At 43.0% G+C, this 51,407-nt stretch carries 46 protein-coding genes (1 of these 46 only partly in view); 40 read left to right on the top strand and 6 right to left on the bottom strand.

From position 1 onward, the window contains the following. Positions 1-155 precede the first annotated feature (155 nt). Complete coding sequence (locus DWX65_RS15170) at positions 156-305, top strand: hypothetical protein (RefSeq protein ID WP_022243978.1); 150 nt, start codon at positions 156-158, stop codon at positions 303-305. Positions 306-402: 97 nt separating this feature from the next. On the opposite strand, the gene DWX65_RS08840 is transcribed toward DWX65_RS15170, so the two are convergent. Continuing rightward, positions 403-1,341 carry a tyrosine-type recombinase/integrase gene (locus DWX65_RS08840; protein WP_118173266.1) on the bottom strand — a complete coding sequence of 313 codons (939 nt, stop codon included), beginning with the start codon at positions 1,339-1,341 and terminating at the stop codon, positions 403-405. A gap of 178 nt (positions 1,342-1,519) precedes the next feature. Here DWX65_RS08840 and DWX65_RS08835 point away from each other — a divergent pair, with 178 nt between their 5' ends. The 12 genes from DWX65_RS08835 to DWX65_RS08780 all read left to right on the top strand — a co-directional run bounded on the left by DWX65_RS08835 (position 1,520) and on the right by DWX65_RS08780 (position 16,497). Continuing rightward, entirely contained in the window at positions 1,520-1,879 is a 360-nt protein-coding gene (locus DWX65_RS08835; protein WP_117698030.1) for an ArsR/SmtB family transcription factor, read from the top strand. Between the two features lie 13 nt (positions 1,880-1,892). Then, positions 1,893-2,111 (top strand): cation transporter, encoded by a 219-nt coding sequence (locus DWX65_RS08830; RefSeq protein WP_117842033.1) that lies wholly within the window; start codon positions 1,893-1,895, stop codon positions 2,109-2,111. A 10-nt stretch (positions 2,112-2,121) separates the two neighbouring features. Then, positions 2,122-3,996: a heavy metal translocating P-type ATPase gene (locus DWX65_RS08825; protein WP_118173265.1), complete on the top strand. Its 1,875-nt coding sequence runs from the start codon at positions 2,122-2,124 to the stop codon at positions 3,994-3,996. Positions 3,997-4,185: 189 nt separating this feature from the next. Next, positions 4,186-4,884 carry an ABC transporter ATP-binding protein gene (locus DWX65_RS08820; protein ID WP_117698032.1) on the top strand — a complete coding sequence of 233 codons (699 nt, stop codon included), beginning with the start codon at positions 4,186-4,188 and terminating at the stop codon, positions 4,882-4,884. Positions 4,885-4,898: 14 nt separating this feature from the next. Next, on the top strand, positions 4,899-7,154 hold the full coding sequence (locus tag DWX65_RS08815) for an ABC transporter permease (RefSeq protein WP_118173300.1): 2,256 nt from the start codon (positions 4,899-4,901) through the stop codon (positions 7,152-7,154). A gap of 512 nt (positions 7,155-7,666) precedes the next feature. Further along, the gene (locus tag DWX65_RS08810; protein WP_118173264.1) at positions 7,667-8,284 is read left to right on the top strand and encodes a DUF3793 family protein; all 618 of its coding nucleotides are present in this window, start codon (positions 7,667-7,669) and stop codon (positions 8,282-8,284) included. 12 nt (positions 8,285-8,296) lie between these two features. Further along, the gene (locus tag DWX65_RS08805; protein ID WP_022243985.1) at positions 8,297-8,728 is read left to right on the top strand and encodes a flavodoxin; all 432 of its coding nucleotides are present in this window, start codon (positions 8,297-8,299) and stop codon (positions 8,726-8,728) included. Positions 8,729-8,877: 149 nt separating this feature from the next. Then, entirely contained in the window at positions 8,878-10,161 is a 1,284-nt protein-coding gene (locus tag DWX65_RS08800; protein ID WP_118173263.1) for a M14 family metallopeptidase, read from the top strand. A gap of 53 nt (positions 10,162-10,214) precedes the next feature. After that, positions 10,215-11,165 carry a leucine-rich repeat domain-containing protein gene (locus tag DWX65_RS08795; protein WP_118173262.1) on the top strand — a complete coding sequence of 317 codons (951 nt, stop codon included), beginning with the start codon at positions 10,215-10,217 and terminating at the stop codon, positions 11,163-11,165. A 48-nt stretch (positions 11,166-11,213) separates the two neighbouring features. Beyond that, positions 11,214-12,509, top strand: coding sequence for a vWA domain-containing protein (locus DWX65_RS08790; RefSeq protein ID WP_118173261.1), 1,296 nt, complete (start codon positions 11,214-11,216; stop codon positions 12,507-12,509). A gap of 29 nt (positions 12,510-12,538) precedes the next feature. Next, positions 12,539-13,867 (top strand): AAA family ATPase, encoded by a 1,329-nt coding sequence (locus tag DWX65_RS08785; RefSeq protein ID WP_118173260.1) that lies wholly within the window; start codon positions 12,539-12,541, stop codon positions 13,865-13,867. A gap of 41 nt (positions 13,868-13,908) precedes the next feature. Continuing rightward, on the top strand, positions 13,909-16,497 hold the full coding sequence (locus tag DWX65_RS08780; RefSeq protein WP_118173259.1) for a translation factor GTPase family protein: 2,589 nt from the start codon (positions 13,909-13,911) through the stop codon (positions 16,495-16,497). Positions 16,498-16,571: 74 nt separating this feature from the next. On the opposite strand, the gene DWX65_RS08775 is transcribed toward DWX65_RS08780, so the two are convergent. Further along, complete coding sequence (locus DWX65_RS08775; RefSeq protein WP_118173258.1) at positions 16,572-16,892, bottom strand: hypothetical protein; 321 nt, start codon at positions 16,890-16,892, stop codon at positions 16,572-16,574. A gap of 206 nt (positions 16,893-17,098) precedes the next feature. Between DWX65_RS08775 and aroE the strand changes: the two genes are divergently transcribed. From aroE to DWX65_RS08695, 16 genes are all read left to right on the top strand, one after another. Continuing rightward, a complete protein-coding gene (aroE, locus tag DWX65_RS08770) occupies positions 17,099-17,974 on the top strand; it encodes a shikimate dehydrogenase (RefSeq protein ID WP_022243991.1) in 876 nt (291 codons plus the stop codon). A 15-nt stretch (positions 17,975-17,989) separates the two neighbouring features. Beyond that, a complete protein-coding gene (aroD, locus tag DWX65_RS08765; RefSeq protein WP_118173257.1) occupies positions 17,990-18,763 on the top strand; it encodes a type I 3-dehydroquinate dehydratase in 774 nt (257 codons plus the stop codon). A 61-nt stretch (positions 18,764-18,824) separates the two neighbouring features. Continuing rightward, positions 18,825-19,337: a shikimate kinase gene (locus DWX65_RS08760; protein WP_022243993.1), complete on the top strand. Its 513-nt coding sequence runs from the start codon at positions 18,825-18,827 to the stop codon at positions 19,335-19,337. Positions 19,338-19,463: 126 nt separating this feature from the next. Beyond that, entirely contained in the window at positions 19,464-20,510 is a 1,047-nt protein-coding gene (locus DWX65_RS08755; protein WP_118173256.1) for a class I SAM-dependent methyltransferase, read from the top strand. Then, positions 20,488-21,846 (top strand): RsmF rRNA methyltransferase first C-terminal domain-containing protein, encoded by a 1,359-nt coding sequence (locus DWX65_RS08750; protein WP_118173255.1) that lies wholly within the window; start codon positions 20,488-20,490, stop codon positions 21,844-21,846. Before DWX65_RS08755 ends, DWX65_RS08750 begins: the two co-directional genes overlap by 23 nt. 157 nt (positions 21,847-22,003) lie before the next feature. Beyond that, on the top strand, positions 22,004-22,705 hold the full coding sequence (locus DWX65_RS08745; RefSeq protein ID WP_158561831.1) for a phosphatase PAP2 family protein: 702 nt from the start codon (positions 22,004-22,006) through the stop codon (positions 22,703-22,705). Next, positions 22,695-23,735, top strand: a complete 1,041-nt coding sequence (locus DWX65_RS08740; protein WP_117842021.1) for a lysylphosphatidylglycerol synthase transmembrane domain-containing protein — start codon at positions 22,695-22,697, stop codon at positions 23,733-23,735. Before DWX65_RS08745 ends, DWX65_RS08740 begins: the two co-directional genes overlap by 11 nt. Before the next feature lie 8 nt (positions 23,736-23,743). Continuing rightward, complete coding sequence (locus tag DWX65_RS08735) at positions 23,744-24,427, top strand: CDP-alcohol phosphatidyltransferase family protein (protein WP_117842020.1); 684 nt, start codon at positions 23,744-23,746, stop codon at positions 24,425-24,427. A gap of 112 nt (positions 24,428-24,539) precedes the next feature. Next, a complete protein-coding gene (locus tag DWX65_RS08730; RefSeq protein ID WP_022243999.1) occupies positions 24,540-25,424 on the top strand; it encodes a phosphatidylserine decarboxylase in 885 nt (294 codons plus the stop codon). Continuing rightward, positions 25,403-26,158, top strand: coding sequence for a nickel pincer cofactor biosynthesis protein LarB (gene larB / locus DWX65_RS08725; protein WP_118173254.1), 756 nt, complete (start codon positions 25,403-25,405; stop codon positions 26,156-26,158). The genes DWX65_RS08730 and larB overlap by 22 nt, the downstream gene beginning before the upstream one ends. Beyond that, on the top strand, positions 26,145-27,461 hold the full coding sequence (gene larC / locus DWX65_RS08720) for a nickel pincer cofactor biosynthesis protein LarC (RefSeq protein ID WP_118173253.1): 1,317 nt from the start codon (positions 26,145-26,147) through the stop codon (positions 27,459-27,461). The genes larB and larC overlap by 14 nt, the downstream gene beginning before the upstream one ends. A 27-nt stretch (positions 27,462-27,488) precedes the next feature. Then, a complete protein-coding gene (locus tag DWX65_RS08715) occupies positions 27,489-28,835 on the top strand; it encodes an MATE family efflux transporter (RefSeq protein WP_118173252.1) in 1,347 nt (448 codons plus the stop codon). After that, positions 28,832-29,818, top strand: a complete 987-nt coding sequence (locus DWX65_RS08710) for a Gfo/Idh/MocA family protein (RefSeq protein ID WP_118173251.1) — start codon at positions 28,832-28,834, stop codon at positions 29,816-29,818. Before DWX65_RS08715 ends, DWX65_RS08710 begins: the two co-directional genes overlap by 4 nt. Positions 29,819-30,298: 480 nt before the next feature. Then, positions 30,299-31,591: a C40 family peptidase gene (locus tag DWX65_RS08705; protein ID WP_118173250.1), complete on the top strand. Its 1,293-nt coding sequence runs from the start codon at positions 30,299-30,301 to the stop codon at positions 31,589-31,591. 94 nt (positions 31,592-31,685) lie between these two features. Then, on the top strand, positions 31,686-32,135 hold the full coding sequence (locus tag DWX65_RS08700; protein WP_117842012.1) for a winged helix-turn-helix domain-containing protein: 450 nt from the start codon (positions 31,686-31,688) through the stop codon (positions 32,133-32,135). Then, positions 32,125-33,507, top strand: a complete 1,383-nt coding sequence (locus DWX65_RS08695) for an MATE family efflux transporter (RefSeq protein ID WP_158564719.1) — start codon at positions 32,125-32,127, stop codon at positions 33,505-33,507. Before DWX65_RS08700 ends, DWX65_RS08695 begins: the two co-directional genes overlap by 11 nt. A 21-nt stretch (positions 33,508-33,528) precedes the next feature. Here DWX65_RS08695 and DWX65_RS15510 read toward each other — a convergent pair whose 3' ends face one another. Continuing rightward, positions 33,529-33,663 (bottom strand): hypothetical protein, encoded by a 135-nt coding sequence (locus tag DWX65_RS15510; RefSeq protein ID WP_022244007.1) that lies wholly within the window; start codon positions 33,661-33,663, stop codon positions 33,529-33,531. Positions 33,664-33,885: 222 nt separating this feature from the next. Here DWX65_RS15510 and DWX65_RS08690 point away from each other — a divergent pair, with 222 nt between their 5' ends. From DWX65_RS08690 to DWX65_RS08680, 3 genes are all read left to right on the top strand, one after another. Beyond that, positions 33,886-34,674: a peptidoglycan recognition protein family protein gene (locus DWX65_RS08690; protein WP_117947436.1), complete on the top strand. Its 789-nt coding sequence runs from the start codon at positions 33,886-33,888 to the stop codon at positions 34,672-34,674. Positions 34,675-34,760: 86 nt separating this feature from the next. Beyond that, the gene (locus DWX65_RS08685; RefSeq protein ID WP_118173248.1) at positions 34,761-36,239 is read left to right on the top strand and encodes a methyltransferase; all 1,479 of its coding nucleotides are present in this window, start codon (positions 34,761-34,763) and stop codon (positions 36,237-36,239) included. Positions 36,240-36,244: 5 nt separating this feature from the next. Continuing rightward, the gene (locus DWX65_RS08680) at positions 36,245-38,905 is read left to right on the top strand and encodes a sensor domain-containing phosphodiesterase (RefSeq protein WP_118173247.1); all 2,661 of its coding nucleotides are present in this window, start codon (positions 36,245-36,247) and stop codon (positions 38,903-38,905) included. A 56-nt stretch (positions 38,906-38,961) separates the two neighbouring features. Here DWX65_RS08680 and DWX65_RS08675 read toward each other — a convergent pair whose 3' ends face one another. Both DWX65_RS08675 and DWX65_RS08670 read right to left on the bottom strand, forming a co-directional pair. Then, on the bottom strand, positions 38,962-39,717 hold the full coding sequence (locus DWX65_RS08675) for an exodeoxyribonuclease III (protein WP_022244011.1): 756 nt from the start codon (positions 39,715-39,717) through the stop codon (positions 38,962-38,964). A 116-nt stretch (positions 39,718-39,833) separates the two neighbouring features. After that, the gene (locus DWX65_RS08670; protein ID WP_118173246.1) at positions 39,834-40,076 is read right to left on the bottom strand and encodes a hypothetical protein; all 243 of its coding nucleotides are present in this window, start codon (positions 40,074-40,076) and stop codon (positions 39,834-39,836) included. A gap of 283 nt (positions 40,077-40,359) precedes the next feature. Between DWX65_RS08670 and DWX65_RS08665 the strand changes: the two genes are divergently transcribed. The 3 genes from DWX65_RS08665 to DWX65_RS08655 all read left to right on the top strand — a co-directional run bounded on the left by DWX65_RS08665 (position 40,360) and on the right by DWX65_RS08655 (position 43,163). After that, positions 40,360-41,916, top strand: coding sequence for a phosphate--AMP phosphotransferase (locus DWX65_RS08665; RefSeq protein WP_117842007.1), 1,557 nt, complete (start codon positions 40,360-40,362; stop codon positions 41,914-41,916). A 93-nt stretch (positions 41,917-42,009) separates the two neighbouring features. Beyond that, positions 42,010-42,471: a LytTR family DNA-binding domain-containing protein gene (locus DWX65_RS08660; protein ID WP_117698057.1), complete on the top strand. Its 462-nt coding sequence runs from the start codon at positions 42,010-42,012 to the stop codon at positions 42,469-42,471. Beyond that, positions 42,468-43,163, top strand: coding sequence for a LiaF transmembrane domain-containing protein (locus DWX65_RS08655; RefSeq protein ID WP_117842005.1), 696 nt, complete (start codon positions 42,468-42,470; stop codon positions 43,161-43,163). The genes DWX65_RS08660 and DWX65_RS08655 overlap by 4 nt, the downstream gene beginning before the upstream one ends. 58 nt (positions 43,164-43,221) lie before the next feature. Here the strand turns inward: DWX65_RS08655 and DWX65_RS08650 are convergent, their stop codons facing one another. Beyond that, a complete protein-coding gene (locus DWX65_RS08650; RefSeq protein ID WP_118057210.1) occupies positions 43,222-44,565 on the bottom strand; it encodes an MATE family efflux transporter in 1,344 nt (447 codons plus the stop codon). A gap of 459 nt (positions 44,566-45,024) precedes the next feature. Here DWX65_RS08650 and DWX65_RS08645 point away from each other — a divergent pair, with 459 nt between their 5' ends. From DWX65_RS08645 to DWX65_RS08625, 5 genes are all read left to right on the top strand, one after another. Further along, positions 45,025-45,339 (top strand): metal-sensing transcriptional repressor, encoded by a 315-nt coding sequence (locus DWX65_RS08645; RefSeq protein WP_118173245.1) that lies wholly within the window; start codon positions 45,025-45,027, stop codon positions 45,337-45,339. A 14-nt stretch (positions 45,340-45,353) separates the two neighbouring features. Further along, positions 45,354-47,987: a heavy metal translocating P-type ATPase gene (locus DWX65_RS08640; RefSeq protein ID WP_118173244.1), complete on the top strand. Its 2,634-nt coding sequence runs from the start codon at positions 45,354-45,356 to the stop codon at positions 47,985-47,987. A gap of 224 nt (positions 47,988-48,211) precedes the next feature. After that, positions 48,212-49,519 (top strand): alpha-amylase family glycosyl hydrolase, encoded by a 1,308-nt coding sequence (locus DWX65_RS08635; RefSeq protein WP_117698062.1) that lies wholly within the window; start codon positions 48,212-48,214, stop codon positions 49,517-49,519. 58 nt (positions 49,520-49,577) lie between these two features. Next, a complete protein-coding gene (locus DWX65_RS08630) occupies positions 49,578-50,912 on the top strand; it encodes a methyl-accepting chemotaxis protein (protein WP_118057213.1) in 1,335 nt (444 codons plus the stop codon). Between the two features lie 91 nt (positions 50,913-51,003). Then, positions 51,004-51,407: the 5' portion of a DUF6062 family protein gene (locus DWX65_RS08625; RefSeq protein WP_117842000.1), read on the top strand. The gene runs 340 nt beyond the window's last position; the window shows 404 of its 744 coding nt (coding positions 1-404); the start codon lies at positions 51,004-51,006; its stop codon lies beyond the right edge, outside the window.

Raw genomic sequence — 51,407 nt, 5'->3', positions numbered from 1 at the left:
CAACGGATAATACCGGATTATCCATCATTTCAAGCCATAATAATCCATAATTAACAATTCCAAACAGCGCTCGTTTAAATTCTGCTATCCTCATCTGTCATTTCGTGTTACAATAATTTCGCACAGAAAAATCCACATGAGAGGATGTGAACATCATGTGTAATTTGAGTCAGGGAATAAAAGAAGATGGGATGGCAGAAATCTTTGCACGCATGAGCAGAAAAGGTTATTCACCAGAGCAGATTGCAGAGATGACAGATACAGACGTAAGAGAAGTAAAAGCACTCCTGCAAAGAATAAAATAGAAATATAATATAGAATAAATATACCCCCCTAAAAGGACTGTTAGAAAGGCAAAAACACCGTAAAAATGCTGCCAATTCTAACAGTCCTTTTCGATTTTTACCCCACCCTGAAATCCTTCCTCGGATGCTTGTTTATCAGAATGTCCCGCTGCTTTGCTGTGGAGACATGGGTGTAGATTTCCGTGATGTGGATGGAACTGTGACCCAGCATTTCCTGGATGTAGCGGATATCCACATCGGCTTCTAAGAGGCTGGTGGCGAAGGTGTGGCGGAACATGTGCGGAGTGATGTGCATATCAATGGAAGCAAGGCTGCAGTATTTCCGGATGGTTCGGCGGACGTACTGGTCGGAGAGCGGACGTCCTGCCTGGTTGACGAAGAAGCGGTTGGTACGCTTAATATCAGGAAGGTAACATTTCCGGTATTCCAGCAGGGTGTGGACAACATCGTCATTGCCAATCTGGAGGAGCCGCTCTTTGGAACCTTTGCCGAAGATAAGCAGAGTCCGGTTGGAAAGGTTGATGTCATCCGGTGTGATGGAACACAGCTCAGAGATTCGGATGCCGGTGGCGAAGAGCAGCTCGATAACAGCAGCATCCCGGAGCGCATTTTTACGCTGGAAATCGGTGGCAGCGTGGGAGTATTGGTGATAGATAGAAGATAAAAGCAATTCAATCGTAGGAAGCGGAATGGTTTTAGGCAGAATCACCGGTTCCCGGAATTTGATATGCAATTTGTTAAAAGGGTTGGAGACAATGCGGTCGCGGTAGTCGAGGTAGTGGAAAAAGGCTTTGAGGGAGGCAAGCTTTCGCTTTACGGTTTTGGGCTTGAATTGTTCATGAAGGGTGGCAACATAGGACTCTAATATAGCAGGAGAGATGTCAGATATACTGGAAGCAGAAGGAAAGGCAGCCGCAAGGCTGGTACCAAACTGTGTAAGGTCGATGCGGTATGCTTTTAAGGTTTTGCCATCAAGGCGTTTCTGGGTGCGGCAGTAGGTTAAATACTGGTTCATTTCAAAGTTAAAATTATGCATAATAAATACTCCTTTGTATGTGGCAGGAGGCTGTCCTGCCTGAATATAGATATAAGAGTATATCATAGAAAAATTTTTTATAAAAATTTCCAACTTCATATTGACAATTTGAAATCCCAAGCGTATTATGAACATATGAACAAATGCTCATATGTTGAAACGAGCTGGAGGTGAGAGGATGGCAATGAACGATGTAGAATGCTGCGAAGAAAACTGCATTCATGCAGAGCTTCTTAAGAAGGCACGGGAGAAGATGCCGGATGAAGATGAATTATATGATCTGGCAGAGCTTTTTAAAGTATTTGGTGATTCTACCAGAATCCGGATCCTGTTTGTATTATTTGGCTCGGAAGTATGTGTGTGTGATCTGGCAGAGACGTTGAACATGACGCAGTCAGCAGTATCCCATCAGCTTAAGATTTTAAAACAGGCGAAGCTGGTCAGCAGCAGGCGGGAAGGAAAATCCGTATTTTATTCACTGGCAGATGAACATGTAAGAACCATTATCGACCAGGGCAGAGAACATATTGAAGAATGAGGAGGATATTATAATGAAGAAAAAATTTAAATTGGAAGACTTAGACTGTGCAAACTGTGCAGCAAAAATGGAAGAAGCAATCAAGAAAATCCCGGGAGTCAATGATGCAGTAGTAAGCTTCATGACACAGAAAATGACCATCGATGCAGAAGATGAGCGTTTTGAAGAAATTATGGATGAAGTAGCCAAAGTATGTGCAAAGGTAGAACCGGACTGCCGGATTCTGCGATAGGAGATAGCTTATGACAAAGAATCAGAAAAAAATGCTGGAACGTATTCTGGTTACTGCAGTGCTGTTTGTAGCACTTCTGGTATTGGAACACGTTGGTATCTTAGAACAGATTACACAGCCAGTCCTGATTTTTATTATTTATCTTGTGCCGTATCTTCTGATTGGCTATGATATTATATTTAAGGCTTTTCGAAATATCAGTCATGGACAGGTATTTGATGAGAACTTTCTGATGATGATTGCAACGTTTGGAGCATTTGGAGTACGGGAGTATTCCGAGGGTGTTGCAGTTATGCTGTTTTATCAGATTGGAGAACTTTTCCAGGGTTATGCAGTTGGAAAATCCAGACAGTCCATTGCAGATATGATGGACATTTGTCCGGAATATGCCAATGTGGAAGAGGATGGCAAATTAGTCCAGGTAGATCCGGATGATGTGGAAATAGGCACTGTCATTGTGGTAAAACCGGGCGAGCGTATTCCATTGGATGGAATTGTAGTAGAAGGTGAGTCCATGGTCGATACCGCGGCACTGACCGGAGAATCTGTTCCAAGAAGAGCAGCAGAAGGTGATGAAATCATCAGCGGCTGTGTCAATGGAAGCGGTACTTTAAAGGTAAAAGTAACAAAAGCATTCGAAGATTCCACAGTATCCAAGATTTTGGAACTGGTGGAGAATGCCAGCAGCAAGAAAGCAAGAGTGGAGAACTTTATCACCAGATTTGCAAAATATTACACTCCGGTTGTTACCATTGGAGCAGTAATTCTTGCAATCCTGCCACCGATTATTTTAGGCGGCGGCTGGGCTGAGTGGATTCAGAGAGCCTGTATTTTCCTTGTTATTTCCTGCCCGTGTGCCCTTGTAATCTCAGTCCCATTGGGATTCTTCGGTGGTATCGGAGCATCTTCTAACTTAGGTGTTCTGGTAAAAGGAAGTAACTATTTAGAGGCAGTGGCTGAGATGACCACTATCGTATTTGACAAAACCGGTACACTGACCAAAGGCGAGTTCAAGGTATCTGAGGTACTTCCGGTAAATGGAAGCAAAGAGGAACTCTTAGAGCTTTCAGCCCATGTAGAAGGATATTCCAATCATCCAATTGCTAATTCCGTGCGTGAAGCCTATGGCAAAGAACTGGATATGAACCGGGTAACCGGAACAGAAGAAATTGCCGGACATGGAATTCATACATTTGTAGATGGAAAAGAAGTATGGCTTGGAAATGCCAAAATGATGGCAGCCCGGAATATTTCCTATACCGAAAACAGTAGTGCCGGAACCGTAATTTATGTTGCGGTAGATGGAGCATTTGCCGGAACCATTGTAATTTCCGATTCCATTAAGGAGGGCGTAAAAGAAGCTATCCATAGCATGAAGAAGGTAGGCGTGAAGAAATGCGTTATGCTGACCGGAGACCGTAAGGCAGCAGCACAGGCAGTAGCAGATGAACTGGGACTGGATGAAGTGCATGCAGAATTACTGCCGGGTGACAAGGTAAGTCAGGTTGAGGCACTTCTGAAAGAACAGCATGAGAAAGAAAAACTTGCATTTGTGGGTGATGGCATCAACGATGCACCAGTACTGACCAGAGCAGACATTGGAATTGCAATGGGAAGTATGGGGTCTGATGCGGCAATCGAAGCTGCAGATGTAGTTCTTATGGATGATGATGTACGAAAGATTGCATCTCTTGTGAAGATTGCAAGAAAGACACTTTCCATCGTGCACCAGAATATCGTATTTGCACTTGGCGTAAAAGCAATTGTGCTGATACTCGGTGCATTTGGTATTGCCAATATGTGGGAAGCAGTATTTGCAGATGTAGGTGTATCTGTCATTGCAATTTTAAATTCCATGCGGACACTGCGCATTGCAAAGAAATAGTATAAAGGCGTTTATTGAGAAAAAGAATCAGTAAACGCCTTTCTTTTACCAAACGGATAGACTATACTAACAAAAGTTACAAAAAGCTAACAGGAAGTTGGAAATAGTACAGCATTGGGAAAGAGGGAAGCAGGAGTAACAAAATAAAAGAACTGAAAAAAGAGTCAGAAAAGAAAAAGGAGGATGAATATGTTTCTGGAGATTCAGGATTTGAAAAAAAGTTTTGGACAGGGAGAGGCAAAAACAGAAGTTTTGAAAGGAATTAATTTCTCTGTTGAAAAAGGTGAGATTTGCGTATTGTTAGGACCGTCTGGTTCCGGTAAATCAACACTTTTGAATATTATCGGAGGAATTGACAGTGCAGACAGCGGCTATATTTCCATCAATGGAGAGAAAACAGCAGATATGAACGAAAAGGCACTGACGAATTACCGCCGCCGCCATTTAGGATATGTATTTCAGATGTATAATCTGATTCCAAACCTCAATGTGAAGGAAAATATCGAGGTAGGAGCATATCTGAGTGATAAATCATTAGACATTGACGAATTGCTTAAGACACTGGGACTTTATGAGCATCGTCATAAGCTGCCAAACCAGTTATCCGGTGGACAGCAGCAGCGTACAGCCATTGGCCGTGCCATTGTAAAGAACCCGGATATTCTGCTCTGTGATGAGCCGACCGGAGCACTGGATTACAATACATCCAAAGAGATTTTGAAGCTAATTGAGGATGTAAATCAGAAATATGGAAATACCGTTATTATGGTTACCCATAATGATGCTATCAAAAACATGGCAGACCGTGTCATTAAGCTGCGTGATGGACAGATTCGAAAGGATTACACCAATGAAGTGAAGATTCCTGCACAGGAACTTGACTGGTAAAGGCGGTGATGAAAGTGAAGAGTCCATTAAGAAAACGAATTCCAAGAGAATTGAAAACAGATTTTGGAAAATATCTTGTGATTTTCCTGTTCCTGATAGCTACTATCGGATTTGTATCGGGATTTCTGGTGGCAGGAAGCAGTATGATAACTGCCTATAATGAGAGTTTTGAAAAGTACAATATTGAAGACGGTAATTTCGAACTGATGGAAGAAGCTGACGATACGCTGCTTACAGAACTGGAAAAAGAAGGCGTAACAATTTATGAGAATTACTATCTGGAAGAAGCGGTGGTAAATGGCAAGTCAGACAGTACCCTCCGTATTTTTAAACCGAGAAACGAAGTGGATAAAGTATGTCTGATGGATGGAGAAATGCCGCAGCAGGAAGATGAAATTGCAATTGACCGGATGTATGCGGACAATAATTCCTTAAAAGTAGGAGACACCATTAAAGTAGGCGGCGAGAAAAAGACCATCAGTGGTCTGGTGGCATTATCAGATTACAGTGCTCTGTTTTCCGATAGCAAGGATCTGATGTTTGATGCCATAAAATTTGGCGTTGCCATTGCCACAGAGGATGCTTTTGATGCTTATGGCACCGGCAATCTCCATTACAGCTATTCCTGGAAATATGAAAAAACTCCGGCTGATGATACGGAAGCAAAAGAGAAAGCAGAAGATTTTATGAAAGTGCTGGGCAGTAAGGCGGCAATAGTAGCATACATACCGGCATTTTCCAATCAGGCAATTCATTTTACGGGAGATGATATGGGTGGAGACAAAACAATGGTAATGACGTTGTTATATATCCTGATAGCGATTATGGCATTTGTCTTTGCAGTTACCACCAATAATACGATTACAAAAGAAGCGGCAGTCATCGGAACGCTGCGTGCATCCGGCTATACCAGAGGAGAACTGCTGCGGCATTATCTGCATCTTCCGGTACTGGTGACAATCGTAGCAGCAATTATTGGAAATATACTTGGCTATACCGTATTTAAAAATATGGTAGCAGATTTGTACTATGGAAGCTATAGTCTGCCGACCTACCATACCATCTGGAATGGGGATGCGTTTATCCTGACAACGGTGATTCCGGCAATCATAATGATTGTTATAAATCTGCTTTTGATTTCTTCCAAACTGCGTATTTCACCACTGAATTTCCTGCGCAGGGATTTGAGCAGAAGAAAGCGGAAAAAAGCAGTAAAACTGCCGCATTTCAAATTCTTTAACCGGTTCCGTATCCGTATTATTTTACAGAACCGTGCGGGCTACCTGACTTTATTTATCGGTATTGCTTTTGCAGAAATTCTGTTAGTTTTCGGCATGATGATGTCACCACTTTTAGACCATTATCAGGATGAAGTGCTGTCCCACATGCTTGCAGATTATCAGTATGTATTAAAAGCGCCGGTTCCAACGGAAACAGATGGCGCAGAGGCTTATCTTGCCGGTAGTTTAAAGACAATGCCGACAGAATTCAGCAGCGAAGAGGTCAGCGTCTATGGAGTTGAAAAAGACAGTGCTTATGTTGATATTGATTTCCCAAAAGAAGGTGTTTACATTTCGGATAGTTATGCAGAAAAATACCGGCTTGCAGAAGGCGATACCATTGTGTTAAAGGAAACTTATGGAGATAAGAAATACAAGTTTAAGGTGGCTGGAATCTATGAGTATCCGGCAGCAGTGGCAATTTTTATGCCGGAAGAGGAATATCGGGATGTATTTGACAAAGAGGAGGATTATTTCAATGGATATTTCTCCGATAAGAAGATTACCGATATTGAGGATGCCTATATCATGACGACCATTACAGAAGATGACCTCACCAAGGTATCAAGACAGCTTGATGTATCTATGGGCGGCATGTTCTATCTGATGAATGTATTTTCTGTTGCACTGGCAGCAATCCTTATTTACCTGATGACAAAGTTGATTATCGAGCGGAATGCTTCATCCATATCCATGGTTAAGATATTGGGTTACAACACCCGAGAAATCGGAAAATTATATCTGACAGCCACCACCTGGATTGTGGTGATATCTGTTATCCTAGGTGAAGCAATTGCTACAGAAATCATCAATGTCATCTACCGGGCAATGATGAGTGATTACTCCGGCTGGCTGAGCATCTACTATGACCCGAACATCTACTGGAAAATACTGCTTATGGTACTGGCAGCATACTTCGTAGTGGCATTGTTCTGCCTTCGGAAGATTCGGAAGATACCGATGGACGAAGCTTTGAAGAATGTAGAGTAGAATCGGAAAAGTTTTTCATTACTCACATAAAGCGAAACTTAAATATTGTAACAATAAGAAATTAGAGAATATTAACAAAACCAGCAGTTTCACTGAAGAGAGGGCATCAACCATATCAATTAGAGCTGCTTAGAATTTCATCACAGACTGGCAACGCCGGTGCAGGGATGTACCGGCGAGGTGCAATGGAGCATGGATGCGACTTTGCACCGCTTGCCGGAAAGACCAATATATAAAATGGAAATTCTTAGCAGCTCTTATAGATATGGTGCCGCCCTTTTTCAGCGAAACTGCTGTTTTTTTTATATTATTGACATTATGAAAATATTGCTATCTTTATACAAGTATAATTTCTCCCCACCCTGCCAAACTAAAACCATATCAGACTACCCGAAATTCTTAATATGATAAAGAATTCTCACCACGCACATTTTATGTTGACAACAGAAATGTAATTAGTTATGATAAACACAAGTTAGAAATAACTAACTAGAACGAAAGGAAAAGAAGCTATGAGTACAGAGATTCTGGAAATTGTACAACAGATGGATTTACACAATGCAGAGACGCAGTTAGCGTTACAATGTGCCCCATTGATCGCAAGAGTAAAGATATCCAATCTCTTAGTCGTTTCAACAGGCATGGAGGATGCGGTAAAACAGTGCCTGAGAAAATCCGGAATTTCATTCCTGCTACTGCTCAGGACCAGGGAAAAAGCTCGTTACCTTCTTTTTCGGAAGAAACCGTTGGAGGCGTATCTGATGCGTAAAGAGATACGGGAGCTGCTGCAGGAGTCTGGTTATCAGGACTTTACGCTCGGAAATATTCTCAGTACGTTTCAGAAACGTTACCAGGGTTATATGTGCGGAGAACCTGGCTTTCCTCATGAAATGGGATTGCTGCTTGGCTATCCGGTAGAAGATGTAAGAGGGTTTATGGAACAGAATGGACAGAATGCACTCTATCAGGGTTACTGGAAAGTGTACGCACATGTTCCGGAAAAGAAACGTCTTTTCGCACGCTATGATATGGAAAAAGAGACCATCATCCAGCTTCTCTCCAATGGAGTGGGAATGCGGGACATCATTGGTATTTATAATGACAGCATGCCGCAGAAAGCGGCTGTTTAGGAGGTAGAAAAAATGAGTAAGATTCAGGTAGTTTATTGGACACAGTCAGGAAACACACAGGCAATGGCTGAGGCTGTTGGAAGAGGAATTGAAGCAGCTGGCAAAGAAGCAGAGGTTGTTGATGTAAGTACAGCTGATATGGATGCATTAAAAGCTTCTTCCGTATTTGCAATGGGATGTCCTGCAATGGGTGCAGAAGTCTTAGAAGAAGGCGAGATGGAGCCATTCGTTGAAGAAGTAGAAGGCTTTGCAGCAGGAAAGAAAATCGCATTATTCGGTTCTTACGGATGGGGCGATGGACAGTGGATGCGTGACTGGGTAGACCGTATGACAAGCGCAGGAGCAACCGTTGTAAATGGCGAAGGTGTGATTTGTCAGGAAGCACCGGATGACGATGCAGTTGCTGCATGCGAAAGCTTAGGCAAACAGTTAGCAGGAATGTAAATTCCAAAAACAAAAACATTTCCGTAGGGTACAAACAAATTGTATTATATATCATAACCAGAAGAAGTCTTGCAGAAAACTGCAAGGCTTTTTCACATTTTATAAACATCTGCATATACTGATATGAAGGACTGGAAACAGGTGAAAGAATGAAAGTATTGAATCCGGGAGAACGCTCCGTGCTGGTACAGTATGTGCAGCTGGCATTAAACCGTGCGGGATATGACATAAGGAAAGATGGAATTTTGGGAGAGAATACCTGCAGGGCATTGCGGCAGTTTTTAAGGAAAAAGAGCGGGGAAGAATTTAACTGTAAAATAGATGATGTCGTGTGGGGGAAGCTTTTCCCCTATTTAAAAGGATATACGATGCATGAAATAAAATCCGGTGATACATTATGGGGTATTGCGGCAAATTATGACACCAGTGTATCAGTGATTATGACAGCCAATCCAACAGTAAATCCGCTGGCACTGCGGACCGGAAGTATTCTTGCAATTCCATTCTCTTTTTCGCTTGTAGCAGAAGATGTGGCTTACACTTCTTATCTCAATGACTGGATATTGGAAGGGCTTACGGTACGCTATCCTTTCTTGGTTCAGGGAAATATTGGAAAAAGTGCGATGGGAAAGGAAATTCCCTATCTTCGGATTGGAACAGGAGAGCGGGAAGTCTTTTACAGTGGAGCATATCATGCCAACGAATGGATTACCACACCGGTCCTGCTTAAATTTGCGGAAGAATATGCCCATGCATTTGCGGCGGGGCGTATGCTTTATACTGTGCAGACGGCATGGCTTTTTTATGGATTTTCCCTGTATCTTGTTCCCATGGTAAACCCGGATGGCGTGGATTTAGTGAATGGAGTATTAGAAGAGGGCGCATCCTTAGAAGAGGCAGAGCGCATTGCAGCTGATTATCCGAGGATTCCATTTCCGAATGGATGGAAAGCCAATATAGAAGGAATTGATTTGAATCTGCAATTTCCGGCGGGCTGGGAAAATGCCAGAAACATTAAATTTGCCATGGGATTTACAACACCGGCACCAAGAGATTATGTGGGAGAGGCTCCCCTTGTGGCACCGGAAAGCCGCAGTGTCTATGAATTTACAAGAGCCCATAATTTTTCGTTAATTCTGGCATATCATGCACAGGGAGAAGTGATTTACTGGCGGTATCTTGACTATGAACCGGCAGATTCCAGAAGAATTGCAGAATACTTTGGCGAGGTCAGCGGATACCGGGTGGAAGAGACACCATCTGCGTCGGGTTATGCTGGTTTCAAAGACTGGTTTATTCAGGAATACAATCGTCCCGGCTATACCATTGAGGTGGGAATGGGTGTAAGCCCGCTTCCAATGAGCCAGTTTGCCGGAATCTATGAAGATAACCGTCTGATTTTAGAAGGCGGAATGACGGAACTTGTGCGATAACCGGGGATGTGTTATATTGTAGCAGAGAAAAGTTGAGGAAACTGGAGCGTAAGATGAACACAGCATACAGCTATGAGATACAGCCGCTGGATGAACATTCCATAAGCATAGAGCGTGTATATGGGACGACACCGGTTGTTGTAATTCCAGAACAGATAGATGGATTCACAGTAAAGAGAATAGGCGCATATTGTTTTTCGGAAAGCAAACATGTTCCGGCAGATGCCGTTACCATCGGCGAAGTGGACAGTTTTATGAAGGCATTATGTGGAAATGATATCGAAGAAATTTCTTTGCCGGATTCCGTGGAACAAATCGGGAATCTGGCATTTTATAATTGCCGCAAATTACGAACACTTACCTTGGGGCGTTTCTTAAAAGAATTAGGAAGCGATGCCTTTATGAACTGCCGGAGCTTAAAGCGGCTGGTGCTTCGTTCTTCCATGGAAGAAGCCAGTGGCGCACAGCTTATCTTAAATCAGGTTCGGGCTGATTTGGAAGTGGAATTTAAGGAAGCCTTATTTTTCTATCCGGAATATTACGATTCCTATGAAGAAATCGGACCGGCACATATATTTGCACTGAATATTGCGGGGGAAGGTTTCCGGGCAAGACAGTGTTTTCACGAGCGGATGGTAGATGCCGCCGCATACGATATGATATTTGAGCGGATCTGCATTGAGGAGAAGATGTGGACTGCAGCCAGAATGGCACTTTGCAGACTGGCATATCCGGTGGAATTAAAGGAAGAAGCCCGTGAACGTTATCTTTCTTATTTAAAAGAACATGCCAGTGAGGTATGCGATGTTTTGATTCAGAAAAAAGATTTAGCATTATTAGAGTTGATATGCCGGCTTCAGGTGATGGAGCGGAGTGGAATCACTGCATTAATCGAGCAGGCGGCAGAAGCCGGCTGGGCAGAAGGCAGTGTCAGCTTAAGCAGCTGGCAGCAGAAATATTATAAGGAAGAAGCAGCTTCTTCCTGTTATGATATTGAGTGGTAAAGACAGCAGAAAATCAAGAAAATATGCAGTGGCAGAAAGGAGCAGAAGATGGCGCATATTAAGACCCAGACCGAATGGGAAAATGATATGTCTGTAAAAATCTTGCAGCATGCAAGAAGTGAAATCTATCTGGATTTGCGATATCTTGATGTGGCACTTTCTGCATTGAAGCCTCAGGCAATGGAAGGCTTAGAGACAATGGCTACGGACGGAGAGAGTCTCTTTTTCTCAGCAGGACAGGTAATACGCGTATTCCGGAATAATCCGGCATTTATGAACCGGGCGTACCTGCACACGATATTGCACTGTATTTTTTCACACTTATTTTTAAAAGGAAACAGAGATACGAAGCTTTGGAATCTTGCCTGCGATATTGTAGTGGAGCAGACCATTGACGGCATGGACAAGCCCTGTACCAGGCGCGCATTAAGCTTTCTGCGGCAGCAGACCTATGAAGCATTGAAGGGTGAGGGGCGGATTTCTGCAGCAGTGGTATACCGCTGGCTGCGGGGAAAATCCATGGAAGAGCTTCTTGCCTTAAATCATGAATTTTATACGGATGACCACCGTTTCTGGAAAGAGGAAACCGGCAATGGCGCGGCATCTGCAGCCAGAAATAAATGGAATAAGATAGCAAGGCAGACCAGTATGGCAAAGAAGCGGCATGGAGATGAGCCGGAAAAGGGAGAAGAACTTCTGATGACACAGATCAGTGCTGCGAAAAGCCGCCGGAGTTATAAGGAATTTTTACAGAAATTTTCCATACTACAGGAAGAATTAAAATGCAATCCCGATGAGTATGATTTGAATTATTATACCTATGGGCTGCGGCTTTATAAGAATATGCCCCTGATAGAACCGGTGGAGAGCCGGGAAGTAAAGAAAATCCGGGAATTTGTAGTGGTGGTAGACACCAGTTATTCCACCAGCGGCAGTTTAATCAAAGGCTTTTTAAATGAGACATTTGGCATTTTATCCCAGCAGAACAGCTTCTTTCGAAGATGCAGAATCCGGATTATCCAGTGCGATGATAAAGTGGAAATGGATGAGGTAATCAGCAGTCAGGAAGAAATGGAGCGGCTGCTAAAAAGCTTTCAGGTAGTGGGCGGCGGAAATACAGATTTTCGACCGGCGTTTACTTATGTAAACCAACTAATCAAAGAAGGAAGTATCCGGCATCTGGATGGACTCTTGTACTTTACCGATGGCAAGGGCATTTATCCGGTAAAGAAGCCGGAATATAAGACCGCATTTTTATTCTTGGGAGCCTATGATGAGACGGCAGTACCGCCATGGGCAATGCGGCTGCAACTGGAGCCGGAAGAGCTGGAACAGAATGCATGAGAGAAATAATATAGATTGGAAGAAAACAGATGAATATCAAACAGGCAAAGGAAGAAATCAAACATACCGTAACAGCATATTTGAAAAAGGATGATGAGGGCAGATATAAGATTCCTCTGATTCGTCAGAGACCGGTCTTATTAATGGGACCGCCGGGAATCGGCAAGACCCAGATTATGGAGCAGATTGCAGAGGAGTGCAAAATCGGACTGGTAGCATATACGATTACCCATCATACCAGACAGAGTGCAGTGGGACTTCCTTTTATCAAAGAAATGGAATTTGCAGGCAAAGAGTATTCCATAACGGAATATACCATGAGTGAGATTATTGCCAGCGTATACCGGAAAATCGAGGAAGGCTGTCCGGAAGGAATCCTTTTCATAGATGAGATTAACTGTGTGTCTGAGACACTGGCACCGACCATGCTGCAGTTTTTGCAGTGCAAGACCTTTGGTAATCAGGCAGTGCCGGAGGGCTGGATTATTGTTGCAGCAGGCAATCCGCCGGAATACAATAAGTCGGTGCGGGAATTTGATATGGTAACCTTGGACCGTGTCCGCTGTATGCAGGTAGAGGCAGACCTTGGTGTTTGGAAAGCTTATGCCAGATCAAGACATATCCATGGTGCAATTTTAAGCTATCTTGAGCTTCGTCCAAAGAATTTCTACCGGGTGGAAGCAGATGTAGACGGCTTGCAGTTTGTCACAGCAAGAGGCTGGGAGGACTTAAGCATTCTGATGCAGACCTATGAAGAAATGGGGCTTCCGGTAGACGAAACCGTTGTGGGAGAATTTTTACATCATAAGGATGTGGCAGAGGATGCGGCAGCATATTTTGATTTATACCAGAAATATAAGGATGACTATGGAATTCCGTTAATATTGGAAGGAAAGATTCGGCCGGAAGTATTTGCCCGGATTTATGATGCAGCTTTTGATGAAAGACTCAGCGTGGTCAATCTTTTGTTGGACGGATTACAGAATCTGTTCCGAAGCTATGGAAAAGAAAAGGCTAAGACAGACCGCGACTTTGCAGCCTTGAAAGAGTACCGTAATTCCGAAGGGGCAAAGAAAGAAGTTTTTGAGGAAAAAAAGGCAGCCTTTGATATCCAGAGAAAGACATTAGAAACAATCGAAGAAAAGACCGTAGCAGCCTTAGAGCATGCGTTTGATTTTATGGAGCAGGCATTTGAGGGCGGCCAGGAAATGGTGGTATTTGTAACAGATCTTGCTACCGTGGCAGAATCCGCAAGATTCTTAGCCGAGCACAACTGCGACCGCTATTTACAGTATAATCAGGAGCTGCTGATTGGAAGCAAGCGGGCAGAACTTTTAGCCGAGCTGAACCGGGACTAGTTGTACAGCGTAAAAAAATGTCAGAAAGGATACCTTTAAACATGAAGAAGCTGGTAATCGGAATTCTTGCACATGTAGATGCAGGAAAGACAACATTATCGGAAAGTATGTTGTATACAAGCGGAAGCATACGCCACTTGGGAAGAGTGGATAATAAGGATGCATATCTTGACAATAATGCCATGGAGCGGGAGCGTGGAATTACGATTTTCTCAAAGCAGGCAGAATTTTCCTGGAAAGATATGGCAATCACTTTGTTGGATACACCGGGGCATGTGGACTTTTCTGCGGAGATGGAGCGGACCCTTAAGGTGCTTGATTATGCAGTGCTGGTCATCAGCGGAGCCGATGGTGTGCAGGGACATACCAGAACGCTGTGGCGTCTGTTAAAACTTTATCAGGTTCCGGTATTCTTATTTATCAATAAAATGGATCAGCCGGGAGCGGATAAAGAGGCTCTTTTATGGGAAATCAAGGAGCATTTGGACAGCAACTGCATTGACTTTACACAGGAGCAGAACGAAGGCTTCTATGAAGAGGCGGCTATGTGCGAAGAAGCAGCCATGGAGAAATTCTTATCGGAAGGAAGTCTTGCATCCAATGACTTTGCACAAATGATTGCAAAGCGGGAACTTTTTCCCTGCTATTTTGGCTCTGCATTAAAGGTGCAGGGTGTGGAAGAACTGTTAGACGGGCTTTACGAATATGGCAGGACACCGCAGTATCCGGATAAATTTGGGGCTAAAATCTTTAAGATTGCAAGAGAAGAACAGGGAAACCGGCTGACTTATCTTAAAGTGACCGGAGGAACTCTTCGTGTAAAGGATATGCTTAATGGCAAAGCCGGAGAAGAAGAGTGGGCGGAAAAGGTCAATCAGATCCGTATTTATTCCGGAGAAAAATATGAGGCAGTATCCGAGGCGGAAGCAGGTACAGTCTGTGCTGTTACCGGACTGACAAAGACTTATCCGGGAGAAGGACTTGGCATTGAAGAAGAGTCCATACTTCCGGTCTTAGAGCCGGTACGCAGTGTAAAACTGGTTTTGCCGAAGGAAGTTCCGGTGGCTGTGATGTTACCAAAATTAAAGCAGCTGGAGGAAGAAAATCCGGAGCTGCATATTGTATACAGGGAAGAAACCGGAGAGATTATCGTAAAGCTGATGGGTGAAGTGCAGCTTGAAATCTTACAGAAACTGGTAAAAGAACGCTACGGCGTAGTAGTGGAATTTGGAGAAGAGAAGATTATTTATAAAGAGACCATCCGCAATACTGTAGAAGGAGTCGGACACTTTGAACCACTGCGCCATTATGCGGAAGTGCATCTTCTGTTAGAGCCGGGGGAGCGCGGAAGCGGACTGTGTTTTCAGACAGACTGCAGTGAAGATATTTTAGATAAAAACTGGCAGCGGCTGATACTGACCCATCTTGCAGAGCGGGAACATAAGGGCGTATTAACCGGTTCTGCCATTACGGATATGAAGATTACCGTAGTGTCCGGCCGGGCACATCCAAAGCATACCGAAGGCGGCGATTTCAGGCAGGCAACTTACCGTGCTATAAGGCAGGGACTGATGGAAGCAGATTCTGTATTGTTAGAGCCATATTATGCATTCCGTCTGGAAATACCGGAAGAATGTCTGGGTCGTGCAATGCATGATATGGAGCAGCGTAACAGCAGAATGGACGCTCCGCAGATAGAAAATGGAATGGCACTGCTCACCGGAAGCGGCCCGGTATCGAAGCTTTCGGATTATCAGAAGGAATTAAATACCTATGCCAAAGGGCGTGGCAAATTCTTCTGCACATTGCAGGGCTACGAGGTGTGCCAGAATCAGGATGAGGTGGTAGAAGCTATCGGTTATCAGCCGGAGGCAGATTTATATAATACATCAGATTCTGTATTCTGTGCCCACGGAGCGGGATATCTGGTGCCGTGGTATGAAGTAAAAGAGCACATGCATATGCCATCTGTTTTAGAAGAAGATGGAGGTGGGAAAGAAGAACGGATAAAAGTCCACCGTCCCGGCGTAGTAGAGGACTGGGTAGATACCGATGAAATCGATGCTATTTTAGAAAAGACCTTCTATGCCAACCGGCAGGAAGGAAAACGCAAAAACGGTGTTGTGCGAAAACGCAAAGCAGAAAACAATGCACCAACCGTCCGTACTTACCACAAGCCGGAAAAACTGGAACGCTATCTACTGGTGGATGGCTACAATGTAATTTATGCCTGGAAGGATTTACATGAACTGGCAGAAGTGAATCTGGATGGAGCCAGAGGCAAATTGCAGGACATTCTCTGCAACTATCAGGGCATCTTCGGTGGCGAAGTCATTGTGGTGTTTGATGCATACCGCCTGACCGGACATAAGACAGAACAGTTGGACTATCACAATATCCATATTGTCTTTACGAAGGAAGCAGAGACGGCAGACCAGTACATTGAACGCTTTGCCCACGAACATCACAATCATTATGATGTAACGGTTGCAACCTCTGATGGCTTAGAGCAGATGATTATCCGCGGCCAGGACTGCAAGCTGATATCTGCCCGGGAGTTTGAACAGGAAGTAAAACGGGCGAACAGCGCCATGTGGGATAATTACCGGAATGGACAGAATATTTTCTGATAAATATTGCCATGGCATGGAAAAAAAGCTATGATAGAAAAAGAGTTTCACTCGGGTGATTAGAAAAGATAAAATCAGATAAATGGTATTGTTGCTGCCATTGGGGGATGTTTTCTTTTGATAAACAAGAAATGTCCTATCGTTCTTAGATACGCATTTTGCTTGTAGTAGACTGTCTTTCCACCTGCTTTGACGGGATATCTGCACTGTCCGCCGGAGGCGGATGCCACAGCAAACCTGCAAGGGGCACTAAGAATTTCGATAAAGTTACGAATTCGTCCGGCAACCGGCGCATATTCGCATCCATGCTTAAGATGCGCCTCACTGGCGCATCCCTGTGCCAGTGTTGCCGGTTTGCCGACGAAATTCCAAGTGCCCCTAGCAGTCTGCTCCATGCATCCGCATTCCGGCGCACAGCACAGATATCTTGTCAAACATTGGAAAGACCGGCTAAATCACAAAAGCAAAATGCAGTGTCTTAGAACGATGGCATTTCCTGTTACAAAAGGAACACCGCCAATGACGGCAACGATAGATTTATTTTGGTTCGGTCTTTTCTAATCACCCGAACAGAATCATTTCGAACAGAAGGAGAGAAGACATGGAAGGAAAAGGAAGAATAACAGGACATACAGGATTATTGGCATTGATCGGTTCCCCGGTAGGACACTCAGGCTCCCCGGCAATGTATAACTATAGCTTTGAAAAATTAGGATTAGACTATGCATACGTAGCATTCGATATAAAAGTAGAAGAAGTAAAGGCAGCCTTGGATGCCATGCGCCTTTTCCACATGCGTGGCTGCAATGTAACGATGCCATGTAAGACAGAAGCTGCAAAATATATGGATGAGCTTTCACCGGCAGCCCGGATTATCGGAGCAGTCAATACCATAGTAAATGAAGATGGAAAATTAATCGGACATATGACAGACGGTGAAGGATTTGTAGGCAATTTAAGAGACCATGGAATTGAGATAAAAGGAAAGAAAATCACAGTAGCAGGAGGCGGCGGAGCAGCCACTGCCATTCAGGTACAGTGTGCGCTGGACGGGGCAAGAGAAATCAGCATTTTCAATATCAAAGATGACTTCTTCGAAAGAACACTGGAAACAGCAGAGAAGATTAGAAAAGAAGTGCCGGGCATTGTGGTAAATGTGTATGACATTGCAGATACTGCAAAGATGACAGAAGAGATTCAAAGCTCTGACATTTTTGCCAATGCAACAATCGTTGGAATGAAACCGATGGAAAAAGAAAGCGTTGTGAAAGATACATCCGCATTCCGTCCGGGACTGGTGGTTGCAGATGCCGTTTATAATCCGGAAGAGACAAGATTACTCCGGGAAGCAAAAGAAGCAGGCTGTACCTGTCTCAATGGAAAAGGAATGTTACTGTGGCAGGGTGTTGCTGCATTCCGCCTGTACACCGGAGAAGAGATGCCGGTACGGGAAGTAAAAGAGAAGTTTTTCCAGTAGGATAAGGAGTAAGAAATGGAGCAGACGGTAGTCAGAATCAGGACATTGGAAATCGGAAGCGGAATGCCAAAGATTTGTGTTCCGGTTGTAGGAAAGACGGAAAAAGAAATATTAGAGGGCGCAGAGCGGGCGAAGGCTGCAAAACCGGATCTGGTGGAATTTCGTGTGGACTGGTATGAAGAAGTTGCAGACAGTAAAAAAGTAGTAGCACTGTTAGAAAAGCTTCGTAAATGTTTGGGAGAACTTCCAGTTTTATTTACCTTCCGAAGCAGCAGGGAAGGCGGAGAAGCTGCCTTAAGCGACGGCGCATATCAAAGCTTAAATGAAGCAGCAATTGCATCCGGCTTTGTGGACTGCGTGGATGTGGAATTATTTTCCGGGGATGCTGTTGTAAAGGCAGTAGTAGAGGCAGCACATAGCAATAATGTAAAAGTCATTGCATCCAATCATGATTTTGAAAAAACACCGGCCGCAGAAGAACTCCTTGCCAGACTTCAGAAAATGGAAGCACTTGGTGCAGATATTCCAAAGATTGCCGTTATGCCACAAAGCAGCAAAGACGTCTTAACACTGCTTACGGTAACGGAAAGCTGGAAGGAAACAGGGAAGACACCTGTTATTACTATGTCTATGGCAGGAGAGGGCTTAATCAGCCGTCTTTGCGGAGAAATCTTTGGCTCGGCAGTTACCTTTGGTGCAGCCGGAAAGAGCAGCGCACCGGGACAGATAGATGCAGAAGAACTGCGGCGGATATTGGAAATCATACATCAGAATAGCAATAGACAGTAAAAATAATAGAGAAGAATTTCAATCGATATTTGGAATCATACATATGGAAAGGAATTAGAAAATGGCAGAGAATATTTTTCTGATTGGATTTATGGGAGCCGGGAAAAGCACCATAGCAAAAGTATTAAAAGAGAAATTAAATGTTCCTCTTTGCGAAATGGATGAAATGATTGCAGAGCAGCAGAAAATGGCTATCTCTGACATTTTTGCACAGTATGGTGAAACACATTTCAGAGATTTGGAGACACAGCTTGTAAAAGATATTTCAGAAAAAGACGGTGTCATCGTATCCTGCGGTGGCGGTGCAGTGCTGCGGGAAGAAAATGTATCTTTTATGAAAGAAAATGGCAGAATCGTTCTGTTGTCTGCTACACCGGAAACCATTTATGAGAGAGTCCGCTACAGCAAGGACCGCCCGATTTTAAATGGCCATATGAATGTGGAGTACATCCGTGAACTGATGGAAAAACGCCGTAGCCGTTATGAAAGTGTTGCAGACCTTGCGGTGGCAACAGACGGCAGGAGTGCAGAGACAATCGCAGATGAGATTATTGCAAAGTTAAGAGAAGCATAATGGAAATGAGAGAGTATTATAGAAGCAATCGCAGAAAGCTGCAGGAAGCTGATTATCAGTAAGCCTGCCACAAAGCAGGAAGAGTATCGTAAAATTATCGTACAGAAAAAGGAAGCCTTTTTCCAGATGGAAAAATATACGGACAAGCAGGTATTTCATGAGAATCTATCTGTAGAAGAATTAGAGACAGCATTGGAAGAACTGATGCAGAATCATTTTCGACAGCTCAATGGATTTGATATAGAAGCAGAGCATATTCTTCTGGTATCCAAAAAAGGAGTGCCGTCTTATAAAAAGAAAAAGCTGCAGAATGCAGTAAATGAGACTGCAACCCATAACCGGAAGAAAAATTATCTCTTAGAAGAAGGTAAGGTTATTCCGCCGTTGGTGGATATGGGAATTTTTACTGCAGAGGGCAAAATCGTCCGCACCATGTATGATAAGTTTAAGCAGATTAACCGTTTTGTTGAAATCATCGATGATTATGTGAAGGACTGCAAAAAGGAGAAGCTTCATATCATTGATTTCGGCTGCGGTAAGTCCTATCTTACTTTTATTATGTACTACTACTTTACGGAAGTGCGCAAGATTCCAGTAGAGATTGTGGGACTGGATTTAAAGAAAGATGTCATAGAAAAATGTAATCAGGCAGCAAAAAAATACGGATATGACACCCTGCATTTTGAACTGGGAGATATCAATGGCTACAAAGCACCGTTTCCGGTGGATATTGTAGTATCTTTGCATGCCTGCGATACCGCAACGGATTTTGCCTTATACAATGCCATCAGCTGGGATGCGGAAATGATTTTCTCCGTGCCATGCTGCCAGCATGAATTAAATGAGCAGATGGAGAGCGAAAAGCTGCATCTGATGACCCGTTATGGCATTATCAAAGAGCGTTTTGCAGCACTGACAACGGATGCAATCCGTGCCAACCTCTTAGAGTGCTGCGGATACAAGAGCCAGGTCTTAGAATTTGTGGATTTGTCCCATACGCCAAAGAATCTTCTGATCCGGGCGAGAAAGGCAAAGATTTCAAAGGAGCATAAGCAGAAGCTTTTAAAAGAAGTGGATGCCATGTGCGAAGAATTCCAGCTAAAACCGTTACTCTACGGATTACTGCAAGTGGATGAAGGGAGAAATACGGATGCATTCAGAACAGGAAAATAATAGTTTCCCGGCAGAGTTTTTAGAGAGAATGAAGGAAATGTTAGGGGAAGAGTATCCTGCATTTTTTGAAAGCTTAGGGCAGGAGCGGCAGCAGTCGTTCCGGATTAATACAGGGAAAACCAGTGTATCAGAATTTTTACAACAGACAGATTGGAAGCTAAAACCGGTTCCATGGTGTGAGACCGGTTTTTATTATGGAAAAGAGATTCGTCCGGGAAAACATCCTTATCACAATGCCGGTGTGTATTATATTCAGGAGCCGTCGGCAATGGTACCGGCAGAATGTCTTAAGGCACAGCCGGGGGATATCATCTTAGACCTCTGTGCAGCTCCCGGTGGAAAGAGCACCCAGATTGCGGCAGCTATGAAAGGGGAAGGAATCTTAATCTGTAATGAGATTCATCCGGCGAGAGCGAAGATTTTATCTGAAAATATAGAGCGGATGGGAATCAAAAACGCACTGGTATTAAATGAGACACCGGAGCATCTGTCAGAGCGTTTTCCAGGCTGCTTTGATAAAATCATGGTGGATGCACCATGTTCCGGGGAAGGCATGTTCCGGAAGAATGAAGAGGCCGGAAATGAGTGGAGCCTTGACAATGTGAAGCTGTGTGCCGACCGGCAGGACGGCATCTTAGACTGTGCGTATGAGATGTTAAGACCCGGCGGCAGGATGGTATATTCCACCTGCACCTTTGCACCGGAAGAGGATGAAGGGAGCGTGCACCGTTTCTTAGAACGTCATCCGGACTGCCAGATTGCAGAAGGAATTGACAGTGAAGGCTTCATTCATGAAAAAGAAGGCTGCATCCGACTGTTTCCGCATAAAATCGAAGGCGAAGGACATTTTGCAGCAGTGATAACGAAAGCAGGCGAAGGTTATGGCGGCTTTGGACTGACGGAAAAGGGCATAAAGGAAAAAGACTGCCCGGAATATCTTTCTTTTGTAAAAGAGAGTTTAAAAGAAAAACCTCAGGGAGCATTGCTTAAATTTGGAGAGCAGCTCTATCTGATGCCGGAAGGATTTCCTGCTTTAAAGGGGCTGAAGGTATTACGGCCGGGACTGCATCTTGGCACCTTAAAAAAGAACCGTTTTGAACCATCCCATGCACTGGCACTTGCCATGCAGCCACAAGAGGCATTTCATGTTGCCATGCTTTCTTCTGACAGTCAGGAAATCAGACAGTATCTGATGGGACAGACTTTTTCATGGGGAGGAGAAAAGGGCTGGTATTTAATCTGCGTAGATGGCTACAGCATCGGCTGGGGCAAGCTGGCAGGTGGAATCATGAAGAATCATTATCCGAAAGGGCTTCGTATGGTGGATATTATCTGAAAAGAGAGAATCTGAAAAAAGCTGCTTAAAATAAAACAAAATTAAGGAAATATTAATAAACACCGGGAATATCTGCTTGTGATTTAAAGGAAAATCGAATATGATTATTAAGTCGGAAAAAATAGAAAGTTAGAAAATTATGTGTGAAGAGACAAAGTTGGGAAAATTTTATCAAAAATACATAGCAAAATGGATACCATCATACGGACCACTGCCATTGGCATGGTGTGCCATTTTTAATACAATTATTTATTGGGGCACCCAGAGGCTGATGGCAAATGCAAAGCATTATGACCTGACCAGCAATCTGGACAGGAGTATTCCTTTTGTAAAAGAGTGGATTATTCTGTATGTTTTATTTTTTGCGTTCAGTTTAATAAATTATATTCTGGTATCGAGAGAAGATAAGGAAACATTTTTCCGTTTTGCAACAGCGGATATGTTGTCAAGAGTAATCTGCTGTATCTTCTTTATATTGCTTCCAACCACGAATATCAGACCGGAAGTGACAGGGCATGATTTCTGCAGCTGGCTGGTGCGTTTTATCTATGCATCGGATGCACCGACGAATCTCTTTCCATCCATCCATTGTCTGGTAAGCTGGTTCTGCTTCATCGGAGTAAGAAAGAGCCGTAAGATACCGGGCTGGTACAAAGGATGTTCTTTTGTGATGGCAGCATTAATTTGTGCATCCACCCAGTTTACCAAACAGCATTATATGATTGACCTGGTAGCAGGCATTTTTCTGGCAGAATTCTGCTGGTTTGTATCAAAGCATACCGGAATGTACCGTCCGGTAATGAAAGTTTTTGATAAAATCGGAAGAAAGATATTTGGGGTGAAGCATTATGATGAGTAAGAAAAAAGGAATACTGAATGCAGTTTTTCTTATTACCGTATTTGCAATTACCATATATGCAATCTTTCATGGACAGGATTTAGGTGAATTGTTCGGCTATATCCGGAATACGGATTACCGGTACTGGCTTGTTGCGGTGGTCTGCGTGGTATTCTTTATCTGCAGTGAATCTGTTATTATATTTTATATGATGCGAAGCATCCGGCAGAAGATAAAGCTTATGCATTGTTTCCTGTATTCCTTTGTTGGATTCTTTTTCAGCTGTATTACACCATCGGCAACCGGAGGACAGCCGGCACAGATTTATTATATGAAAAAGGATAAGCTGTCCATACCGGTATCGACACTGGTTTTAATGATTGTAACCATTACTTATAAACTGGTGCTTGTGGTGATTGGCGCATTGGTTGTAATCATTCGTCCGGCACAGATTATGCATTATCTTGAGCCGGTGCTGGGATGGTGTTATCTGGGACTTTTATTAAATGTCTTTTGTGTGGCATTTATGATGTTTCTGGTTTTCCATCCGACACTGGCAGCTAATATGATGGATGCCATCATAAGAGGACTTGGCAAAATTCATCTGATGAAGCGTACTGAATATTACCGGGAAAAAATGGCAAATGCCATGAAGCAGTATCAGGATGTGGCAGGATATTTCCGTACCCATAAATTGGTCGTAACCAATGTATTTCTGATTACCGTAGTACAAAGACTGTTACTCTTTTTTGTAACATATCTAACCTGCCGTTCCTTCGGAATCAATGGAACAGGGATGGTAACCATTGTTGTATTACAGGGAATGATTTCCGTTGCGGTGGATATGCTTCCGTTACCGGGAGGAATGGGAATCAGTGAATCACTGTTTTTATCTATTTTTGCACCAATCTGCGGCACACTGACATTGCCGGCGATGGTGGTAAGCAGGGGACTCAGTTATTACACAGAATTAATTTTAAGCGCAGTTATGACAGTCGTAGCACATTTTACGATAGGAAGACCGCATAAACAGAAGAGGGAAGAAAGGTAGAGGAAAAAATGATAGGTTTTTATGATTATACAGTAGTACTTACATATATTAGTCTGATGTGTTCTGTTTTTGGAATTACTCAGGCAATTGGAGGACATTACAGAACAGCAATTATCTGTCTGGCATTATCCGGATTATTTGATATGTTTGATGGAAAGATTGCAAGAACCAAAAAGAACCGTACTGATGATGAAAAATTATTTGGCGTTCAGATTGATTCCCTTTGCGATGTAGTCTGCTTTGGTGCGTTCCCGGCAGTAATCTGTTATGTGCTTGGCGTAAGAGGTATTCTTGGAACTATTGTTCTGGCATATTATTGTGTCTGCTCCGTGATTCGACTCGGATTCTTCAATGTGTTGGAAACCAACCGTCAGAGAGTAGAAGAGGGTGCCAATAAATATTATCACGGACTGCCGATAACAACGATGGCAATCGTACTTCCACTGGCATTTATGCTGAACTTTGTAATTGCGGAGCGTGAATTCAGTGTGTTACTACTCTTTGTTTTGGCAGTAGTTGGCACATTATTCATTGTAGATTTTAAATTGAAAAAGCCATCCAATGCATTTCTTGCAGTTTTGGTTATCCTTGTGGCATGTGCAGTAATTGCAATCTTCCTATTCTCAAAATATCATATTTCGCTGTGCTTTCCGGGACTGGAGAATTCCATTTTAGATCGTCTGATGAGGTAGAAATTGTGTCAGATGAGACCAGCATTATGTTCAATGAGCCGGAAATGGGATGTAACGTGACAGAAAATGCGTAACATTTCCTGCAATAAGGAAAAATGAGGAGGAAACGAAGATGCGTTGTGTAGACCGGAAGGGAAATGAAATTGGTGAGAATGCAGCACAGGGCAGAGTGTTAAAGGCATTGTATGAGACTGCTGCTGGAAGAATTTTACTTGGAATTCTGGTGAAACCTTTTGTTTCCAAAGCAGGTGGATTCCTTTTGAACCAGCCGGTATCAAAGGCTGCAATTGCACCATTTATAAAAAAGAATCATATAGATATGACAGATTATGAGGAACGGGAATACCGTTCCTATAATGATTTTTTCACCAGGAAAGTCAAGCCGGGACACCGGAAATTTGACCGTGTTAAGGAGAATTTCTGTGCACCCTGCGACAGCAGGCTCAGCATATATCCCATTACAGCAGAGGGAAAAGTCCGCGTCAAGGATACGGAATATACCATGGAAAGTCTTTTCCGCAGCAGGAAAATCGCCCGTCATTATGAGGGCGGAACCCTTTGCATTTTCCGTCTGACGGTAGATGATTATCATCATTACAGCTTTGTGGATGATGGCAGAATGGGGTACATCTATAGGATTCCGGGTGTTTTTCATACGGTAAATCCGCTGGCGGGAGAAATATATCCGATTTATAAGGAAAATACCAGAGAATTTTCTGTGCTGAAAAGTCAGCATTTTGGCAATATTTTAATGATGGAAGTGGGCGCACTTATGGTAGGCAGAATCTGTAATGAGAAAGAAAACTGCCCGGTGCACCGTGGAGAAGAAAAAGGTAAATTTGAATTTGGCGGTTCTACGGTAATTTTGTGCCTGGAAAAAGACAGGGTAGAACTGGACGCAGATATTGTGTATAATTCCAATAAAGGAGTCGAGACGAAAGTCCGGCAGGGGGAAAAGATTGGAAGGATGTCAGAATGGAAACGCATGAAGTATTAGAACAGGTAAAAAGCGGAAAGATGACCGTAGAAGAAGCGGAGCAGTTTTTTAAAAGGGAACCATTTGAAGAGATGGGCTATGCAAAGATAGACAGCCATCGGAAAGTGCGTTCCGGTTTTGCAGAAGTGGTATTCTGTCAGGGAAAACGGGATGAGTTTCTTCTTGAAATCTTTCAGAGAATATACAAGGATGAAGGCGAGGTCATGGGAACCAGGGCGTCTTTGGCACAGTATGAGCTGTTGCACAAGGAATTACCGCAGGTTACCTATGACCCTGTTTCTCGTATATTAAAAATTGAAAAAAAGGATAAAAAACGCAGTGGACTGATAGCGGTATGTACGGCTGGAACGGCAGATATTGCAGTGGCAGAAGAGGCTGCGCAGACGGCAGAGTTTTTCGGAGCCAATGTGGAACGTATTTATGATGTGGGAGTCAGTGGAATTCACCGTCTCCTTTCACGGCTTGAGGTAATCCAGAAAGCCAACTGTGTTGTTGCAGTGGCTGGCATGGAAGGAGCACTGGCAAGCGTTTTAGGCGGACTGGTAAGCAGACCGGTAATCGGTGTACCAACCTCCGTAGGCTATGGAGCGAATATGGGAGGCATTTCTGCATTGCTTACCATGATTAATTCCTGTGCCAATGGTGTTGCAGTGGTAAATATTGATAATGGTTATGGTGCAGGCTATCTTGCAACACAGATAAACAGACTGGGGGTGCATGATGAAGAAGCGTAGTTTATATCTGGACTGCCATACCGGAATCAGTGGTGATATGGTAGTGGCAGCTTTACTGGATGCAGGAGCAGACAGAGAAGTCTTAGAAACTGTTTTAAGGAGCATTCCGGTATCCGGCTTTGGGATTGCAATCAGCAGAGTACAAAAGGCGGCCCTGTCGGCATGTGATTTTAAGGTCATCTTAGATGCCGCCCATGAGAATCATGATCATGATATGAAGTATTTATATGGGAAGGAAGAATCGCACGCACATGGAGGGCATTTCCATTCGGAAGAATCACATACCTATGAAGAGCATTCCCGTTCGGAAGAATCACACACCCATGGGGAACATCATCATCACGAACACCGCGGTCTGGCGGAAATTTATTCTATAATTGATGGCACGAATATGCTTGATAGTGCCAGGACACTTGCTAAGAAAATATTTAGGATTTTAGCAGAAGCGGAAGCAAAAGCCCATGGTGTTCCGGTGGAAGAAGTACATTTTCATGAAGTGGGAGCCTTGGATTCAATCGTAGATATTATTGCAGCGGCAGCTTGTGTTGATAATCTTGGAGTAGATGAGGTTATTATTCCTGCCCTGTGGGAAGGGGAAGGAACGGTGCGCTGTCAGCATGGAATCCTGCCGGTTCCGGTTCCGGCAGTGACTAACATAGTGATGGAATATGGAATCCTGCTTGGAAAAATCGGTGAACCGGGAGAATATGTGACTCCGACAGGGGCAGCAATTGCAGCGGCTATCTGTACGTCAAGAGAGCTGCCGGAATGTTACCGGATTGTGGGAAACGGACTGGGCGCCGGAAAGCGGGACTATAAGCGGCCGGGACTGCTCCGGGCATTGTTGCTGGAAACAGAAGAACCGGTCTATGAAAGTGATTCTATTTTAAAACTGGAATGTAATATCGATGACTGTACCGGGGAAGCACTGGGCTATGCCATGGAGCTTTTACTGGAAAATGGCGCAAGAGATGTCCATTATATACCGGTCTATATGAAGAAAAACCGCCCGGCATATCAGTTGACAGTAATCTGCAGGAAAGAAGACCGGGAAAAATTAGAAGCAATTATATTTCGTGAGACAACAACCATTGGAATCCGCTATGTCGAAATGGTGCGGACGATTCTGCCAAGAAGAACAGAAAAGCGGCAGACCTCCTATGGTGAGGTGGCGGTTAAAATATGTGAGGGTGAAGGAGAAGTGCGTATTACTCCGGAGTATGAATCCATCCGGGAGGTATGCAGAGAGAGAGGACTTCCTTTTCAGAAGGTATATGATGATGTATTGCAGGAGTTGAAATAAGGATATGAAAAGGATGAGGTTAAAAGGATGCATACAAATACAGATTTATTAGAGGGTAATATTTTAAAATCTTTGATTTTATTTGCAATTCCACTTATTATTTCCAATTTATTTCAGCAGCTCTATAATGCGGCAGATACCATGATAGTAGGCCATTTTCTGGGTGATGAATCGCTGGCAGCAATCGGTGCATGTGCAGCGGTTTATGAACTGCTGGTAGGATTTGCACTGGGGTTTGGAAATGGACTTAGCATGGTAGTGGCAAGAAGCTTTGGTGTAGGAGATAAAGACTTGTTAAAGCGTGCAGTTGCAGGCTCTTTGGTAATTGGAGCAGCGGTGACGGTTGGTGTAATGCTGATTGCACAGATTGGACTTCGTCCGCTTCTGGTCTTGTTACATACACCATCAGAAATCATTGAGGAATCCTATTCTTATATTTATATTGTAACAATCTGTGTTGGAGTAATGTTTGCATATAATCTGTTGTCCGGATTGCTTCGTGCAATTGGAAACAGTTTTATGCCGCTGGCATTTCTGATTATTTCGTCCGTTATCAATATTGTACTGGATGTTCTTTTTATTACACAGTTTCAGATGGGAATCCGCGGTGCAGCAGTGGCAACGGTGGTAGCACAGGGAATTTCTGCAGTATTATGTGCCATTTATATTATGAAAAAATGTAAGATTTTAATACCGGCACGGGAGCATTTTAAAGTAGATGGACCACTTTACCTGGAACTGACAGGCCAGGGGCTTTCCATGGGCTTTATGTTAGCTATTGTATCTGCAGGAACAGTAATCCTGCAATATGCTATCAATCAGCTGGGTTATCTGATTATTGCGGGACATACAGCAGCACGAAAATTAAACAGTTTTTGTTCGATGCCATTAATGCCACTGGCAATGGCAACAGCAACCTTTGTATCCCAGAACCGGGGAGCAGACCAGCGTGACCGTATCCTTAAGGTAGTACGGTATGCCATGATACTGTCTGTTGGCTGGGCAGTATTTATTACCGTTATTGTTGCATTTGCCGCACCTTCCCTGATTGCATTGCTCTCCGGCTCATCCGAAAGTGTAGTTCTTGAAAATGGTGCCAGATATATCCGCTGGAATACACCGTTTTATTCGGTTCTTGGAATTCTGCTGGTACTTCGAAATGTGTTACAGGGACTTGGTAAAAAGGTAGTGCCACTGGTTTCAAGCATGATAGAACTGGTAGGAAAAATTGCATTTGTTTTATTGTTTATCCCAATCTTGAAATATTTTGGTGTAATTATCTGTGAGCCGGTTATCTGGTGCCTGATGTGTATCCAGCTTGTCATATCCTATTACAGAGACCCTTATATCCGTGGAAAGGAAGAAAAGAAATGAAGCTTGGAATCGTAGGAACAGGAACTATCGTAGAAGAAGTACTTCCGGTATTGCAGCAGGTAAAAGGGCTTTCCTGCTATGGAATTTGTGGAACAAAGCGCAGTGAAGCAAAAGCAGAAAAATTAAAAGAACAGTATCAGATGCAGCTTGCAGTAAGTGATTATGAAAAACTTCTGGATTCGGAAATTGATACTGTCTATATTGCTGTGCCAAATCTTTGGCATTTTGAAATGGCAAGAGAAGCTATCCTCCATGGAAAACATGTTATTGTAGAAAAACCCATGACAGCCAATGAAAGACAGGCAGAGGAGCTTTGTGCCCTTGCAAAGAAGCAGGGAGTATTTTTATTTGAAGCTATTACCACACGGTATCAGTCGAACTATCAGTTTATTAAAGAGCAGTTACCGACGATTGGCAAAATTAAAATGGCAGTCTGCAATTTCAGCCAATATTCCAGAAAATATGACCGTTTCCAGAATGGAGAAAACATTCCTGTTTTTGATGCAAAGCAGGCAGGTGGAGCTTTGATGGATTTAAACTTATATAATATCCAGTATTTAGAAGGCTTGTTTGGAGAACCGCAGTCTGTGCATTATACCGCAAACACGGAAAAAGGAATTGACACCAGCGGTGTTGCAATTTTATCTTATCCCGGCTTTCAGGCAGTTGCAATAGGCGCAAAGGACTGCCAGGGACAGCCGGAATATCGCATTGAAGGAAGTGAAGGCTACATTGCCCAGAACAGCCCGTGTAATGTCTGCGGCGCAGTGACCATCCATTACCGGGATGGAAGAGAGGTATCCTATGATGGAAATGGAGATGCACACCGGATGTATGCAGAGTTTGTTTCCTTTGTAAATGAGATAGCATCAAAGGACACTGAAACCTGCTACGAAATGCTCGACCACAGCCTTGCGGTCAGCCGGATACTGACCCGGGCAAGAGCGGATGCCGGAATTGTATTTCCGTGTGATGAAAATTAGTCAAGTATGATTTAGTCAATCGTACTTGACTAAATTGTATTTGACGAAGGTAATCCTTCCATCTCCACACTATCTCCATATCTATGTAATAAGATGTAACAAGTTCGTAACAACTTGCGAATGATTACATAGGAAATTGCGAGAAGAGAAAATTATTTGAATTTATTTTAGAAAATGAACAATAGCCAGACAGTCCGGCAAAGTGCGAAGGCATTTTCATGGCTGTTAGGGGCACTTGGAATTTCGTATGGGAACAGGCAACGCCGGTACATGGAAGTACCGGCGAGGCGCAGATGAACATGGATGTGAATTTGCACCGCTTGCCGGATAAAAAGAATACAATCCGAAATTCTTAGTGCCCCTTGCAGTTATGATACAGCCTTAGTACTTGCCGGGCTGCCCGGCTATTTCTTACTTTGTAAAAATAAATAGAATATCTCTTCTGCAATACCTGATGATTACATAGGTAAGGAGACAGATATGAAATACAAAACAGTAAAAAAATTATGGCTTGCAGCCGCAATCCTGACAACCACAACTTCATTATGGACCAATGTCAATGCCATGGAGACACCAGCTGCATCCGGTGCAGGCGTAATCCGGGCACTGAATGAGCAGCGCATTTTATCTGAGCAGTATGCACTGCAGCAGATACAGACAGGAGCTGGAGAACTGGCAGAAGGTGAAGCAACAGGCGAAGCAGAAATAAATGATGTGGCAGAACTTTCACTTGGAAATGCAGAAGAGGAAATGCCGGCAGCAGACCAGCCGGAACTTGCGGTTGCAATCGCACCGAATTATGTGAATATTCGAAAAGAACCGTCTACAGAAGGAGAAGTGCTTGGAAAACTTTACCGTAATACGGTAGGTGTGATAGAGGCGGCAGAAGAGGGCTGGTATTATATTACTTCCGGTTCAGTCAGCGGATATGTCAGTGCAGAATATGTCTGTGTGGGAGAAGAAGCAAGAGCACTTGCGGAAGAAATTGGCACACAGCTTGCCCGGGTAACTACAACAACTTTAAAAGTGCGTACGGAAGCATCCACAGATGCTGCCGTATTAGGACTGGTACCGGGAGGCGATATACTAACGGTAACAGAGACACTGGATGGCTGGTTAAAGGTTGATGCAGAGGAAGGGGAGGGCTATGTAGCAGCAGATTATGTAGAAACCTATACGGAATATCCCCATGCAGAATCCATTCAGGAAGAAGCAGAACGGTTAGCAAGAGAAGAAGCCGCAAGAAGAACGGCACAGGAAGCGGAAGAAAGAAGAAAAGAGGCAGAGCAGCAGGCAGCAGCACAAAAGAAGGCAGCAGCGAAGCAGAGCACTAATCATACAACAGCAGGGAATGCAACATCTAAAGCTTCAACATCTGGAAATGCTGCATCCGGAAACAGCGGAACAGCGGCGTCTGCATCTGATGCCGGTTTAGGCAGGCAGATTGCAGATTATGGATTGCAGTTTGTAGGAAATCCATATGTATATGGTGGAACCAGTCTTACAAATGGGGCGGATTGTTCCGGCTTCGTGCAGAGTGTATATAGGAATTTTGGAATTAATCTGCCAAGAACCTCCGGTGAGCAGGGAGCCTGCGGAAGCGCAGTGGCATCTTTGGCAGAGGCACAGCCGGGAGATTTAATCTGGTATTCCGGTCATATCGGAATCTATATCGGAAGCGGACAGATTGTGCATGCAAGTTCAGCAAAGACCGGAATTAAAGTATCAAATGCAGGCTACCGGACGATTCTTTCTATCCGAAGAATTGTATAAAGAGAATAAAAAATTTTATCCGTGGAGATACTGACTACAATAGAAAAGAGTATAAATTAGTAGAAAAGATTGTAGCAGGAAGGATAGAAGATATATGGGAACAAAGGGAACCATTATCATTCAGGAGTCAGAAGGAAGGATGCCCCAGGAACTCTGCCAGCAGCTTTTAGAAGAGGGCTACCGCATTGTATACGAAGAAGACAGGCGGGCAGGAAGTCAGATTGAAATTGGAACGGCCTGTATCTTAGAAGTAGACAATCATTGTATCAGAAGAGGCAGGAAAAAGATTCATCTGACACCTAATGAATATAAAATTTTATATACCATGGTGAAATCTCCCCACCGGGTATATAGCAGAAACCAGTTGATTACTTATGCGTTAGAGGATGCCTTTGATGGCTATGACAGAACCATAGATTCCTATATTAAGAGTATCCGGAAGAAAATTGAAAAGAATCCCAGACGGCCGCGTTATATCATAACGGTGCACGGAGTCGGATATAAATATGTTCCATCAGACAGTGAGGGCACTCATGGAGAATAAGAGCCTGGAACAGAGGATGGAAACAGAACCGGTGCATCGTGTGATTTTGTCACTGGCGGCACCTACGGTACTTAGTATGCTGGTAATTTCTGCTTACAGTATCGTGGATACCTTCTTTGTAACAAGACTTGGCAGCAGGGCAACCGGAGCGGTCGGAATTACGTTTGCTCTGGTGGCATGGATACAGGCAGTGGGCTATACTGTTGGCATGGGAGCGGGAAGCCTTGTTTCAAGGCTCCTTGGAAAGAAAGAAAAAGAGCAGGCAGAGCAGATTGCAAATTCGGCAATTATGTCAGGGCTGCTGCTTGGACTTATAAGTCTGGGGGCAGGTCTGATTTTTTTGACACCTTTGCTGAAGCTTTCCGGTGCAACAACAGAGCTGCTTCCATATGCAAGGGAATATGCCCTCTTTGTATTGCTGTCGGCACCCTTTACCATAGAGACACTGGTACTTGGTACGCTTCTTCGGGCACAAGGCAGGGCGAAAGCATCCATGGCAGGAATGGTAACCGGTGGAATTCTTGATATTATACTGACACCGGTGTTTCTGTTTGTCTTAAATCTTGGAGTAAAAGGAGCCGCATTAGCGGCATTTATCGGACAGGCAGTGGCAGCGATGGTACTGGGAGGCTGTTTCTGGCATGGCAGAATGAAACTGAATGGAAAGAAACAAAGTAAAAATTTTTTCAAAATAAAGGACTATGGAAACATTATAAAAAATGGTCTGCCGTCGCTTTGCAGGCAGGGATTTGCCAGCGTGGCAGCCGTATTGTTAAACCGGAAGGCGGTAGGATATGGAGATGCGGCAGTAGCAGCAATGTCTGTAGACGGACGGCTATTTATGGTATTTTTCAGCCTTTTTATCGGATATGGTCAGGGCTTTCAGCCGGTGGCAGGGTATCAGTTTGGAGCTGAAAATAAAAAAAAGTTAAAGCAGGCATTTATTTTTACTTTATGGAGCAGCATCATAGCGGCGGCAGGAATCGGTCTGGCAGGATTCCTTTTCGCACCGATGACCATGAGCTTCTTTTTAAAAGAGGATATGGCAGCACGAATCGGCATTTTTACTTTTCGAAGCCAGTGCCTGATTCTTCCGCTGATTCCCATAGGAATTTTAAGTAATATGCTGTTTCAGGGAATCGGGCAGCAGGGGAAGGCGGCATTTCTATCAGCGTGCCGTCAGGGAATTGTATTTCTTCCGTTGATTTTCCTTCTACCGGAATGGATCGGGCTGGCGGGAGTGGAGATTGCGCAGGCTTTGTCAGATGGACTGACTGCAATCATCAGCATTCCATTTGTGTTTTGTTATTTCCAAAAAAGTGAGAAAAAAAGAACAGAAAAAAAGACCAGTGACGGAAAGCGGCGGCTATGAAGCGCCGTTTAGTCAACTGGTCTACTGAACCATTTCTACCAGATAAGCTAACATGGTAACAGGTTCTTTCTTCTGTGCTTTCATCTCTCTTACATATGCTTCGTATTTTGCTACGAACCTGGAAAGACCCAGCACTGCATCCTGCTCTAAGAACATACAAATCCCTCCTTATGCAATTTATTATCTGAACAAACCTCTTTGTTCATTTAGTATTATATACTTACCTTTGGTAAATGTCAACAAAAAAGATGTGAAAAAATTGTGTAAAATTACCATAAAAGAAAATTAAGTTTTTGTTAATAAAATGTAAGGAACATTTGGTGTATGATGATAAGGAATGAAATAACAGATAACGCATATAGGAGCAGATAAAAATAAATGAGACAGACCGGAAGAGGAAAGAGAAAAACAGGAAGAAAAAAATATACATATGAGAAACCACATACAGCAGCAGAATACCGGCGCAGAAGAAGACAGCAGCAGGTGCGGATTCAGAGAATGCTGCTGCTTTTAGGAATTGTTCTTGTAGTAATTTTCATATTTGTATTAGGTGGGAAATTGCTCCGCTGGATAAGGGGAAAACATTTGGCAGCAGCAGATGTGCCGGCAGCCGTTACCAAAGTGGTAGAAAATCCGCCGGATTATGATGTGCAGCTTCTTACGATAAATGATTATTCCAGACCGGGACTTGCAATTGATCAGGTAAATGGCATTGTGGTGCATTATACTGCAAATCCGGGAACCACAGCGCAGCAGAACCGTGATTATTTTGAAGGCTTAAAGGACAGCCATGAAACACATGCCAGCAGTCATTTTGTCATCGGACTGGATGGTGAACTGATTCAATGCATCCCATGCAAAGAGATTTCCTATGCATCCAATGACAGGAACAGTGATACTATTTCCATCGAATGCTGTATCCCGGACGATACCGGAAGATTCAACGATGCCACCTACCAGACATTAGTGCATCTGGTGGCATGGCTTTGTGGCAGATATGATCTGACCATGGATGATGTCATCCGTCATTATGACGTAACCGGAAAAAACTGTCCGAAATATTATGTGGAACACGAGGATGCCTGGAAGCAGTTTAAGGTAGATGTGGCAGATTATATAGAAAAGAATGGAGTTGCCCCGGAAAATCTAAAAAATGACAAGGAGTAAGTCTTGCCAAATCTTCTGATTTCAAGTAATATTAAATCATTGATAGTGGAGAGACGAAAAGTCCACTGGTTGTAAGAAGGAAAAACATGTTAGAAGAGATTTGTAAGGCACTGACCGAAGAGACGAATATACGTGAAAATCTGATAGAATTAAAGAAAAGCATAAAAAATCAGGATGCATTGAAGGAATGGAAAGAATACCATGCAACGCATCCGGTTTTGTATGCCTTTTTGAGTTCCGAAGATGCTAAAATCCGGAAAAATGCAGCACTTATTCTGGGTGAGACAAATGAATCAGGGGCGGCAAAAGCACTGTTTGAGGCATACCAGAGGGAGAATACACGCTTTGTGAAAAGTTCTTATCTTACTGCAATGAATGGACTTGATATAGAGATTTATCAGGACGCATTCGGGAAGCGTTACAAGGAATTGTTAACAGAAGTTCCGGCAGAAAGCGAAAAGAAGCACAGAACGGAAGAACTGCATGCTCTGGATAAATTGTTAGGTGGGCTGAACCAGAATAAGAAGCATCGTTTTACTGGATATGAAGAAGAGGTAGAAGTGCTTCTGACAACCAATCCTGCATATCGTGAGATTACGGCAGAACAGATAAAAAAAGATCGTCCGGTGCTGGTTCCGGCAGGTGTAAAAGTAAAGACAACACATCTCAGGGATGTGATAAAGATTCGTACTTTCCGGGAGATGCTGTTGCTGTTGTCCGGGGGACACCGGATTGCTGCAGAACCGGAAGCGGTAGCAGAGGCATATGCAAAATCAAATCTTATGGAGTTATTAAACAGGCTGCATGAGGGCAATCCACCATTTCGCTTCCGCATGGAAGTAAGGGGCATTGCACCGGAAGAAAAAGGCAGCTTTATCCGGAAAGCGGCAGCAACATTAGAAGATTTAACCGGACATCAGCTGTTAAATACGGTAGATGGCTATGAAATAGAATTGCGGCTTACGAAGAATACGGATGGCACATTATATCCATCCTGTAAATTATTTACGATTCCAATGCGGAGATTTTCTTACCGGAAGGAAGCAGTTGCAGCATCCATTCATCCGGCAAATGCAGCATTATTTATGAAGCTGGCAGAACCTTATCTGAAAAAGGGTGCACAGGTATTAGATCCGTGCTGCGGAGTTGGTACCATGTTAATAGAACGTGACCTTCTGGTGCCGGCGGGAGATATGTACGGACTGGATATTTTTGGAGAGGCTGTGATAAAGGCAAGAGAGAATGCCAAAGCGGCAGGAAGGCAGATTAATTATATTAATCGTGATTTTTTTGATTTTACACATAAATACCTTTTTGATGAAATCATTTCCAATATGCCATTGAGAGGGAAGAAAACAAGAGAAGAACAGGATGCCTTTTACAGTCAGTTCTTTGATTGTGCAGGAAAATTCCTGAAAAATGGTGGTCATATGATTTTATATTCCAATGAGGGCGGCTTTGTAAAGAAACAGCTGCGGAGACATATGGAATATCGTCTATTAGACGAGTTCTGTATACGGGAAAAAGAAGGTTTTTATTTATTTATAGTCGGTAAAAAGGGGTAACAAAAATGAAGCAGAAGTTGGATATGCAGGGGAGTAATGAGTTAATGTTTGGAGCGGAATTACTCGACGGAAGAGTGCTTCAGGGATTACAGGACCGTTTCTGTGCCTGTAATAATTTATATTGTGTATGCTTAAGCCAGATGCAGGGGGTTGTGACCAAGGCATATGGTTCCAAGGAAGAACTGAATTATATTCATGAAAAAGTCGGTATGGCACGCCATATTGTGCTGCTGAACAGACTGATTACCTCTGAGATGGAAGATGTAGTGGAAGAACCGCTGGAAGAGGATTATTTGAAAATGAACGGTGTTGCAATCCGTGTAGGCGGTAAGATTGCAGCAATCTGGATTGTCATTGGTGTGCTTTCTGATATAGCCGCACCAGAACAGGAGATTCCGGAGAATATCCAGAAGACTACGACAAAGCAGTATTACAATTCACTTGATTTTTTAACCTATATATCCAAACAGTATTTTGCTACAAAGTTGGATGAGCTTCTGGCACAGGAAGCATTTGCCAAAAACAGGGAAAGCCAGGAGCAGATTAAGACAGAATTACAGCGTACAGAGGTCATGACTTCTATCGTGAAAATGTTGGAGAGTGAAAATGGCTTTTCCAAAATTGCAGACGAAATTCTGACAGATGTATGCAATTATCTGAAAATCAGTAATGCAGCATTGCTCCGTATTAACCGGGATGGCGAGACTGCGGATATGATAAGTGAATGCTGTCTGGAGGAAGAGGATGCATTGATTGCAAAATGCCAGGGCATTTCCACATCAGAATTTCCTTTTACCAATGGCAAGCCTTATATGATTTCAGCAGATTCCATACTGCCGCCCGCATTTGCACAGTTTTTTGAAAAATGGAATATTCAGGCGGCAATCAGCCTGCCGGTAGAGATTAACGGGGAAGCTGCCATGTATTTATGCTTCTTTGAACTGCGGAAACGCCGTATCTGGGATGTTTCCGATATTAAATTTTTAAATGAAGTAAAACAGATTGTGCAGAGTATTTTGATTAAGCGGATTACAAAGAATTCGCTGGCAAGTTCTTATGCATCCTTAGAGGCAATCCTTGAAAATGTAGGCTGTGGAATCTGTGTAAGGGATATGCTTTCGGAGAAGATTCTTTATACGAACCAGCAGTTTCACAGGTTATTTGCAGATGGCCGGTTTGAAAAGCAGCAGGATGAGATTTTCCGTTCCGGTAATAAGCGTTATGGAAATGGTAATTTTGTAGAATATTATTCCAAAGAGGATAACCGGTATTTTGACATTTATCATACCCAGATTAACTGGGTGGATGGCAGAAGGGTTATGCTGCTGACGGTTTATGATGTGACGGATAAAAAGCTTTATCAGCAGAAGATTGAACGCCAGGCGAATAATGATTTCCTGACGGGACTTTATAACAGAATGCGTTGTGAGCATGATGTGGAAATCTATATCCAGAGAGCCAGGGAACAGGGTGGCAAGGGAGCACTCTGCTATATTGACCTGGATGACTTTAAGCATATTAATGATGGTCTGGGACATCAGTATGGGGATATTCTGCTGCAGACGATTTCAAGAAGCCTGCAGGGAGTGACCGGACTGGATTCTACCTGCTACCGCATGGGTGGTGATGAGTTTATCATCATTGTTAATCAGGAAGAATATCAGCGTCTGGATGAGATTTTAACAGAGATTAGGAATATTTTCTCCAAGCCGTGGTTCTTAAAAGGTGGAGATTACTACTGTACCATGAGTATGGGGGTGGTATGTTTCCCGGATGACGGAGACAATGTACAGGAATTAATCAAAAAAGCAGATATTGCTTTATACGAAGCAAAAAAAGGCGGTAAAAACCGTATAGAATTCTATGATGAGAATGTAGAAGCAACATCCTTTAAGCGGCTTGATTTAGAGAAGAATATGCGTTATGCCACTACAAATTCCTGCCAGGAATTTGAGGTGTATTATCAGCCGATTGTGGATATTTCCAGACCGGGAGATCCATGTAGTGGAGCAGAGGCACTTATCCGCTGGAATTCCGAGGCAATGGGGATGATTTCCCCGTCTGAATTTATTCCACTGGCAGAATATTTAGGACTTATCAATCCAATCGGAAGCTTTGCATTGAAAGAAGCCTGCCACCGTTGTAAATACTGGAATGACATGGGACATCCGGAGTATCATGTCAATGTAAATCTTTCGGTGGTACAGCTATTGCAGAATGATATGAAAGAAAAAGTCAGGGAAGTGTTGGAAGAGACAAAGATGGATCCGGCAAACCTTACCCTTGAAGTAACAGAGAGCCTTGCAATTAACGATATGAAGCGTATGAAGAGGATTCTTTCGGATATCAAGAGCCTTGGAGTAAAGGTTGCACTGGACGATTTTGGAACCGGTTATTCTTCCTTGAACCATATCCGTGAACTGCCGATTGACATTATCAAGATAGACCGCTGCTTTATCATTGACATTGGAAAAGATGAGTATGCAGAGGCCTTTGTAAAGATGGTATCAGAACTGGCAGAGACCATCGGAGTACGGATTTGTGTAGAGGGGGTAGAGGAAACGGAACAGGTGGAGAAGCTCCGCAGCATGAAGGTGCAGTATATTCAGGGTTATTATTATGGTAAGCCAATGTGTGCAGAGGACTTTGAAAAGAAGTATCTGTAGAAATAAAAGAATGAGTAAAAAGCTGATGGAAGGAAAGCTTTTTACTCATTTTAAGTTTAGCAGTCTATCTCCAGTTCTACCGGACAATGGTCGGAACCAGGAACTTCCGTATGAATGGCAGCTCCCTTTAACTTCTCTTTTAAGGACTGGGAAACCAGAAAATAATCAATACGCCATCCGGCATTCTTTTCCCTTGCGTGGAAACGGTAGGACCACCAGGAGTAGATGCCTTCCTGTTCCGGGTAGAAATAACGGAAGGTATCGATAAAACCATTCTCTAAAAGAACAGAGAATTTTTCCCGTTCTTCATCTGTAAATCCGGCATTTTTACGGTTGGTTTTCGGATTCTTCAAATCAATTTCTTTGTGGGCAACATTCAGGTCACCGCAGAAAATAACCGGTTTCTTTTCTTCTAATCCCTTTAAATACTGTAAAAAAGCATCTTCCCATTCCATACGGTAGGAAAGCCTTGCCAGTTCGCTCTGGGAGTTTGGTGTGTAGCAGGTGATGAGATAGTAGTTTTCATATTCTAATGTGATAACACGTCCTTCTTCATCATGCTCTGGGATGCCAATGCCATAGCTTACAGAAAGAGGTTCCTTTTTGGTAAAGATGGCAGTGCCGGAATAGCCTTTTTTCTTCGCATAATTCCAGTACTGGTAATAGCCCGGAAGGGAAAGGTCAATCTGTCCTTCCTGCAGTTTAGTCTCCTGAATACAGAATGCATCTGCATTGATTTCATGGAAGAAATCTAAAAATCCTTTATTGACACAGGCACGTAAGCCATTTACATTCCAGGAAATAAATTTCATAGTAAGTCTCCTTTTTATTGATACATATCGGTGATTGCGAAAAAGCGGTGTTTTATTTGAAAAAGGTCTGTATTCGAAGAATTGGTGGCTTATGTGATGTGAAATGCCAGCAATTCTTAGCTGCATATTTTTCTTAATGGTAAACTGTCTTTCCGTTGCTTTGACCGGATGCCGTCACTGTCCGCCAGGTGCGGATGCCATATAATAACTGCAAGGGGCACTAAGAATTTCGAGACATATTTTGTCAGGTCCGGCAACCGGCACAAATTCACATCCATGTTCATATGTGCCTCGCTGGCACGTCCCTGTGCCAGCGTTGCCGGGTGCCGGACGAAATTCCAAGTGCCCCTAACAGCCATTAAAAGGCATCCGTACTCCGGCGGACAGTACCGGCATCTTGTCAAACATTGGAAAGACTGCTTTCTATCACAAAAAGAAAAATATGCAGCTTAGAACTGCGGTATTTCATATTAAAGCCAACATTCTTCGAATACAGTCTTTTGAAATAATAATTTCTTTTCGCAATCACATATTTGTTTCATTATACCCATTAGACTGGATATTCTTCAAGAAAAATATTATACTATTTCTATATATAAAAATGCAACGTATTGTGGAGTTATAAGCGAAGGAGGATATGCGATGTTAGAGAAGGTAGATTTAAACCGGAAGATGGGGAAAAAGGAATATAAGGAGTGGATGGACGATTTGCAGCCAAAGTTATCCTATCTGCAGAGAGCCTGTAAGGAACAGAAGATTCCGGTCATGATTGTATTTGAAGGATTTGGTGCAGCAGGAAAAGGAACATTGATTAATAAAATCATTGAGCCTTTAGACCCGAGGGGATTTTCCGTTTATGCTACCGCAGTGGAGACCAAGGAAGAAAAAATGCATCCGTTCCTGTGGCGTTTCTGGACGAAGATTCCATCCCAGGGAAGAATTGCAATTTTTGACAGAAGCTGGTACCGGAGAGTGTTGGTGGACCGCTTTGACGGTGTGACCACAAAGGAGCAGCTTGATTATGCATTTGGAGAAATCTGTTCCTTTGAAAAACAATTAACGGATGATGGTATGGTAATTATCAAATTGTTTGCAGATGTGTCAAAGAAGGAGCAGAAGAAGCGGTTTGATAAGCTTCTGGAAGATAAGAAGACTGCATGGCGGGTAACAAAGGACGATTTGGCGAGAAATAAGCATTATGAAGAATATCTTGCCATGAATGAAGAAATGCTGGAAAAGACGGATTCTGAATATGCACCGTGGCATATTTTAGAGTGCACCGACCGGGAATATGCGGCAGCAAAAATGACGGAAATCGTAGTTTCTGTGTTGGAGCAGGCAATCGCAGATAAGAAAGCCGAACAGGAGAAGAGGGAGCAGGAGAAAACAAAGGCGCAGGAAATAAAACAGGAAAAGGATACTTTGCAGGAAGCAGGAGCCGCATCACAAAAGGAGCAGGTACTTAAGAGTTCCGTACTGGCAGGAGTAGACCTTTCAAAGAAGATGGAAAAAGAAGAGTACAAAAAAGAACTTGCACGTCTTCAGGCAAGACTTTCCGAGCTTCATAATGAACTTTATAAATACCGGATTCCGGTGGTGCTGGCATTTGAAGGCTGGGATGCCGGTGGAAAAGGCGGAGCCATCAAACGGCTGACCCAGGCATTGGATCCAAGGGGGTATCAGGTAAATCCGGTGGCAGCACCCAATGATGCAGAAAAAACACATCATTATCTGTGGCGTTTCTGGAAACAGTTTCCAAAGGATGGTCATGTGGCAATATTTGACCGTTCCTGGTATGGCCGCGTTATGGTTGAGAGAATCGAAGGCTTCTGTCAGGAAGAAGAATGGAAGCGTGCTTACCATGAGATGAACGAAATGGAAGAGCAGCTGGCGCATCATGGAACCATTGTTTTAAAATTCTGGATGCACATTGATAAGGATGAGCAGGAGCGTCGTTTTAAGGAGCGTATGGAAAACCCGGCAAAGCAGTGGAAGATTACCGATGAGGACTGGCGCAACCGTGAGAAATGGGATGCTTACGAAAAGGCAGTGGATGAAATGCTGATTCGTACCTCTACCACTTATGCACCATGGATTTTAGTAGAGGCAGACTGCAAGTATTATGCCAGAATTAAAGTGCTTCGTACGGTGGTAGAAGCAATTGAGAAGCGTCTGAAAGAAGAAAAAGAACGGAAATAATTACCACTTGGTTCGTATTTCTTACCACTTATTCCAAAGGCATTTACAGAAAAATGTGTTTGTGTATAATGAGTGACATAGGAAGGAACGACAATGAAGATACGGATTGAATTAGACGAAAACTTAATAGAGGATGAAGTGCTGATTCGCTGCAGATCCTTAGATGAAAATGTAAGGAAAATACAGGAAGCCGTGTCACAGGTGCTTACCGGAAAACAGCAGTTAATCTGTTATAAGGAAGATACGGAATACTATCTGTCTTTGGATGAAATCCTGTTTTTTGAGACAGAGACCAAAGAGGTATGGGTGCATACAACAGATAAGATGTATCAGACCAGATATAAACTGTATGAGCTGGAAGAACTGTTGCCGGGACATTTTATGAGGGTTTCCAAATCCACAATTTTAAATACCAACCGGATTTACTCCATTACAAGAAATCTTACGGCATCAAGTGTGGTGGAATTTATGGGAAGCCATAAACAGGTATATGTATCAAGATATTACTACAAACCATTAAAATGTAAACTGGAAGAAAAGAGGATAAGAAAATGAAAAAAGAGAGAATCTTCTGGGGACTGTTTCTGATTTTTGGAGCGGTATTCCTGATTGTAAGCAAACTGGGACTGGTGGAAGGCATTGGCTTCTGGACGGTAATCGGAACAATATTTTTCGGTTGTATTTTATTAAGCAGCCTGATAAAGCTTCGATTTACCGGAATCTTTTTTTCACTGGCATTTCTAGGAATTATTTATGATGAACAGCTTGGCATACAGGCGATTACACCATGGCCGATACTTGGAGCGGCACTGCTTTTATCCATCGGCTTCGGTATCATTTTTAAGAAGAATACCACAAAATGTTGGAAAAAGAAAAAAGATACGGACTATGAGACCATTATAGATGAAGAGGATGGTAACCGGATTTCTTTCGATACCTCCTTTGGCGCATCCATCAAATATGTGAATACGGATGATTTCCAGTCTGCTTCCTTGGACTGCAGCTTTGGCAGCATGAAAGTGTATTTTGATAATGCGATGATGCAGCAGCCACAGGCAACGATTTATCTGGATGCATCCTTTTCCGGAGTAGAGCTTTATATTCCAAAGAGCTGGGCAATGATAAATAAAGTCCATGCAGCATTTGGTGCAGTGGAAGAGAAAAATCGGAATGTACCGGATGGTGTGCACAGTGTGATACTTACCGGAGAATGTAATTTTTCCGGCGTAACAATTATATATGTATAAGAAATAGCATAGAGAAAGCTGTCAGCAAAATTTTGCTGGCAGCTTTCTCTAATGTATTTTATGCCTGTGTGCCCGGAAGCCGGAGGCTTGATTTCATCAGCAGGGCTGCAATTGCGGCAGTGAGAATTTCCGTAATCCAGAAGGCATGGAATACGCACTGTGGACCAAAGGCTTTGCAGAGAACAAAAGCAAGCGGAATGATAAAAAGGATATAACGGAGCAGTGAAATAATTAAGGACTGTCCGCCCTTTGAAAGCCCTTCCAAAGCACCGGAGGCAGTAATGGATACGGTGGAAATCAGGAAACCACAGCAGATAATCCGAAGGGCATTGCTTCCCACGGAAATTGTGGTGGCATTGTCTGTAAACATTCCGATAAGGTAAGGTGATGCAGTAAAGCAGATAATCATACCAAGGAGCATAATGACACCATTCATACAGAGGGTAAGATGATAGATTTTCTTCACACGCTTTATTTCACCGGCACCGTAATTGAAGCCCACCAGCGGACGCATCCCCTGGATAATTCCATTGGCAGGAAGGTAGAGGAAGGTCTGCAGCTTGTAATAGATTCCGACGACTACCACATAACACTGGTCATATGCGGCAAGGAGTCCGTTTAAAAATGAGATCAGTAAGGACGGCAGAGCCAGATTTAAGATGGCAGGGATGCCGATACCATATAATTTCAAATCAAGATGTTTATCCAGGATAAGATATTTTCTGCTAATCCGTACACTGATTGGGCGCAGAAAATAGGCAAAGAGATAAAAAATAAGAGTCAGCAGCTGTCCGATACCGGTGGCAAGGGCAGCTCCGCGCATTCCCATTTTCGGGAAGATGCCAATTCCGAAAATCAAAAGCGGGTCTAAAATGATATTGGCAATACAGCCTAGCATCAGTCCAATCATGGAGACATTCATTCTGCCGACAGACTGAAAGACTTTTTCAAAGGTTAAATTCATCATAATAATGATACTGAATACAAATACAATATTTGCATATTCTACACCTGACTTAAGAACATTACTGTCGGTGGTAAAGCGGCTTAAAAACGTAGGAATCAGGGCAATGCTTCCAATCGTTAAAATGACACCATGCAAAATAGAAAAGAAGAACCCATGGGTTGCAGCAATATTGGCTTTTTCCCCTTCTTTTGCACCAAGGTGAAAAGAAATTAAAGCATTAATTCCGACACCAAATCCAATTGCCACAGCATTGATAAAATTCTGCACCGGATAGACCAGGGAAAGGGCAGTCATGGCATCTTCACTGATTTTAGCCACAAACAGACTGTCTATAATATTATAAAGAGAATTTACCAGCATGGAGATAACCATAGGAAGTGCCATGGTAGTCAGCAGTGGTAAAATCGGTTTTTCTTTCATAAAATCTTCATTCATAATAATTGCTCCTTTTTTTCTTTTTTCTCACTAATCCAAAGTGTGAGAAAGAACAAAGAATGTGCCTTGGCACATTCTCGCGCCTGCGGCGGTCGCTTGCGACATCTACCTTATACGCCGAAGTGTGCATCCTCGCGGAGCGTTTTTTACTTTACAGGAAAGCAATTTCCTGTAAAGTAAAAAACGCCACACAATTATCGCAAGGATAATTGTGTGGCGAAAAGTAGTCAGACTAGAAAAATCCACACCAGTTTTAGCGTTATGAAAATAGCATAAATCATAGGAAAAGTCAAGATAATATCATAGAGCGGAAGAAGATGGCTTGAATATGAATTGGAACATTCAATGGAAAAATGATTGACAAATACCCTATGGGGGTATAATATAAGCATACCGGTAGGGGGTATATGACTATCGGGAAATGTGTATTGGAATGTGAAGATAGAAGGGAGCCTGACTATGGCAGAAGAAAAAGAGATGTGCCCATCCTGCTGTGGACGGAAGAAGCACAGACAGGAAGCAGAATATCAGGATTTATTAAAACGCTTGAACCGGATTGAAGGACAGGTGCGGGGTGTAAAGAAAATGTTGGAAGAAGACCGCTACTGTGTGGATATTTTAACGCAGGTGTCTGCAATTAATTCTGCACTGAACTCCTTTAATAAAGTGTTGTTAGCGGAGCATATCAAATCCTGTGTGGTGGATGACATCCGTGCCGGAAAGGAAGAAGCGGTGGATGAGCTTTGTGCGACCCTTCAGAAACTGATGAAATAGAGGAGGACAAAAGTGTGAAACAGGAACGTTATGAAGTCACAGGTATGACGTGTTCTGCATGCTCTTCCCGTGTGGAAAAGTGTGTGTCAAAGATTGACGGAGTGGAAAATGTATCCGTAAATCTGCTGACCAACAGTATGCAGGTGTCCTATGACGAGAATAAGGTCAATGAAGATATCATTGTATCAGAAGTAGAGAAGGCAGGTTATGGTGCTGCACTGGCAAATGCCGGAAATGAGAAACGTACCGGCAAAGGGAAAAAGATAAATAAGGCAGAGCAGGAAATTCATGAGATGAAAATCCGTCTGATCTGGTCTGTTATTTTTCTGATTCCGATGATGTATATTTCCATGCACCATATGTTTTATGAATGGTTTGGAATTCCGGTACCGGGATTTATCAAGGCTGCATTTCACGGAGATGAGAATGCACTGGCATTTTCCTTTTCCCAGTTTTTATTGCTGCTTCCGATTATGTATCTGAACCGGAAATATTTTATTGTAGGATTTAAGAATCTTTTTGTACACAGAAGCCCGAATATGGATTCGCTGATTGCACTTGGGGCATCGGCTTCCGTTATCTATGGTGTATTTGCCATTTTCCGGATTGGTTATGGCCTGGGACATCAGGATATGGCACTGGTAAGCCGGTACAGCATGGATATTTATTTTGAGTCTGCAGGAATGATTCTGACATTGATTACAGTTGGAAAATATTTAGAGAGCCGTTCCAAAGGAAAGACCAGTGAAGCTATTGAGAAGCTGATGGACTTGGCTCCGAAGCAGGCAAATGTCTTAAGAGATGGCAAAGAAGTTATGGTCCCGGTAGAGGAACTGGTAAAAGGTGATTTAGTATTGGTGCGTCCCGGCGAGACGGTTCCGGTGGACGGAGTAATTGAAGAGGGACAGTCAAGTCTCGATGAATCTGCCATTACCGGGGAGAGCATTCCGGTATATAAGGAAGTGGGGGATACTGCAATTTCCGCAACCATTAACCAGAATGGCTTCTTGAAAATCCGTGCATCCAAGGTCGGGGAAGATACCACCATCAGCCAGATTATTCATCTGGTGGAAGAAGCTGGATCCAGTAAAGCACCGATTGCCAAGATGGCAGATAAGATTGCAGGAGTATTTGTGCCGGTGGTTATTACAATTGCCCTAATTGCTGCAATCATCTGGCTCATCAGTGGGGCAACTTTTGAATTTGCACTTTCTATTGGAATCGCAGTGCTGGTTATTTCCTGTCCGTGTGCCCTTGGACTTGCGACACCGGTAGCTATTATGGTAGGAACCGGAAAAGGTGCAGAAAACGGAATCCTGATTAAGTCCGGCGAAGCACTGGAAACGGCGCACAGTATCGATACCGTAGTTATGGATAAGACCGGAACCATAACAGAAGGTAAGCCAAGAGTTACAGATGTGAGTGTTGGAACCACAGAATTAAACGAAAAAGAATTTGTGGCAATTGCAGCAGGCGTTGAGCAGGGAAGCGGGCATCCGCTGGCACAGGCAATTCTGCAGTATGCGAAGGAGCAGGAGATTATGCCCCTTGCCATGAAGAATTTTAAGACAATTCTGGGCAGAGGAATTGAGGCAGAAGACGAAAATGCATCTTATTATGCGGGAAACGAAGCCTTTATGAAAGAAAAGGGAGTGTCATTGGATGACCTTGGAGATACTCTGGACAAGCTGGCAGAAGAAGGAAAGACTCCATTAATCTTTGCGAAAAACAACAGCCTTCTGGGTATCATTGCGGCAGCAGATGTGGAAAAGAAAACCAGCCGCTATGCTATTGAAGCATTCCGTAAGATGCACATTGAGGTAGTAATGCTGACCGGAGACCATAAACGTACCGCCGAAGCTATTCGTAAGAAGCTTGGAATTCCAAAAGTAATTGCAGAAGTATTGCCGGAGGATAAGGAACGGCATATTGCCAAACTGCAGCAGCAGGGACATAAGGTTGCCATGATTGGAGACGGAATCAATGATGCACCGGCACTGGCAAGAGCTGATGTAGGAATTGCCATTGGAGCAGGAACAGATGTGGCAATCGAAAGTGCAGATGCGGTACTGATGCGGAATGATCTGATGGATGCCGTAACAGCCATCCGGTTAAGCAAAGCGGTTATCCGCAATATCAAGGAGAACCTGTTCTGGGCATTCTTCTATAACAGCATTGGAATTCCACTGGCAGCAGGCGTTTTATACCCGGCATTTCATATTAAATTAAATCCGATGTTCGGTGCAGCCGCCATGAGTTTAAGCAGCGTCTGTGTTGTTTGCAATGCTCTCCGGTTAAAGCTTTTTAAGCCGCAGCGATTAGAGCAGACGGCAGGAAATGTGGCAGAACAGATAGCGGAAAAAGCAGCAGGAAGTCAGATAGAACAGTCAGCAGAAAAAGTGACAGATAATAATGAAAATGATAAGGAGGATAATAAAATGAAAGAAACACTTAAAATTGAGGGAATGATGTGTGAACACTGCAAGAAACATGTGGAAGAAGCATTAAATGCCATGGAAGGAGTACAGGCAGCTGTCAACCTTGAGACAAAGAGTGCTGAAGTAACCATGGACAAAGAGATTCCGGATGCAGCATTTGCAGAAGTGATTGAAAAAGCAGGATATCAGCTTACCAGTGTTGAAAAATAACAAAATAACGTTATAAAAATCAAAAAAAATTAGGAAAAATGCAAGAAAAAAATTCCCTTATGCTATAAAGTTATGTTATAATAAGCGTAATTGAAACAACATGGGCGAAGGTAGAGGGAAGAAGTTAGGAGGATGGTTCCCGCAAAAGGAACCGTCCTCTTTTATTTACGCAGGTAGCGGGAAAAACCACAGCACATGATGGACAGACAGGAGGAACAGTTTTTATGTGGTCATATGACAGTGTATTTTATCAGATTTCAACATTGGGATTTTGCGGAGCACCAACAGAAAATGATGGTGTTCTGGCTCATCGGATAAAGAAAGTGGAAGACTGGATTCCGCATATGGTAAAGCTTGGAGTGGATGCAATATATTTCTGTCCGGTTTTTGAATCAGACCGTCACGGTTATGATACCAGGGATTATACAAAGTTAGATGTAAGACTTGGAACCAATGAGGACTTTAAAGAAGTATGTGGAAAATTACATGACAACAATATCAAAGTAGTGTTGGACGGAGTGTTTAATCATGTGGGAAGAGGCTTCTTTGCATTTCAGGATTTACTGAAAAACAGAGAAAATTCTCCATATAAGGACTGGTTCACAAATGTGAATTTTGGCTGGAATAATAATTATAACGACGGACTTTCCTATGAAGGCTGGGAAGGACATAATGAGCTGGTAAAGCTGAATTTGCGGAATGAAGAAGTAATCCGGCATATCTTTTCAGCAGTAGAGGGATGGATAAAAGAATTTGATATTGACGGACTGCGTCTGGATGTTGCATACAGTCTGGATATGGATTTTGTAAGAAGATTACGTCAGTTCGTAGATTCGAAAAAGGATGATTTTTATCTCCTGGGCGAGATGATTCATGGTGATTATAACCGTCTTCTGGATGAACAGAATATGCTGCACAGTGTAACAAATTATCAGGCATATAAGGGAATGTGGTCCAGCTTTAATGACCGCAACCTCTTTGAAATCAATTATACCCTGGAGCAGCATTTCTGTGGAATGTATCAGGGCAAACATTTATTAAATTTTCTGGATAACCATGATGTGAACCGTCTGGCAAGCACTTTAAAGGAAAAAGAACATCTTCCACTGGTATATGCAATGCTGTTTGCAATTCCTGGCATTCCATGTGTCTATTATGGCGGTGAATGGGCAGCAGAGGGAAAGAAGGAAAATGGCGGGGATGAAGCACTCCGTCCTTCCTTTGAAGCACCGGAATGGAATGAACTTACCGATTATATTTCCAGACTGGCGAAGGTTCATAAATCGGAAAAAGCACTTTGCTATGGCAGCTACCGAAAGGTATTCTTAACAAACCGGCAGATTGTATTTGAGAGAAGCTTTGAAGGTGAGCGGATTCTTGTAGCAATCAATCTGGAAGAGAATCCATTCCATGCATCCTTTGATGCAGGAGCAGCAGAAGCAGTTGACCTGCTGACCGGAGAAAAAGCGGTATTTCAGGGTGGTCTCGATATGCCGGCATTTTCCGCAGCTTATTTAAAGATAACCGGATAAAAAGATAATACATAAGAATAAGAATAAGAGATAAGAGCTATAAGGAGGAAGTGCAGTAATGGCAGAGAAACGTAAATCTTCAGAAAAAAGTAATATAGGAAAGAAACTGGCACTTGGATTAATTGCAGTAATTTCACTCCCGATTCTTCTGGTTGGACTTGCCGGAATTATCATAATGCATCTGGTACAGAATACAGCATTAAATGCAGGTGTGGGAACGATTATTTTAATTGTGGTTTTAGCGGTATTTGTGGCAGGTTCCCTGTGGCTTGCAGTAGCAATTGCCGGAAAACTGAAAGCTGTAATTGGAAGTATGGATAAGATTGCGGATGGAAGCCTTCAGTTAGAAGAACCAAAACATAATGAAAAAAATGATGAAATCAGCAAATTGTTAGGCTCTGCCAATGATATGGTAAGAAACTTTGCACAGATTGTAACCGGAATCCGTAGAGCCAGCAGGGAATTAAGCGAACTGTCTACGACATTCAGTCAGTCCTTTGACACTATGAATGAAGCGTTGGATCATGTGAGCGGTGAAGTTGCTTCCATTACAGATAATACCGTTTCACAGGCAGAGAAAACACAGCATGTACAGCAGAAAGTAGCAGAAATCGGCAATGCCATTGAAGTAATTGCCAGCAATATTACACTTCTTTCAGACAGTGCATTAAAAATGAAAGACTGCAATGAATCAGCAGAGGTGATTATGCAGCAGCTGGTGGAAATCAGCAGACAGAACAGGCAGTCTATTGATGAAGTGCAGAGCCAGACAGACAGAACCAATCAGTCTGCCTTACAGATTCGTACTGCAACAGAGATTATTGCAGGAATTGCAAGCCAGACAAATCTGCTTGCTTTAAATGCAAGTATTGAAGCTGCACGGGCAGGAGAACAGGGAAAAGGATTTGCCGTAGTTGCAGAAGAAATCCGTACCTTGGCAGACCAGTCCAGAGAGTCTTCAGAGCAGATTAATAAAATTGTTAATGAACTGATTGATAATTCTAATGTCAGTGTAGACATTACCGGAAAAGTATCAGAAGCATTTGAACAGCAGAATGCAAAGATTCGCGAGACAGAGACAATCTTTACTGCCTTGAATCATGAAATTGAAAGTGTCAGCACTTCTATTCAGGGAATCAATTCAGAAGTCGGTGGCTTGAATGAACATAAGAGTGCCATTGAAGAGAAAATGGATTCGCTTGCTGCAGCAGCAGAGACAAATACAACAAGTGCCAGAGATACATCTGAGGCAATGAATGAGTTTGAAGCTTTGGTAGAAGAATGTAAGAATGCAACTGCCAGAATTACTTCTGTAGTAGCAGAACTGGATGAAAATATCCGTAAGTTTAATGTTTCTTCCATGAAAGAAGAAGTAGAGAAAAACATGATGTAATAAACGGTATACAATTGCAAAGAGAAGGGTATTCCACAGGCCGAAGGAGTGCATATGGAATACCCTTTTGTGTATCTTTAAGGAGATTAAAATGAAAACAGAGATTTATACGATACCAATACAGGATGCATTTGCAGAGGAAAGCGAATGTCCGGTCTGCAGAATGTATCAGAAATTAGAAGAAAATGCCATCAATTATACCATTGGACCGGGCGCAAGTTACATGGAGGGAGATATCCGGGAGCAGAGTGATGAACAGGGCTTCTGTCAGAAGCATTTGGAAATGTTATATGAATATCCGAATAAATTAGGACTTGCCATGATGCTAAAGACCCATATGGATAAGACAGCTAAGGAGTTAAAAAAAGCAATGAAAGCACCACTGCCTCAGGCAGCTGTACTTTTCAGGAAAAAGAGCCAGACGGTCCATCCGGTGATTACCTTTGTGGAAGAAAAAGAGAAAAAGTGCTTTGTGTGTGATTACATTAATCACAG

Source organism: Roseburia sp. AF20-18LB, assembly GCF_003461185.1.
GTDB classification, from domain to species: Bacteria; Bacillota; Clostridia; order Lachnospirales; family Lachnospiraceae; genus Roseburia_C; species Roseburia_C amylophila.
This window is presented reverse-complemented; position numbering and strand designations above follow the sequence as displayed.

What these genes read in the sequence shown, in the direction of transcription:
- DWX65_RS15170 (WP_022243978.1), top strand. Translation starts at nt 156, where the DNA reads ATGTGTAATTTGAGTCAGGGAATAAAAGAAGATGGGATGGCAGAAATC.
- DWX65_RS08840 (WP_118173266.1), bottom strand. Translation starts at nt 1,341, where the DNA reads ATGCATAATTTTAACTTTGAAATGAACCAGTATTTAACCTACTGCCGC.
- DWX65_RS08835 (WP_117698030.1), top strand. Translation starts at nt 1,520, where the DNA reads ATGGCAATGAACGATGTAGAATGCTGCGAAGAAAACTGCATTCATGCA.
- DWX65_RS08830 (WP_117842033.1), top strand. Translation starts at nt 1,893, where the DNA reads ATGAAGAAAAAATTTAAATTGGAAGACTTAGACTGTGCAAACTGTGCA.
- DWX65_RS08825 (WP_118173265.1), top strand. Translation starts at nt 2,122, where the DNA reads ATGACAAAGAATCAGAAAAAAATGCTGGAACGTATTCTGGTTACTGCA.
- DWX65_RS08820 (WP_117698032.1), top strand. Translation starts at nt 4,186, where the DNA reads ATGTTTCTGGAGATTCAGGATTTGAAAAAAAGTTTTGGACAGGGAGAG.
- DWX65_RS08810 (WP_118173264.1), top strand. Translation starts at nt 7,667, where the DNA reads ATGAGTACAGAGATTCTGGAAATTGTACAACAGATGGATTTACACAAT.
- DWX65_RS08805 (WP_022243985.1), top strand. Translation starts at nt 8,297, where the DNA reads ATGAGTAAGATTCAGGTAGTTTATTGGACACAGTCAGGAAACACACAG.
- DWX65_RS08800 (WP_118173263.1), top strand. Translation starts at nt 8,878, where the DNA reads ATGAAAGTATTGAATCCGGGAGAACGCTCCGTGCTGGTACAGTATGTG.
- DWX65_RS08795 (WP_118173262.1), top strand. Translation starts at nt 10,215, where the DNA reads ATGAACACAGCATACAGCTATGAGATACAGCCGCTGGATGAACATTCC.
- DWX65_RS08790 (WP_118173261.1), top strand. Translation starts at nt 11,214, where the DNA reads ATGGCGCATATTAAGACCCAGACCGAATGGGAAAATGATATGTCTGTA.
- DWX65_RS08785 (WP_118173260.1), top strand. Translation starts at nt 12,539, where the DNA reads ATGAATATCAAACAGGCAAAGGAAGAAATCAAACATACCGTAACAGCA.
- DWX65_RS08780 (WP_118173259.1), top strand. Translation starts at nt 13,909, where the DNA reads ATGAAGAAGCTGGTAATCGGAATTCTTGCACATGTAGATGCAGGAAAG.
- DWX65_RS08775 (WP_118173258.1), bottom strand. Translation starts at nt 16,892, where the DNA reads ATGGAGCAGACTGCTAGGGGCACTTGGAATTTCGTCGGCAAACCGGCA.
- aroE (WP_022243991.1), top strand. Translation starts at nt 17,099, where the DNA reads ATGGAAGGAAAAGGAAGAATAACAGGACATACAGGATTATTGGCATTG.
- aroD (WP_118173257.1), top strand. Translation starts at nt 17,990, where the DNA reads ATGGAGCAGACGGTAGTCAGAATCAGGACATTGGAAATCGGAAGCGGA.
- DWX65_RS08760 (WP_022243993.1), top strand. Translation starts at nt 18,825, where the DNA reads ATGGCAGAGAATATTTTTCTGATTGGATTTATGGGAGCCGGGAAAAGC.
- DWX65_RS08755 (WP_118173256.1), top strand. Translation starts at nt 19,464, where the DNA reads ATGGAAAAATATACGGACAAGCAGGTATTTCATGAGAATCTATCTGTA.
- DWX65_RS08750 (WP_118173255.1), top strand. Translation starts at nt 20,488, where the DNA reads ATGCATTCAGAACAGGAAAATAATAGTTTCCCGGCAGAGTTTTTAGAG.
- DWX65_RS08740 (WP_117842021.1), top strand. Translation starts at nt 22,695, where the DNA reads ATGATGAGTAAGAAAAAAGGAATACTGAATGCAGTTTTTCTTATTACC.
- DWX65_RS08735 (WP_117842020.1), top strand. Translation starts at nt 23,744, where the DNA reads ATGATAGGTTTTTATGATTATACAGTAGTACTTACATATATTAGTCTG.
- DWX65_RS08730 (WP_022243999.1), top strand. Translation starts at nt 24,540, where the DNA reads ATGCGTTGTGTAGACCGGAAGGGAAATGAAATTGGTGAGAATGCAGCA.
- larB (WP_118173254.1), top strand. Translation starts at nt 25,403, where the DNA reads ATGGAAACGCATGAAGTATTAGAACAGGTAAAAAGCGGAAAGATGACC.
- larC (WP_118173253.1), top strand. Translation starts at nt 26,145, where the DNA reads ATGAAGAAGCGTAGTTTATATCTGGACTGCCATACCGGAATCAGTGGT.
- DWX65_RS08715 (WP_118173252.1), top strand. Translation starts at nt 27,489, where the DNA reads ATGCATACAAATACAGATTTATTAGAGGGTAATATTTTAAAATCTTTG.
- DWX65_RS08710 (WP_118173251.1), top strand. Translation starts at nt 28,832, where the DNA reads ATGAAGCTTGGAATCGTAGGAACAGGAACTATCGTAGAAGAAGTACTT.
- DWX65_RS08705 (WP_118173250.1), top strand. Translation starts at nt 30,299, where the DNA reads ATGAAATACAAAACAGTAAAAAAATTATGGCTTGCAGCCGCAATCCTG.
- DWX65_RS08700 (WP_117842012.1), top strand. Translation starts at nt 31,686, where the DNA reads ATGGGAACAAAGGGAACCATTATCATTCAGGAGTCAGAAGGAAGGATG.
- DWX65_RS08695 (WP_158564719.1), top strand. Translation starts at nt 32,125, where the DNA reads ATGGAGAATAAGAGCCTGGAACAGAGGATGGAAACAGAACCGGTGCAT.
- DWX65_RS15510 (WP_022244007.1), bottom strand. Translation starts at nt 33,663, where the DNA reads ATGTTCTTAGAGCAGGATGCAGTGCTGGGTCTTTCCAGGTTCGTAGCA.
- DWX65_RS08690 (WP_117947436.1), top strand. Translation starts at nt 33,886, where the DNA reads ATGAGACAGACCGGAAGAGGAAAGAGAAAAACAGGAAGAAAAAAATAT.
- DWX65_RS08685 (WP_118173248.1), top strand. Translation starts at nt 34,761, where the DNA reads ATGTTAGAAGAGATTTGTAAGGCACTGACCGAAGAGACGAATATACGT.
- DWX65_RS08680 (WP_118173247.1), top strand. Translation starts at nt 36,245, where the DNA reads ATGAAGCAGAAGTTGGATATGCAGGGGAGTAATGAGTTAATGTTTGGA.
- DWX65_RS08675 (WP_022244011.1), bottom strand. Translation starts at nt 39,717, where the DNA reads ATGAAATTTATTTCCTGGAATGTAAATGGCTTACGTGCCTGTGTCAAT.
- DWX65_RS08670 (WP_118173246.1), bottom strand. Translation starts at nt 40,076, where the DNA reads ATGGCTGTTAGGGGCACTTGGAATTTCGTCCGGCACCCGGCAACGCTG.
- DWX65_RS08665 (WP_117842007.1), top strand. Translation starts at nt 40,360, where the DNA reads ATGTTAGAGAAGGTAGATTTAAACCGGAAGATGGGGAAAAAGGAATAT.
- DWX65_RS08660 (WP_117698057.1), top strand. Translation starts at nt 42,010, where the DNA reads ATGAAGATACGGATTGAATTAGACGAAAACTTAATAGAGGATGAAGTG.
- DWX65_RS08655 (WP_117842005.1), top strand. Translation starts at nt 42,468, where the DNA reads ATGAAAAAAGAGAGAATCTTCTGGGGACTGTTTCTGATTTTTGGAGCG.
- DWX65_RS08650 (WP_118057210.1), bottom strand. Translation starts at nt 44,565, where the DNA reads ATGAATGAAGATTTTATGAAAGAAAAACCGATTTTACCACTGCTGACT.
- DWX65_RS08645 (WP_118173245.1), top strand. Translation starts at nt 45,025, where the DNA reads ATGGCAGAAGAAAAAGAGATGTGCCCATCCTGCTGTGGACGGAAGAAG.
- DWX65_RS08635 (WP_117698062.1), top strand. Translation starts at nt 48,212, where the DNA reads ATGTGGTCATATGACAGTGTATTTTATCAGATTTCAACATTGGGATTT.
- DWX65_RS08630 (WP_118057213.1), top strand. Translation starts at nt 49,578, where the DNA reads ATGGCAGAGAAACGTAAATCTTCAGAAAAAAGTAATATAGGAAAGAAA.